The sequence below is a fragment of the Seonamhaeicola sediminis genome (genome assembly GCF_004358095.2).
GTDB classification, from domain to species: Bacteria; Bacteroidota; Bacteroidia; order Flavobacteriales; family Flavobacteriaceae; genus Seonamhaeicola; species Seonamhaeicola sediminis.
Genome location: NZ_SMZJ02000005.1, coordinates 173015 through 230685, shown reverse-complemented (window position 1 = coordinate 230685; position 57671 = coordinate 173015). Strand labels below are relative to the sequence as shown.

Genomic DNA, 57671 nt, shown 5'->3' with positions numbered 1-57671 from the left:
AGATTGTCAAAACGAATTGTAAGAAAGCGTGAAGCAGAAAAAAAAGAAAAAGTAAATGCTTAAGAAGACTTTAGATATTAGCTCGTCGCCTCATATAGTCAAAGGGCGAAGTACAGAATACATTATGAAAAATGTGGTCTGGGCACTTTTACCTGTTGTATTTTTCTCTATCTATTCTTTTGGTTTAAATGCATTACTGGTCATTTTTACGGCAACGTTTGCCAGTGTATTAACTGAACATTTTTTATGTAAACTTTCCAAAAAAGAAACTACAGTTAATGACTATTCAGCTATAATTACGGGACTGCTTTTAGGGCTTTCATTGCCTCCAAGTTTTCCCTTATGGATGACTTTCGTAGGAGGTGTTATTGGTATTGCTTTAGGTAAATATATCTTTGGAGGATTGGGTTATAATGTTTTTAACCCCGCACTTGTTGCTAGGGCCGTTTTGCAAGCGGCATTTCCGGTAGCAATAACTACATGGCATCCGGCATTTCTTGCCGACCGATTTACGACAGTTTCCGAATCAGTATTTACTTTTCCTTTTATGGAGCCTCATTATGACGCTATTTCAGGCGCAACTCCACTTTCGGCCTTCAAATTTGATGGTGTTTCAACATCAACTATGGAGTTGGCTTTTGGTCAAGTAAGTGGTTCAGCAGGAGAAACCTGTGCCATAATCATTGCATTAGGAGGTATCTACTTAATTGCACGAAATATGATGTCCTGGAGAATTCCCGTAGCTGTTCTACTGAGTGCTTTTTTATTGAGCGGTGCACTTTATATATTCAATAATGAATTATATCCATCACCCGTATTTATGCTCCTTTCAGGTGGTTTAATGCTTGGGGCTGTTTTTATGGCTACAGATATGGTTTCATCTCCAATTACACCTCTTGGTTTATGGGTTTATGGAGCTATTATAGGTATTTTAACAATTGTAATACGGGTCTGGGGCGGTTTGTCAGAAGGGGTTATGTATTCCATTCTATTAGCCAACGCTATTTCACCACACATAGATTCCGTTATTAAAAACAGGGTGTATGGAACAAAACGAAAAATAAAAGCTGCATGAGTGAAGTTGCTAATATAAAAACACAAAACCCTGCAAGTAGTAAAAAAATGCTATTGGCTATGGTAGGCATTGGAATCATGAGCGCATTGCTTATTGTATCCACCTTTGAATTAACACTCCCTCGTGTACAACGATTAAAGGCTGAAGCTTTGGAAAAAGCAATTTTTGAAGTATTGCCAGGAACTGTTAACATGCAAGCTTTTGGTGTGAATGAAAGTTCGGAATTATTCGAACTTAATGAAGGAGAAAAAGCGGAGACAACAGTATATGCAGGATATGACGACAATAAGAATATTGTAGGGTATGCCATTGAAGCTTCCGGTCAAGGGTATGCAGATATTATTAGAATTCTATATGGGTACAAACCCGATGAGGAAATAATCTTAGGATTTCAAGTATTAGAAAGTAAAGAAACCCCCGGACTTGGAGATAAAATTGAAAAGGAAGAACGATTTCTCAACAACTTTAAAGCATTAGATGTTAGTTTAACAGATAATAAAGAAATAAAAAACACGGTTATTACAGTAAAACAAGGAGAGAAACAAAACCCTTGGGAAATTGATGGAATCACAGGAGCCACAATTTCTTCAAGAGCTATTGGAGACATTATTGGAGCAAGTTCAACAACATTAGTTCCAATTCTAAATAATCATTATAGAAAGAATAACAAAAACTAAAGGACAACCATGAGCAATGATAGTGCTTCATCTAAACAAAAGGTAACCTCAACCGATGAGTTTATTAAAGGGTTATGGCGTGACAATCCGGTATTTGTTCAGGTACTAGGAATGTGTCCGGTATTAGCTGTTTCAAATACAGCAATAAATGCTCTAGCTATGGGGTTAGCAACAGCTTTTGTGTTATTGATGTCGAATATTTTGGTTTCCTTACTCAGGAATTTTGTTCCTAAACAAGTACGAATAGCGTCCTATATTCTCATCATCGCCACCTTTGTGACAGTAACAGATTATGCTATTCAAGCCATTAGTGTTGAGCTACATAAAAGTTTAGGAGCATTCATTTCCCTAATTGTAGTAAACTGTTTGATTTTGAGTAGAGCCGAGGCGTTTGCATCAAAAAACACGGTTTCTAAATCTATTTTTGATGCTTTGGGAATGGGTGTCGGATTTACATTTGCTCTATTTTGCTTAGGAGCTGTTAGAGAAATACTTGGTAATGGTTCGTTATTTGATATTGCTCTATTCCCTGAAGGATTTCAAAGTTGGATTGTAATGATATTGCCTGCAGGTGGATTTTTTACACTAGCCATCTGGTTGCTAATAATTAATAAGATACAAACAAGAAAAACAAAATTATGAATACAGAATCTTTAGGTGCTATTTTTCTAAATGCCTGTTTGGTCAACAACTTTGTTTTGGCCTATTTCTTAGGTATTTGTCCGTTTTTAGGGGTATCCGGAAAAATGGAAACAGCCACAAAAATGGGAGCAGCCGTTATGTTTGTGATGCTAATAAGCTCCATGTGCGCTTATGGAATTCATGCGTTTTTGGTTGCAATTGATGCACCATTTTTACAACTAATTAGTTACATAGTTGTAATAGCTTCTACCGTGCAACTGGTAGAAATGTTTATTAAAAAAATGAGTCCCTCACTGTTTAAATCTCTTGGGATTTTTCTTCCATTAATTACAACAAATTGTGCCATCCTTGGTGTGGCATTGTTTCAAACAAATAAAGAATATGGTTTTTTAGAAAGTATTGTATATGCTCTTGGTGCAGGTGCTGGTTTTACGTTGGCCTTGGTATTGATTGCAGGATTAAGAGAACAGTTAAATTTTGCTGACGTTCCTAAAATTTCAAAAGGAACAGCGCTAACCCTGTTTATAGCAGGAATTTTATCACTTTGCTTTATGGGATTTGCAGGTCTTGGAGCTTAATAGAAGAATAAATGTTTAAAACACTTATCATAGGAATTAGTTTCATAGTAACGATTGCAATACTCTGGATGCTTGTTCAAACACTATGGAAAAAGGTGTTTAAAGATGAATATTATGAAGACGATGTTTTAGCAGGAAGAAGAAGCTGCTCTAATTGTGGTTGCACCACAGTTTGCGAGCGCAAAAAAATAGAGAAAATATAAATCTTATTGAATAAAAAATAACAACAAAATAAAAAATAAACATGGCACATTTATTAGATTTTGATACCGAAAAAAGGTATAAAGCAGTTGTAAAAAAAACGTCTCGATTAACACCTCAAGATACTGAGGAAGTACGTGAGATTGTATTGGAAGTGAAAGATCCAGAATTTAAATGCGAAGTAGACCAAAGTTTCGGTGTATTGGTAAAAGCAACTAGTGACTTTGGAAATACGCATCACCACAGACTGTATAGTGTAGCTGATTTACCAGCGCGAGTAAATGGTAATCCTAAAATTACCATGTTAGTAAAGCGTTGCTCGTATATTGATGATTTCAATGGTGAAGAATATAAGGGTGTTGCTTCACATTATTTATGCAACCGTAAAAAAGGTGATGAAATTACGCTTACCGGTCCGTTTCAATTACCATTTAAAATTCCGGAAGATAAAACGGCCAACATGATACTTATTGGTATGGGTACCGGTATTGCTCCTTTCCGTGCTTTTATCAAACATATCTATAAAAATGTAAAAGATTGGGAAGGTAAAATCAGATTATTCTACGGCGCTCGAAGTGGCTTAGAGCTACTATATTTAAATGATAAGGATGGTGATCTTACCAATTATTATGACAAAGATACATTTGAGGCTTTTCATGCATTAAGTCCAAGACCTCATTGGGCAGATTCAATCGATTTAGAAAAAGCAATTGAAGGGCAAACAGATGAAATTAAAGAATTGCTTTCTAAAACTAATACTTATGTATACGTTGCTGGATACGCAAATATTCTTGATAAGCTCAATAAGTCATTTTCTAAAATTTTGGGTTCAGAAGAAAAATGGAGGCTTCGTAAAGCTGAATTAATTGCCGGCAGAAAGTGGGCTGAAATTATTTTCTAAACGGATCTGATTAAAACGAGAATCATGTTTCATTAAATTAATGAATTAATATGTCTATTGTTATTGCCATTGCCGCACTAGGAGGGCTAACCTTACTTCTTGCAATAATGCTAATTTTTGCAAACAAAAAGCTCTTTGTCTATGAAGATCCAAGAATAGACAAAGTGGAAGACATGTTGCCTCATGCTAATTGTGGTGCTTGTGGGTACCCGGGGTGTAGGCCGTTCGCAGAGGCATTGGTTCTTAAAAAATCTTTACCTGGAAAATGTACCGTGAGTTCAGATGAAGGCAGGCAGTCTATAGCAGAATTTCTTGGTGTTGCTTTAGGAGCTGAAGAAAAACAAGTTGCACGTCTCGCTTGTGCCGGTGGGACAAATGTAGCTATTAATAGAGCTCAGTACATTGGCGTTCAAAGTTGTCAAGCCGCTAATCTGGTTTCGGGAGGAGGTAAAGGCTGTTTTTGGGGTTGCCTTGGACATGGTGATTGTGAATCTGTTTGTGATTTTGATGCCATTACCATGAACGAGCATGGTCTCCCCATAGTTGATGTCGAGAAATGTACAGCCTGTGGTGACTGTGTAGAGGTTTGCCCGAAAGATTTATTCTCCCTTCAACCCATAAGTCATAAACTTTGGATAGCATGTAAAAATCTTGAACAAGGAGAAGCCATTCTTGAAGATTGTCAGGTGGGTTGTACGGCCTGTGGTAAATGTGCCATGGATGCCCCCGGTGAGTTAATTACTATGAAAAATAATTTACCCGTAATTAATTATTCTGAAAGTCATAACACGCAAAAACCTATTCAAAGATGTCCTACTGGTGCCATAGTATGGTTAGAGGATAGCGGTTTAATGATCAAAGGGAAAGAGAGTAGAAAAATTATTCGTAAAGGATCCAGATTAATGGGGAATTCTTAACGTTTAACTCCATATAGATATTTATTTTGCTTACGGCTTATTATATCAAAAAAGAAGGACTAATTGGTTATTCTGATGAAAATTTCTCTTAATTCTCAATAATTTATTTAAAGGTTTAAGGAATTTAAGTCAGCACAAAGAGCACTAGCAAAAATAGAATATTAAATATAGTTAAAAAGAATCAAATCTTGAAGCCTAAACCCTCAACATTTAAAACTTTCTGTACTCTAGCTTCTTAAATCCAGATTCTGATTAAAAAACACAACCCTTCCTAATTAATGTGACAGAACAAGTGTAACATTTGTAGCACAAAAAATGAGCTTTATTAACTAACTTTAATACTTCATTCAGTGTTCTGTAAAACAAGAACTTATAATCAAAAAAAATTAAAAAAATGAGCAAATTAAATTCACTGGCAATAAGCGATAATGGATTTATTTTCAAACCTTCTACTGGTGAGTCATTTACCACAAATGAAATAGGTTTAATGATTATAAATCTTTTAAAAGAAGGAAAATCTGCTGATGAAATAATCTCTGTAATTACAGAAGAATTTGATATCGATGCTATTTCTGCAGGGCGCGATTTATATGAATATTTAGACTTTTTGAAACGTGAAAAAATGCTAGACTAAAACATCATGGAGCAAAAAAAACTAACCATAGGAGTAACTGGTCTTAACAATATTGATAGTCCAGGACCGGGAGTTTCTGTAATTCGTGGAATAAAGGAGTCAGAAATAGATGCTAGAATTATAGGTTTGGCTTACGAGAATTTAGAACCTGGTATTTATATGCCTGGATTAGTAGATAAAACCTATTTAATACCATTTCCCTCAACTGGTAGCGAGGCCTTCCTTGAGCGTTTAGAATACATACACAGCAAAGAAAAGTTAGATATTATTATTCCAAATTTCGATTCTGAATTGTATTTATTTATAAAATTCAGTGATAAATTATTAGAAATGGGCATTCATACGTTTTTACCAACAATGGAACAGTTTGAAGAACGCCATAAAGATAATTTGCCCGAATATGCTAAAAAGTATGGAATTAAAGTACCAGAAAGTAGGCCAATAGTAAATAGTAAAGAACTTTCTAATTTACCTAAACCACTGTCTTACCCTTACTTTATAAAAGGTAAATTTTATGAAGCATTTAAAGTGGTAAATAACAATCAAGGAATATATTATTTTAATAAACTTTCTGCAAAATGGGGACTTCCAGTAGTTGTTCAACAAGCTATTAATGGAACTGAAGTCAATGTCATTGCTTTGGGTGATGGAGAAGGAAATACGGTCTCGGCAGTTGCTATGCGTAAACAATATATCACTGATAAAGGAAAAGCTTGGGGAGGCATAACATTAAATGATGAGCGCTTGCTCGAAATTACTCACCATATTATTAAAGAAACAAAATGGCGTGGAGCTATGGAGCTCGAAATGATAAAAACTGATGAAGGAGAGTATTATTTAATAGAAATTAATCCACGCATACCAGCTTGGGTATTTTTAGCTGTAGGAGCAGGACAAAACATCCCAGAAATGGTATGTCGTTTAGCTACAGGAGAAAAAGTAGAACCAATAACAACCTATAAATACGGTAAAATGTTTATTCGGTATTCGTGGGATTTAATAGGCGATATAGCTGATTTTGAGAAAATAGTAATTTTTGGAGAACTATAAAATTCAATAAGATGAACAAAAGAATATATGAACGTCCAGTATTACGAAAAGTAGTAGAAGGTATTCCCAATAAATTTGGAAGTTTAAAGAGGTTACGACCAATTAGCACCATTGATAATGTAGAGATTGACAGTCTTATTGAAGAATATGGTTCGCCTGTGTTTGTTCTCTCAGAAAAAACGATTAGAGATACCTACAAAAATGCATATCGAGCGTTTTCCACGCGCTACCCAAAAGTACAATTTGCATGGTCTTACAAAACAAATTATTTAGATGCAGTATGCCGAATTTTTCATCAAGAAGGAGCTTGGGCAGAAGTTGTTTCAGGATTTGAATATGAAAAAGCGATAGACAACAATACACCTGGAAATAAAATAATTTTTAACGGTCCTGATAAGAGTGAGGAAGATTTAGTAAAAGCAATCAACAACAAATCTATTATTCATATTGATCATTTTGATGAATTATACATGATTTTAGGTTTAACAGATCAACTTAAAGAACGGCCACAAGTTGCAATTCGTGTGAACATGGATACTGGTATTATTCCACAATGGGATCGTTTCGGATTTAATTATGAAAACGGAGAAGCTTGGAATGCCATCAACCGTATTTTGTCTAGCAAAAAGATGGATTTTATAGGTTTACACGTTCATATTGGTACCTATATTACCATTTCTAAACCTTATGCAGTTGCCATTGAAAAGTTAGCAGCTTTAGCTAATAAAACCTATAATCGTTTTCAAAAAAGCATAGGTTACATAGATGTTGGTGGAGGATTCGCATCTCAAAACACCTTACAAGGAGCTTATATGCCAGCCACTGATACTACACCTAGTTTTGATGATTATGCTCATGCCATTACAACCGCTATGACAGCTGCCAATTTTCCAAATAATGAAACACCAACACTTATTTTAGAAACTGGCCGTGCGTTAATTGATGACGCTGGTTGGTTGGCAGGAACCGTATTGGCAAATAAACGTTTAGCCGACGGACGAAGATCGATGGTTATAGACGCAGGCGTTAATTTAATGTTTACGTCGTTTTGGTATGATCATGAAATTTATCCGGTTCACGAATCTAGTTATCAATCTGAACCAACGACCATTTACGGGCCTTTATGTATGAATATCGATATCGTTAGAAAAAATATTGATTTTCCGATGCTGAACAAAGGAGACCATTTTGTGATTAAAAGAGTGGGAGCCTATACCATGACACAGTGGATGCAGTTTATAACCTATAGACCAAATATTGTTTTAATTGATCAACATGAAAAAGTGCATTTAATTAGAAAGCAAGAAGACAAAGAAGTATTCAGAAGACAAGAATTAGTACCCGATTACCTTCAAAACTAATGAAAGACAAGCTATTAAAAAAAAGTAAATTTCTTTTAGAAGCAACACTAACGAGCTATTCTCAAATTTTTTTTACAGAAAATAAAATTTTAGCTTCAATTTTAATAGTAGTTAGTTTTATAGAATGGTGGACAGGTTTAAGCGGTTTAATTGCTGTTTTAACAGCCATTGCTTTAGCTCAACTATTTGATTATTCAGAAATCACAACAGAAAAAGGACTGTACAGTTTTAATGCCTTATTAGTGGGATTAGGTATTGGCACTTATTTTGCGCCAGGATTAGAAGTCCTTTTGCTTATTGTTGCAGGAGCAGCTATTGCCTTTTTTAGTGCTGTGTTTTTTATGGGAATTTTTGCTAAATACGGTATACCCTTTTTAAGTATTCCGTTTTTAGTAGGCATGTGGTTATTGCTTTTGGCATTTCCATCTTTTACTAATGTGGCATTAAATATGGAAACATTATACCCATCTAATATGTATTTTAAAATGGGTGGAGATGTACTCGTTTCTGTGATGGAAGGCTTAAGTTCCTTTTTTGAAGACACAGGTTTTGATACCTATTTTTTGTCTCTTGGCGCTATTTTCTTTCAGTTTAATATACTATCCGGAGTACTGATATCATTAGGCTTGTTAATTCATTCTAGAGTGAATTTTCTGTTATCACTAGTTGGCTTTTTTGTGGCTTATGGAATGTATTCCTATTTAGGAATGTATACAGGTTCTTTAAATTACACCTATTATGGGTTTAATTTTATTCTTTCGGCAATTGCGATTGGTGGTTATTTTTTAATTCCATCACGACAATCTTTTTTGTTGAGCTTGTTATTAATCCCAGTATTGGTTGTAACTACAATAGGTTCAGATCGTCTTTTTATGTATTTTGAATTATCGGCATACTCTTTACCTTTTAATGTGATAATGATTGGTGTATTGTACGCCTTAAAAATTCGTTATGATCAAACAAAGGGACCAATTTTAACGCTGGTTCATCTAAAAAACCCCGAAACTAATGCTTATTTATTCGACAGTCAGCCGGCTAAAAAATATGCAGCATTTACAGTACCAATTCGGTTACCTTTTATGGGAAAATGGACGGTGAATCAAGCACATAATGGGAAATATACCCATAAAGACTTTTTCCGTTTTGCTTGGGATTTTATTATTAAAGACGAGGCTTCAAGTAAAGAGTTTAGTGGAGAGGGTTTGTTGGTAACTGATTATTACTGTTATGATAAGCCTGTTGTGGCACCAGCATTAGGAACTGTTGTTAATGTACTTAACACGGTTGAAGATAATGAAATAGGAGCAACAAACACATTGCAAAATTGGGGGAATACGGTTGTGCTGCAACACGAAAATTATTTATTTTCAAAACTAAGTCATTTAAAAAAGGGCTCTATAGACGTTAATATTGGAGATGTTGTGGTTGAAGGACAGTATATTGGTAAATGCGGCAATTCCGGACGCTCGCCGTATCCGCATTTGCATTTTCAATTACAAGGTACTTCAAAAATTGGAGGAGCAACATTATTTTGGCCTTTATCAGAGTATTTAGTAGATAATGTATCTAAGTTAAATTTTGTTCAAAAAGGGATTCCAAAAGAACAGGATACATTGTTAAATATTTCAATCTCGCCAATTTTACAATCGGCTTTTAAATGGAGTCCGGGAGATGAGTTTCAATTAAGTATGGCTAATGCATTTAACAAGCCAGTACTATTTACAATAAGAAATGAAATTGATATTTATAACCAATCCTTTTTAAATTGTTTAAACACTAATGCAAAATTATATTATGAAAATAATGGTAAAACATTTTCGGCATTAAATTATATAGGTTCTAAAAAAAGTGCCTTGTTTTATTTCTATAGTAGTTTGTATAAAGTGGTTTTAAGTGAGCATTCTGACCTTTCGGTGGCGACCAGATTTCCAGTACATCATTTATACCGCTTTCCTATGTTAACCATTCAAGATTTTTTAGTGCCTTTCGGTATTTTTTTAAAAGGAAATTATAATCTTTCATACATAGAACCTGAACAAACCTTTAATTCTGAAAAAATTGAATTGAAGTCTAAAATAGTAGGTCATCACAAGGTATCACTTTTTTCGTCAGAAATAGTAGTACATAAAAACAGAGAAATTAATATACACTGTGATACTTCCAAAAAATCCAAAATAATATTAAAATGGAAAAATACTTTGTATGCATAGTACTTTTGTGGTTTGTAGCAGCCGCCAATGCACAAAAAACGCCATTATCTATTAAGGATGTAGATAGTACGACCTATGCCTTATTTTTAAAACAAGATTGGAAACCAATTATAACATTGGGAAAACAATCTATAGCAGAGGGAGTTGATTTCTACTACTTAAAAGTAAGAATAGGAATAGCGTATTTTAAAGAAAATAAAATGTTTAGTGCCATTCGGTTTTTAGAAGAAGCCTATGCTTTAGATCCAAAAAACGTTGTGGTACAAGACTATTTGTATTGGGCCTATCGTTATAGCGGATTAGAAATGGAAAGTCGTTTATTTTACTCTAAAATGTCAAAAGCATTAAAAGATGAAATAAAGCTCGATTTGCCTGTTGTAAGTAGCATTAGCTTTAATGTTTTGGCAGCTAACAATTTAGATTACGATACGCAGTTAAAATCAAATGCTAATGGACAGACAGATCATTTTCGTATTATTCCTGAAAAATACGAAATGTATTCTTTAGGTATGAGTCATCCCATATCAAAAGGACTAAATCTATTTCATCAGTTTACTTTGGTGCCTGCTAATTCTGTAAAGCAAACAAACATAGGGAGTGTTTTACAAAATGGAACTTATAAAGTAATGGAATATCGCTATTATGGTGACGTTACGATTGCACTTGGTAACAGATGGTATTTAGACACCTATTTAAATGCCATTTTTGGAGATTACGATAATCTGAATACAGCAACATCAGATTCAAAAATTAAGTATAACAATATGGTTTTTGGTGGTGCGATAACTAAGGCGTCCTATTTAATTATAAACAGTATCAATATGTCGGTTTCTAATTTAAATGGTTTTAATCAATTTCAAATGGGTTATGCGATGTCGGTATATCCTTTAGGAAGTACATCAGTGGTGCCTTTTGGGTCGCTACAATACAAAAGTCAAGATTCGGAATCTAACATGGTTTTTACAGCAGGTCTGGCAGTAACGCTAAATAAAATCGCACTAACTGGTTTTGGAACCGTAGGCAATATGAATAATTTTATTGCCAACAACGGAGCCATAGTTTACAATCAACCGGCAACCGCATTAAACGAATTTGGTGGTTCATTTAAATATTTCGGGAAACATTTAGTATTAAAAGTAAGCTATTCATTTATGAACATGGAATCCAATTATTATGATGGTAATTTTGAAATAATATCAAAAACCTTCGAATTTAATCAACAAAATATAACAGCAGCAATCACATGGGTACTTTAAGAAAAACAATAGTCATTGGCATATTTGCCTTTTGTGGAACGTCTTATATGGTTGCACAGCAGAATTTTACAGAATTACAAGACGCCTTTAGAAAAAGTTATACCTTAGAAGCCAATGGCGACTTTCAATTGTCCATCAACGAACTTAAAACGGTATACCAAGAAGATACTTATGAAATTAATTTACGCTTAGGATGGCTAAATTATATGGCAGGTAGTTTTAACGAATCTATAGCATTTTATCAAAAATCTATGGAACTGATGCCTTATGCAGACGAACCTAAATTTGGCTATATTTTCCCTTTAACTGCTTTAGGACGTTGGGATGAGGTTATAGTGGTGTACAACCAAATTTTAGAAAACTCACCTCATAATACAAAAGCCATGTATTATTTGGGTACCATTTATTATAACCGCTTGCAATATGACAAGGCGATAGCCTACTTTAAACAAATTGTAGATTTATACCCATTTGATTATGATGGCTTGTTAATCTATGCTTGGACAAAGCTTAAGCTTGGTAATAAAAAGGAAGCAAAAGATTTGTTTCAAAAAGTATTGCTCAACAAACCAAAAGATGCGTCAGCGACTGATGGCCTTGCTTTGGCGAGTAGTTAATTACGTGTAAAAAATTGAGATGTTTATCATTCAATGAATTTTAAGTTCTATCTGTTAGGTAGTACATCAAATTAGGGTATATATTTCTACAATAGAAATCGTAATCTATAAATTAATGGTAAATAGTTTTGGTATTAATGATATTTCAAGGGTTTTGGAAATTGGTAGAAATACAATTTTCTAAAAGAATCCAGAGTTTAGCAAAATGATTTTATAAAAGAAGGGTTTTTAAGCCTTAAGCCCAGTAAATGAGGTTAAAAAAAATAAGAACGCAGAACTCATAACCCGAAGGTAACTGGTTTGAGTCCCGCCTTTGGTACTCTAATGGCAAATCTATTTCATAGGCTTGTCCTTTTTTTATGTTTTCACCTAACTACTTTAAAGAAAACTCACACCAATAACATGATTTTATTATTTTTAGGACGATTTAACAACAATGTAAAAATGAAGAACTTATTCCAATGTGCTATTGCTGCCTTTTTTATTTTAATGTTAGGGTGTTGTACTACCTCTAAAAAAAGACAAGTGTTTTCTGTAGAACAAGCAAAACAAGCTTTAGATACAGCCTTGGTACAGTATGAACTAATGTATAATTCTATTTCAGATAGAGCCAAATATCCAACCAGTACACATGAAGATGGAAGGACCCGTTGGACACCTCCCACTGGATGGACCAGTGGATTTTTCCCTGGTTCACTTTGGTATTTATACGATTATTCGGGTCTGGAAAAATTTAGAGAAATGGCTGAGACTACAAATGCTCCTCTAGATACCATTAAAACCTATACTGGCACACACGACATTGGTTTTATGCTATACTGTAGCTTTGGAAATGGTCTTCGCCTTACTGGCAATAAAGAATATAAGGAGATTCTGAAAATTGGAGCCAAAACGCTAGCTAGCAGGTATAACCCAGTAACCAAAACCACACTTTCGTGGAGTTGGGGCGCACGAATGGGTTGGCAGTTCCCTGTTATAATTGATAACATGATGAATCTTGAGTTGTTATTTTGGGCAGCCAAAGAAACCAACAATAAGGAGTTTTATGATATTGCAACTACACATGCAACAACAACTATTAAAAATCATTACCGAGAAGATTATAGCTGTTATCATGTTGTAGATTATGATACCATAAATGGTAGTATTCGTTGGCAGGGGACCTTTCAAGGTACTAGTGATTCATCGGCATGGGCCAGAGGCCAAAGTTGGGGGCTCTACGGTTATACTATGGTTTATAGAGAAACTAAAGACACAAAATATTTGGAGCAAGCTGAAAATATCGCGGGATTTATTTTAAACCATCCCAATCTACCCGAGGACCTAATTCCTTATTGGGATTTCAATGCTCCAAACATTCCAGATGCAGAACGAGATGCATCTGCGGCGGCACTCATGGCTTCATGCTTTCTTGAGTTAAGTCAATACGTTACAGAACCAAATAAGACTACCTATTACACGGCTGCTGAAAAAATTCTTGCTAAACTTTCAAGTGAAGAATATTTGGCTAAAACTGGTGATAATAATTTTTTCATTCTAAAACATAGTGTTGGCTTCCATCCGCGTGGTCTTGAAGTAGATTCACCTATTAATTACACAGATTATTATTATATCGAGGCACTATTAAGGTATATTGCTCTTAATGAAGAATCATGATTTTCTGGATATAGGAAGCTAGTAAGTCTACTATACAGTTTTATAAAAAAATAATTTGAGGTGCTAAAAGCTTCAATCTTTTGATTGGAGTTTTTTTCTTGCTTCTTACCAATGCCATAAATTTACTTAAAGGTTTAAGTAAACTTATGCTATAAATCTTCTAAAACAGTCAACACATTCCAATACATTGATAATATTGGTATTTTGCTTATGCATTATCTTTATTTAGAGTATAAAATTTCATCGTTAATAAGTTCTCTCTTTACATTTAGTTTATAGTTTTTACCTAAATATTGCTAATAAATAGATACTTTTAAACATTGGAATAAAATCAATTTTGAACACTTCCCCCATTCAAGTTCAAAATTCTCAAAATTAAATTTAAAAATTTGTATTACATAGGATTAGACATAGGTAGCTCCTCAGTAAAAGTAGCACTTGTAAATGCAGCTTCTGGCGAAAATATTTTAACCTTAAACGAACCAACCACCGAAATGGAAATTCAGGCCCTTCAAAACGATTGGGCAGAACAAGACCCAGACCTTTGGTGGACTTACGTCTGTAAAGCTATTAAAAGAGTTTTAGCAGAAACCAATGCTGATACTTCAAAAATATCAGGTATTGGTATTTCATATCAAATGCATGGATTGGTAATAGTGGACAGTGATGGAAAACCATTAAGAAATTCTATTATATGGTGTGACAGTAGAGCAGTTCACATTGGCGAAAAGGCTCATAAAGGTTTGGGCGAAGATTTCTGTGCAAAACACTTATTAAATTCACCAGGAAATTTTACGGCCTCTAAATTGAAGTGGGTAAAAGATAACGAACCTGAAATCTATGAGCAGATTTATAAATTTATGCTCCCTGGAGACTACATCGCCTATAAATTAACAGGTGAAATTACCACAACTAAAAATGGCCTTTCCGAAGGTATCCTTTGGGATTATAAGAATGATTCCTTAGCTGAATCTTTATTGGATCATTACGGCATTAATAAAGATCTAACACCTAACATTGTAGATAATTTTTCCAATCAAGGGGTTACTAACGCAAAGGCTTTAGAGGAAACGGGTATTCCCGCCGGTGTACCAGTTACCTATCGAGCTGGAGATCAACCCAACAATGCCTTGTCCTTAAATATATTTAACCATGGCGAAGTGGCTGCTACTGGAGGAACATCGGGAGTGGTTTATGCTGTAACCAACACATTAAAGTCGAAAGAATCTTCTAGAATCAACCATTTTATTCATGTTAATTATACGCCAGAAAACACCACTGTTGGCAAATTATTATGTATTAATAGTTGTGGAATCATGTATCGTTGGTTGAAGGATAATATTGGTATGAATTCTTATGAAGCCATGAATAACAAGGCGGCTGAGGCTCCCATTGGTTCTGAGGGTGTTACAGTTATTCCTTTCGGTAATGGTGCTGAGCGTATGCTTAATAGTAAAAACATAGGGGCTCATTTTTTAAACTTCAATTTAAATCTTCACAATAACGCACATTTGTGTAGAGCTGCTCTAGAAGGTATTGCGTTTGCATTTGTGTACGGTATGGAAATTTTAAAAAATGATAATGCCGAAATCAAGGTGATAAGAGCTGGAAACGATAACCTATTTAGAGCAGAAATCTTTTCAAATACAGTTGCCACCTTAATAGGTCATGAAATTGAAATTTACAACACAACAGGTGCGGTTGGTGCTGCAAGAGCAGCAGGTTTAACAGATGGAGATTTTAAGAAATTCGGAGAAAAAATTACTAAAAATGATCACGTCATGACTTTTACACCTTTGAAAAACAAAGAACCTTTTCAAAAGGCTTACAACAAATGGAAAAATGAACTAGAAATTATACTAAACAATAAATAAAAATTAAAAACATGGAATATTTTAAAGGCATTGATGCCATTAAATTTGAGGGAAAGGAATCTGATAACCCTTTAGCATTTAAATACTATAATCCAGATCAAGTGGTCGCTGGTAAAACTATGCGAGAGCATTTCAAGTTTGCCATTGCTTATTGGCATACATTCTGTGGGCAAGGGTCAGACCCATTCGGACCTGGAACACAAAACTTTGCTTGGGATCAAGCTTCAGACCCTATTCAAGCGGCAAAAGATAAAGCCGATGCAGCTTTTGAGTTTATTTCTAAAATGGGTTTTGATTACTACTGTTTTCATGACTATGATTTGGTTCAAGAAGCTCCCACCTTTGCAGAGTCTGAGAAAAGATTAGCAACTATTGTTGATTACCTAAAAGAAAAACAAACCGAAACAGGCAAAAAATTACTTTGGGGAACTGCTAACTGCTTCTCAAATCCTAGGTATATGAATGGTGCAGCTACCAATCCAGAATTTAATGTAGTTGCTAGAGCCGGTGCTCAAATAAAATTAGCCTTAGATGCTACGATTGCTTTAGGAGGTGAAAATTATGTGTTCTGGGGTGGACGTGAAGGTTATATGTCGTTATTAAATACGGATATGAAACGTGAATTAGACCACATGGCGCAGCTTCTAACCATGGCAAGAGATTATGCCAGAGGTCAAGGGTTTAATGGTACCTTCTTTATAGAACCAAAACCAATGGAACCTATGAAACATCAGTATGATTTTGATGCAGCTACAGCTATTGGATTCTTAAAGGAGTATGGTTTAGATAAAGATTTCAAAATGAATATTGAAGTAAACCATGCTACTTTGGCACAACACACATTCCAGCATGAATTAGAGGTATCTGCTAGCGCCGGTATGTTGGGTAGTATTGATGCCAACCGCGGTGATTACCAAAACGGATGGGATACAGATCAATTCCCAAATAACATTCAAGAAACTACAGAGGCTATGTTGGTATTCCTAAAAGCTGGTGGTTTACAAGGTGGTGGTGTTAATTTCGATGCTAAAATCAGAAGGAATTCTACAGATATGGAAGATGTATTTCACGCTCATATTGGTGGTGCCGATACGTTTGCTCGTGCTTTAATTACTGCAGATAAAATCATATCTTCGTCACAATATGAAAACTTGAGAACTAAAAGATATAGTTCTTTTGATTCTGGAAAAGGTAAAGCATTTGAAGAAGGGAAATTAGATATGAAAGCACTTTATGACATTGCTAATGAAAATGGCGAATTACCATTAACCAGTGGTAAGCAAGAATTATTTGAAAATATTATCAACCAATACATATAAGACCACACTATGGAAACAACTAATTCTAAGTATTTAATTAAACTAACTCTTGTAGCTACTCTAGGAGGGTTGCTTTTTGGGTATGATACAGCTGTTATTTCTGGAACTGTAAGTTCATTAGAACATTTCTTTGTACTACCGTTTGGATTAGAAGAAACCGCTGCAAATTCTCGTCTGGGATTAGTTGTTTCCAGTGCTTTAATTGGTTGCATTATTGGTGGACTTTCAGGAGGTATAATAAGTAAAAAATTTGGTCGTAAGAATGGATTAATTTTGGCGGCCATTTTATTCTTGTTATCAGCTTTGGGTTCTGCAATGCCAGAAATGATAGTAAAACCAATTGGAGAGGCAGATCATACCTTTATTTACATTTTTATTATTTATAGAATTATTGGTGGTATAGGTGTAGGGTTAGCATCCATGCTTTCTCCTTTATACATTGCTGAAATTGCTCCTGCCAAAATAAGAGGAAAATTAGTTTCTATGAATCAGTTTGCTATTATTTTTGGTATGCTGGTGGTTTATTTTGTAAATTACTTTATAGCAAAACAAGGCGATGATTCTTGGCTTAATACTATTGGATGGCGATGGATGTTTGCCTCAGAAACTATTCCTGCTACATTATTCTTAATAATGTTATTTATGGTTCCAGATACACCAAGGTCTTTAGTATTACAGTCTCAACCAGAAAAAGCTTTAGATGTTTTAACAAAAGTTAATGGTGTTGCTGAAGCCAAAAAGATTTTAGGTGAAATTCAAAATACGGTGGTGAGCCACTCCGGAAAATTATTTTCATACGGTATAACAGTTATTGTAATAGGTGTTTTATTATCGGTTTTTCAACAGTTTGTTGGAATCAATGTGGTGCTTTATTATGCACCTGAGATTTTCAAGAGCATGGGCTCTGGAACTGATGTGGCCTTACTACAAACTATTATAGTTGGTGCGGTTAATTTATTATTTACGGTATTGGCAATTATGACAGTAGACAAATACGGAAGAAAACCGCTCATGATTATTGGTGCAGTAGGAATGGCGTTTGCCATGTTCTCTTTAGGAACTTCTTTTTATTTAGAATCCGTAGGTATAGGAGCGCTTATATTCATGCTCATTTATGTTGCTGGTTTTGCTATGAGTTGGGGACCTGTTTGTTGGGTGTTATTATCTGAAATATTTCCTAATAAAATTAGAGGTAGAGCACTAGCCGTTGCGGTAGCTGCTCAATGGATTTCTAATTATTTGGTGTCTTGGACATTCCCTATGATGGATAAAAACACGTATTTATTAGAAACATTCAATCATGGATTCGCTTATTGGATATATGGTATTATGGGAGTCCTTGCGGCTTTATTGGTTTGGAAATTTGTACCTGAAACTAAAGGTAAAACTTTAGAAGAAATGGAAAATATCTGGAAGAAAAAATAATTTTAAAACATAAAAGGTAAAGCCTAAAAGTTCTTCTTTTAGGCTTTACCTTTTTATTAATTATTTAGGCTAATCATTTCCTAGTACTTTCCCGCTCAATCAAACTGGTCTTGACAACTTTGGTTTGAAACGGTTTGTCTGAGCCTCCTTCCAATCGGTCAATAAGTATGCTGGCAGCCATTTCTCCAATGTACTTACCGTGTTGGCTAATAGTAGTTATTCTAGGTGTTACATATTGAGGCAATTTGCCATTAGTAAAACAAATAATTGACATCTCATCAGGAATTAGATACCCCATACGTTTTACAATTTCTAAAGATTGTACGGCAGAACTTTCTTCTAAACACAATAAGCCATCAATAGATTTATCTGACAATACAATTTTCATAGCTGTTTCAAAATCTTCGCGTTTCCCTATTTTTACAATCAATTTTTGGTCTATTTCAATATTGTTTTCAACTAAAGCCTTCTCATAGCCTTTTGCCCTTAGTTTCCCAACACTCAAATTATCAATTACTGAAACTAAAGCAATACGTTTACACCCTGTTTTTATAAGATGAATGGTAGCATTGCGCGCCCCTTCAAAATCATCAACAATAACTTTATCACAAGCAATTTCATCAGTTACACGGTCAAACAAAACCATAGGTACCCCCTCATTAATGGTGTTCATTAAATGTTGATATTGTTCTTTTTCTTGGGTCTCCTCAGCAAGTGATAAAATAAAACCATCTAGAGTACCATTTTTTAAGAGTTCCATAGTTTTAACTTCCTTTTCGTATGATTCGTTTGAAATACAAGAAATTAAACTATAGCCTTTTTCGGTAGCTTTTTCTTCAATACCAACAAAAACCTTTGCAAAAAAGTTATTCATGATATTAGGAATGATTACTCCTATAGTTTTGGTTTTTTTATTGAGTAAACTTAAAGCAACACTATTAGGTTTATAATGATGTTCTTTAGCATACTGCTGAATTTTCTCTTTGGTTTTAGCACTAATTTCATAACTATCGCTTAAAGCTTTAGATACCGTAGCAATGGATACGTCAAATTGGTTGGCTATATGTTTAAGCGTGATTCTCTTTTTCACACGTTTAATTTTTAATGCTCCTCTATTAACTGATAGAGCAAGCTAATTTAGCTAATTAAAGTAATTATTTTTTAGTTATCTCTTGCATTTTATTCCATTATGGTTTTAATTACCTTTGTAAACTTAAATACACGTTTATGATTTATTCAATGACCGGTTATGGAAAATCTGTGTTGCAACTACCCACCAAAAAAATTACCATAGAGTTAAAATCTCTAAACAGCAAAAATCTTGACCTAAATGCAAGAATGCCTGCTATTTACAGGGAAAAGGAATTAGCTATAAGAAAACAACTAGCTAATACTTTAGAGCGAGGAAAGGTTGATTTTTCAATTTATGTGGAAATTACAGGAGAAGATTCTTCATCACAGATAAACAAACCTGTAGTGCAACAATACATAAACCAACTAAAAGAGGTAGTTGATGGCGATGAAACCGAACTACTTAAAATGGCTGTTAGATTTCCGGATGCCCTAAACACGGTTAGAGAAGAAATTGATGAAGACGAATGGAAAAAAATTCAAGCCGAAATAAATAATGCCGTTGCTGCTTTAAATAATTATAGAAAAGACGAAGGAAAAGTACTTGAAACCGATTTTATAAAGCGCATTGAAAATATTGGTGTTTTACTTGAAAAAGTAATAGCTATGGATCCAGAACGTATTGAGGCTGTTAGAGAACGGTTGTTAAAAGGTGTTGAAGAACTCAAGGAAAAATATGATGAAAACCGCTTTGAACAAGAGTTGGTTTACTACATTGAGAAATTTGATATTACCGAAGAAAAGGTTCGATTAAAAAATCACCTTAACTATTTTATTGAAACATTAAACTCTAAAGATTCCAACGGGAAAAAACTAGGGTTTATTGGTCAGGAAATAGGTCGTGAAATAAACACCATTGGTTCTAAAAGTAACTACGCGCCCATGCAACAACTGGTAGTACAGATGAAAGATGAACTAGAAAAAATTAAGGAACAGTTATTGAATGTGCTTTAGTTTAGTGAATAAAATGTAGTATTTAGTTCTAGTTCACACTATTTAAATAATTACAGATGTCATACTGAGCGCAGTTGTAGTACAATCAATAAAAACTAAAACTTTTGACAAAGAACGAAAATAAACAAGGCAAACTCATAGTATTTTCAGCACCTTCAGGTTCTGGCAAAACAACCATAGTAAGACATTTATTGGGTATTGAAAATTTGAATTTAGAGTTTTCAATATCAGCTACTTCACGAGATAAACGCGGCACTGAAGTTGATGGAAAAGACTATTACTTTTTATCAGCTAAAGCGTTTAAAAGCAAAATTAAAAACGAGGAGTTTTTAGAATGGGAAGAGGTTTATAGAGATAATTTTTATGGTACCTTAAAAAGTGAAGTAGAACGTATTTGGGCCTTAGGAAAGCATGTTATTTTTGATATTGATGTTTCTGGTGGACTTAGGATTAAACGTAAATTTCCAGAACAAACATTGGCTATTTTTGTAAAACCGCCAAGTATTGACGAGCTAAAAATCAGGTTAAAAAAGCGTAAGACTGAAAGCGCAGAAAAAATCAGCATGCGGGTTGCAAAAGCTTCAGCAGAATTAGCAACCGCACCATTATTTGATGAAATTGTGGTTAATGATGATTTAGAGAAGGCCTTTAAAGATGCTGAAACCTTGGTTAAAAACTTCATAAACTCCTAAGCATGAAGGTAGGGTTGTATTTTGGATCTTTTAACCCTATTCATGTTGGGCATTTGGTTATAGCCAATCATTTTGCAGAATACAGTGATCTTGACCAAGTTTGGTTTGTGGTAACACCTCACAATCCCTTTAAAAATAAAAGTTCTTTACTAGACAACTACCAGCGTTTAGAAATGGTTTATAGAGCCACCAAAGATTACTCTAAACTACAGCCAAGTGATATTGAGTTTAAATTACCGCAACCTAACTACACCATAAATACACTAGTGCATTTAGAGGAGAAATATCCAGATCATGAATTCTGTTTAATTATGGGCGAAGATAACTTAAAGCATTTCCATAAATGGAAAAATGCTGAGGTTATTCTAGAAAATCATCACATCTATGTCTATCCTAGAGTTACTAAAATAAAGGTTGAAACTAAATTTGACGACCACAATAAAGTACATTGTATTGATGCACCAGTCATGGAAATTTCTTCAACTTTTATTCGCAATGCCATTAAGGAAGGTAAAAATGTACAGCCTATGTTGCCTCAACATGTTTGGGAATATTTAGATGAAATGAATTTTTACAGATAATTAAAAATCCTTATTTTGATTACAGAAATTTTGGTCGTTTTAAATTGTAATCATCATGGATAAAACACGAAGAAACTTTTTACAAAGCTTAATGTTGGCGCCATTAGTTGTAGGAGCTAACAGGCTCATGGCTTATACTAGCCCTATTAAAAATAACAAGGCTACTAGACTGCAGTACAGTATAAATGCCTATTCTTTTAACACAGAACTAAGAAGTGGAGCCATGACTTTTTATGATATGATGGAATATGCTGCAGATATTGGTTTAGATGCTGTAGACTTAACAGGGTATTATTTCTATTCCTATCCAAAACCACCAACTAATAAAGACCTTTTTGAGTTAAAAAGAAAAGCACTTAAGTTAGGACTTGATATTTCATGGACAGGTGTTAGAAATGACTTTGCAACTCCAAATGTAGAAAATAGAAATAGTGATATTGAACTTATCAAGAACTGGCTAGAGGTTTCTTCAAAATTGGGGTCTCCAATCATGAGAGTATTTACCGGAAGACATAAAAGTGATACCCATTCAAAAGATGAGATAAAGGAATGGATGGTGAAAGACTTTAAAACCTGTGCTAAATATGGTGAACAGAATGGTGTTATTGTTGGTTTGCAAAATCATGACGAATTTTTATTTACCAGTGAGGAAGTCATTGACGTTTTAAAAAGAGTAAATTCAGACTGGTTTGGATTAATTTTAGACTGTGGAAGTTTACCTTCAAACAACCCTTACAAAGAAATTGAAACCCTTGCTCCTTATGCTAATTACTATTTTGTAAAAGAACATGTAAAACAGAAAGATAGTACTAAAGTTCCAGCAGATTTAAAACGTATTGCCCAAATTATACAATCCAGTAATTATGGCGGGTATGTATCGTTTGAAAGCCTGAAAGAAGGAGATACCAAGGCTATTATAAAAAGTATGGTTAGTGAATTTAAATCGGGGCTTATTAATTAAAAATTAAATGTAAATGGAAATAGCAATCATTGCACACGATGGTAAAAAAGCTGAAATGGTTCAGTTTATAAATCAACACAAAGAAAAACTACAAGAAAAGAAAATTGATATAATATCTACGGGTACCACGGGAGGAAAGGTTGAAAATGCTGGTATTAAAGTCACAAAAATGCTATCGGGTCCGTTAGGTGGTGACGCCCAAATTGCCGCCAGAGTTGCTGAGGGAAAATGCAAAATGGTTATCTTTTTTAGAGACCCCCTTGAAAAGCACCCTCACGAACCCGACGTTATTATGCTTATGCGTTTGTGTGATGTACACGACGTACCACTAGCAACCAATCCTGCTACAGCAGAATTGCTTGTAAGCGCCCTTTGAAAGTTGATTTTGTAAAATTTACATATAGAAATAAACCGAATTACAAGAAATATAAAGAATGAAAAAAAACTACTTTTACCCCCTTTTGTTTTTTGTCTTTTTATCTGCTACAAAACAACTCATAAAAAAGAATTCATGGAATTTTAGGGATTATGATAAAATTGAATATGATTTTTTAATGTCTGCGTCAAATGAAGTTAATTATTTAAATCAAAAAAATGGTGTAAAAGTTTCTGCAAACTTAATTGTTGATGTTTTAGATAGTACCTATGCAAATGTCATTCTTATAAATAAAAAGCTCATTGAGAAAGTAAATGACTCTGTGACCACATTTGATGAAATTCAATTGAAGGATGATGTTATATTTGAAAAGTACACTAACCAAGGAAAAATAGAAGGAGAAATTTCAGAAGAGGCTGCTGCAATGAAGGATATACTTTTCCCTGTTCTTAGCAAAGAACTTGAAATAGGAGAATCAATTACTGAAAACTTTAAAATACCTTTTGATCTGGGCAATAACATTATAGAATTGGATGTAGAGCATAATATCTCTAAAACTAAATCTGAGATTGGAATTAATACTTATTCTGCCAAAATTAATTCAATAAAACACGCATTAGAACATCCTAATATAGATTCTATGACCGTCTATATTAAAGGGAATTCAAATTTTCAATTCGACAATAATAAAGGTGTATTTTTAAACCAACAGATTGATCTAGCTTTTTATGTTAAAGGGAAATTAGGTGAAAATGAGTTGTCTGATATTCTAACTTTCAAAATTAATCAAGATATAAAACTAAGAAACCTAGAATAAGTATTAAGTAAAACAATCGTTATAACTTTATTGTTGAAAAGCACTCACCAATCTTCATAAAAAGCATAAAAAAACAAAAAAAAAGAAACCGCCTAAAGCGAAATTACTTTAAACGGTTTCTAAACTAAATAACCAACCAAAATATTATTTTACTCTTGTGTTTTCTCTGGGGTTGTCTACCCTTTTATTTTTAAACTTACGTTTTTTATCAAGCTCTACAGTTTTTCCTTTGGAGTCTGTAGTCTTCAAATATTGAATATATCCTCGCCCTTTAAATTCATACACGGTTTCAGAGGTTGGATGATACAATTCAATGGTTCCGTCATCTATAACGGTCAATTCAAAAAATTCATTGTCAAAGAAATCATAATCTAATGTTAAAGTTTTAAGATATAAGTTGTTTGAAACGTTACCTACACCATAAACCCCAGTATAATCCCATTGAAGCCTATTTACGTTAGTACCTACTTGGTCTTGAGAGCTTCTAAATTCAGAATCATTACCCCCAGCTAAAAACTGTAAAAAGTTTTCGCTATCAAATTCATTAATGGCTCCAAACTCGCTGGTATATGTTTTCTCCCAAGCCTCATACTCTTGTAAGAAATAATGAATGTTATCATAGAATACAAAATCGTAATCAAAATTATTACGTTGATAGCCATCTAAAAAGTAAGAAGTATCATTGTTAGGGTTGTAAAGTTCAATGGTATTAGCATCAATTTGAAAAACATCAAAGGTTGAAAAACCATCAATATCATGATATACATCTAAAATCATATTATAAGCTTCATATTCTCCCACATCAATCCCAAATCCATTACCATTGTTTCCTAATCCTGCAATATTGTTATTGGCATATATTACACCGCCCCTAAAAGAAACTGTAAAGGCCTTTTGTAAAAACGGTGTTTCTCCATATCCCGAAGTAGCATTAATATCTACATACCATAATTCATAAGAGTTTAGTAACTGGTTTATAGAAATAGAGGGTTCTTCAATAAATTCGTCTACATGAACTTCAGTATAACACGATGTAAAAAGTGTTGCTGATAAAACAAATGTAAAAAGTAGCTTTAGAGTCTTCATATTATCTTCATTTTAGGGGTTATACGTAGTTGTTTTCAAAACACGTGCCAAAAAATTTTCCTTTAAGAACAGATAGGTGCAACAGCTTTAATATATTTACGTACTTTTAAACTGAAATTGATAAGAAGTATTTATGGGAAAACCTTTAAAATATGCAGTTTTTGGTGGTGGAAGTTGGGCAACTGCTATTGTAAAAATGCTTTGTGAAAATCTTGATGAAGTAGGTTGGTACATGCGTAGTGTTTATACTAAAGAACATATTTTAAGAGAGCAGCATAACCCTAATTACTTAAGTTCGGTTGAGTTTCATTTAGAGCAATTAAAGCTAAGCAATGACATTAACGAGATTGCAGCATGGGCAGATGTATTGTTTTTTGTAATTCCTTCGGCTTTTATTCATGATGAACTAGAAAAACTTACAGTTAATATATCAAATAAAACCATTGTTTCGGCTGTAAAAGGTATTATGCCAGAATCTGGTTTATTAGTTGGTGAACACTTCCATGAGTTTTATAATTTACCCTATGAAAATATTGCGGTAATTGCAGGTCCCTGTCATGCTGAAGAAGTAGCCTTAGAACGTTTATCTTACCTTACCATTTCATGTTCCAATACTAATAAGGCTAAAGAAATAGCCAAGGCTTTATCTTCAGAATACATCAACACCAAAGTTAGTGATGATGTTATTGGTATTGAATACGCTGTTATGTTAAAAAATATTTATGCTATAGCAGCTGGTATAGCACATGGCTTGGGTTATGGTGATAACTTCCAGAGTGTCCTTATGAGTAATTCCATTCGTGAGATGAATAGGTTTATTAAGAAAAGACATAAAATGAAACGTAACATTAATAACTCTGCGTATTTAGGTGATTTATTGGTTACTGGCTACTCTACTTTTTCAAGAAATCGTTTGTTTGGGAATATGATTGGAAAAGGTTATACCGTAAAATCTGCTCAGATGGAGATGAATATGGTAGCAGAGGGTTATTATGCTACCAAAAGTGCACATCAACTCTACGAAAGAAATAATAAAAGAACCCGCATTCCCATTATTAATGCGGTATATTCTATTCTTTACGAAGGGAAAAACCCTAAAAAGGTGTTTAAAAAATTAACTGAAAAGCTGAATTAAATGCTTAAAGTTCTTTAAAACACCTTTAAAGTGACTAGAGGTCTTAACTTTAAAAAAACACACCTCAAATAATCAACATAGGTGACTTATTATTTTGGATTTGAAGTAAATGAATATTTAATTCTTAATTACTGAATAGAGAGGATAAACTTTCTAATACTTTCAGCATCTAATCCAACCAATTTTTGAAGTTCTTCAACTTTACCATGTTCCACAAAATTATCAGGAATGCCCAGTGTTTTAATCCTGTTTTTATAATTGTACGCGGACGCAAACTCGAGAATGGTACTCCCAAAACCTCCTTTTACAGTACCATCTTCAACAGTAATAATGGTATGATATGTCTTGAATATATTATGAAGTAAAACCTCATCTAAAGGTTTTACAAACCGCATATCGTAATGTGAAACGTTTAAATCTATTATGGCTTCAGTAACATTTTTTGCAATAGCACCAATGCTTAAAACAGCAAGTTGCTTACCTTGTTTTAATTGTTCACCTTTACCAATATCAAGTGGTTTAAAAGGTTGTTTCCAATCTATAGTTACGCCCCTTCCTCTTGGATAACGAATAGCAATTGGCTGGTCAAGTCCCAACTGAGCCGTGTACATGATATTGCGCAATTCAACTTCGTTTCTGGGAGCAAAAATGATGAGGTTAGGTATACTTCTTAAATAAGCTAAATCAAAAACACCGTGATGTGTTGCGCCATCTTCACCAACCAAACCAGCTCTATCTAAACAAAAAATAACGGGTAGTCTTTGTAGTGCCACATCATGAATCACCTGATCATACGCACGCTGTAAAAAAGTAGAATAAATATTGCAAAATGGAATAAGCCCTTGTGTTGCCATACCTGCTGCTAAGGTCACAGCGTGTTGTTCTGCAATACCAACATCGAAAGCTCTATCTGGAATTTCTTCCATCAGATATTTAAGGGAACTTCCTGTTGGCATGGCAGGAGTAATTCCTATAATCTTTTCATTCTGTTTTGCTAATTCAACTATTGTGAGTCCAAATACGTCCTGATACTTGGGAGGTTGTATCAAACCAGATTTCGGTAACAAATCTCCTGTAGATGCATCAAATTTACCAGGAGCATGGTATTTTACTTGATCATTTTCTGCTTGTTTTAAACCTTTGCCTTTAGTGGTAATTACATGTAATAATTTAGGGCCTTTTACGGTTTTTAAACGTTCTAATTCTGAAATGATTTTTTCCAAATCGTGCCCATCAATAGGTCCTGAATAATCGAAATTTAAAGCTTCAATGATGTTATTGCGCTTTTGAGTGCCTTTTTTCACATTAGTTAAATACTGCTTTAAAGCACCAACACTTGGGTCAATTCCTATGGCATTATCGTTTAAAACTACTAATAAGTTAGCATCTGTAACGCCTGTGTGATTTAAACCTTCAAATGCCATACCACTGGCAATAGAGGCATCACCAATAATTGCAATATGATGTTTGTTTTCTCCTTTGAGTTTAGAAGCAATGGCCATACCTAAAGTAGCAGAAATAGAGGTAGAGGAATGTCCAACACCAAAACTGTCGTAAACACTCTCTTCGCGCTTTGGAAACCCACTGATGCCTCCCAACTGTCTGTTAGTGTCAAAGATGTTTTTTCTACCAGTTAAAATTTTATGTCCGTAGGCCTGATGCCCTACATCCCAAACTAATAAATCTTCTGGTGTATTGAATACATAATGTAAGGCAATGGTTAACTCAACCACGCCTAAACTAGCTCCCAAGTGGCCTTCTTTAGTAGCTACAATATTGATAATAAACTCACGTAATTCTATAGCCAGTTGAGGTAATTCATCTTGCTTTAAGGTACGCAACTCCTTGGGTGAGTTTATATGTGTTAACAATTGCTTTTGCACATCGCAAAAGTACGAGATTGAAATCGTATTTTTGTTTCTATGGAACACATTTTTGATGATGCTTATTTTATGCGGAAGGCTCTACAGGAAGCTGAAATAGCTTTTGATAAGGGCGAAATTCCTGTAGGCGCGGTTATCGTAATTGATGATAAGATTATTGCTCGCGGACATAACTTAACCGAAACTTTAAACGATGTTACCGCTCATGCCGAAATGCAATCTATTACTGCCGCTGCCAATTTTTTAGGCGGGAAATATCTTCAACAATGTACTTTGTATGTTACTTTAGAACCTTGCCAGATGTGTGCTGGGGCATTGTATTGGAGCCAGATTTCTAAGATTGTGTTTGGTGCCAGAGATATGGAGCGAGGTTGTATTAATTTAAAAACGAAATTACACCCTAAAACAAAGATAGAAGGCGGTGTTTTGGCTAAAGAGGCCAGTGAGTTGTTAAAACGGTTTTTTATAATGAAACGAAACCTGAATTAGTGCTTATTCTTTTCTTGAGACTCACGCATTCTATCTAAATTTTCTTTGGTAAGCATGTAGTCTTTAAGATTTTTGTCTTTCCAACGATAATAAGAAAATAGAGGAAACACCACTATAAATAAGCCTACTACACCAAAACCAATAAGTTTTTGGGAGTTTTCAGTTTGACTTAAAAAACCAAATAGTATTAAACCTGCCGATGCTAAAAATAATATTAAGATAATGTACTTCATTAATGGGTAACGTTAATTAACTGACGTCTGTAGGCTGTTAATAATTTAGATTTAGAGATATAACCATAATACTTGCCATGTTTTATAACCGGTAAATTCCAAGCACCACTAGTTTTAAATTTTTCCATAATGGTGTTCATGGTGTCTTCATCATAATTGATAATTCCGGCATCTGCATGCATTAAACTACCGGCATTAACCTTTTCGTATAAGTCTGTATTAAACATCATGTGTCTAATATCGTCTAAATGGATAACTCCTAAAAATTCGTGAGACTCATTAACTACTGGAAAATGATTTCTAGATGATTTTGCCACAGCATTTTTTAAAATATATCCCAAAGTCATATCTGGCTTTAGAATAACAAAGTTAGTTTCAATGACTTTATCAATCTCTAACATCATCAACACATTTTGGTCTTTGTCATGAGTAATTAGTTCACCACGCTCAGCTAATTTTAATGTATACACAGAATGTGATACATAATATTTAGTAATTGCAAAGGAAATAGCAGATACAAGCATAAGTGGTACAAAAAGCTCATAGCCACCTGTAATTTCAGCAATAAGGAAAATAGCGGTTAAAGGAGCATGTAAAACACCTGCCATTAAACCAGTCATTCCTATTAATGTGAAGTTAGATTCAGACACATTAAAACCAAAACCAATGTTGTTTATCACTTTAGCAAACGCATTACCCAAGGCACTTCCCATTACCAATGTGGGAATAAAAACACCGCCAACGCCTCCAGCACCAAATGTAGTGGTCATAGCTATGGCTTTAAATAATGTAATACCGAATAGAAGAGCTATAACTATCCAAATATTATCTAAATCTAAATTAAAAGGTGTTCTGCCAATGGCTGCAATATGGTCTCCTTTAAGTAAATTGTTCATAATGCCGTAACCCTCACCATAAAGGGGAGGTATTAAAAATAACATGGTCCCTATGGCTAAGCCTCCAATAAGCAAACGTTTTGCTCTGCTTTCAAATTGCTTAAAAAAGTTGGTAATAGAAAAAAAGACTTTAGAAAAGTACACAGACATATGTCCGGTAACTAAACCAAGTACCACATAAAAGGCTATATCGTTTATTTCAAATTTGTCAATTAACTCAAACCTCAATAATACATCAGTACCTAAGAAAAAATAGGAAGTCACTACAGCAGAAACAGAAGCTAAAAGCAGTGGTACTAAAGATGCAAAAGCAATATCTAGACTAAATATTTCAATAGCAAATACAATGGCTGCAATAGGAGCTTTAAACATAGAAGCCATGGCACCTGCGGCTGCACATGAAATTAAGAGTAATCTGGTTTTAGTGTTCATATGAAACAAACGAGCGGCATTAGATCCTAAAGCAGCACCCACACTTACAGCAGGTCCTTGAAGTCCTACTGAACCACCAAAACCAACGGTTAAAGGAGCGGTTATTAAACCTGCATAAATATTATATCTAGGAATGATACCATTAAGTTTGGAAATAGCATGCAATGTTGTAGAAATACCATGTCCAATATGCTTTTTTAACCAGGTTTGCTTTATGATATAAACCAGTAAAAGCCCAATAATAGGTAAAACGAAATAAAGGGTACTTTGGTAATCCTTAAATATGTAGAGATTAAAAAAATGACGAATATAATGTGTTAAGTTTTTGAGTACTACTGTACCCATACCCGCTAAAAAACCTACAAGAATACTAAGTATGTAAACAAATTGACGCTCTGAAATATGTTTGTATTTCCAGATTAGAAATTTCCTTAAAAGACTTCTAGCATTTGGCATTTTTAAAAGTAACAAAAAATCCCGCAATGTGCAGGATTTTCATATTATGATTTAAGGTTCAGTTTTAAACGTAATTCTTCTAATTGTTCTTCGTCAATAGGCGCAGGTGCATCTATCATAACATCACGACCAGAATTGTTTTTTGGGAAGGCAATAAAGTCACGAATGGTCTCTTGGCCTCCTAAAATAGCTACCAATCTGTCTAAACCAAATGCTAAACCACCATGTGGTGGAGCTCCATACTGAAAGGCATCCATTAAAAACCCAAATTGTGCTTTGGCTTCTTCTTGTGTAAATCCTAAATAATCGAACATTAAGGATTGTGTTTCTTTATCATGTATTCTTATAGAGCCTCCTCCTATTTCGTTTCCGTTCAATACCAAATCGTAAGCATTAGCTCTTACAGCTCCTGGATCTGTTTTTAATAATTCAATTTGCCCTGGCTTGGGTGAAGTAAATGGGTGGTGCATAGCGTGGTAACGTTCTGTTTCCTCGTCCCATTCTAACAACGGGAAATCCATTACCCACAGTGGCGCAAATTCATCAGGTTTACGCAAACCTAAGCGCTCTGCTAATTCCATACGTAGCGCACTTAATTGAGTCCTAACCTTATTGGTGTTCCCAGAGAGTACACAAATTAAATCGCCAGGTTTAGCTCCTGTTACTTCTGCCCATTTTGCTAAATCATCTTGGTCATAGAATTTGTCTACAGAAGATTTATATGAGCCGTCTTCGTTACAACGGCAGTAAACCATACCTAGAGCACCTATCTGTGGACGCTTTACCCAATCTATTAATTTATCAATTTCTTTTCTTGTGTAACTGTTTCCTTTAGGCACAGCAATACCCACAACCAATTCAGCATTATTGAAAACATTGAAATCTTTATGTTGAGTAACTTCGTTCAACTCACCAAATTCCATCCCGAAACGAATGTCTGGTTTGTCATTGCCATATAAACGCATGGCATCATCGTACTGAATTCTGGGGAACTTGTCAATTTCAACACCGTTAATCTCCTTTAATAAATGACGTGTTAACCCTTCAAAAGCATTCAAAATATCTTCTTGTTCTATAAATGCCATCTCACAATCAATCTGCGTAAACTCTGGTTGTCTGTCAGCACGTAAATCTTCATCTCTAAAGCATTTTACAATCTGGAAATATTTATCCATACCACCAACCATAAGCAATTGTTTGAAGGTTTGAGGTGATTGTGGTAATGCGTAAAACTCTCCTTCGTTCATTCTACTTGGTACTACAAAATCTCGAGCACCTTCTGGAGTAGATTTTATTAAATAAGGTGTTTCTACTTCTATAAACCCCTCTTTTGAAAGATAGTTTCTTACCTCTTGTGTTACTTTATGCCTAAATATAAGACTGTTTTTAACGGGGTTACGACGAATATCTAAATAACGATATTTCATACGCAACTCTTCACCACCATCGGTTTCATCTTCAATAGTGAATGGCGGTAGAATAGCTTTGTTAAGAATATTTAATTCTGAAACTAAAATTTCTATGTCACCAGTTGTTATATTTGGGTTTTTAGAGGCACGTTCAATAACGGTTCCTTTGACTTGAATTACAAATTCACGACCCAAACTTTGGGCTTGCTTCATCATGTCTTTTGAGGTACGCTCTTCATCAAAAACTAATTGGGTGATGCCATAACGATCACGTAAGTCTACCCAAACAATAAATCCTTTATCACGAGATTTCTGAACCCAACCAGCTAGGGTAACTTCTTCATTTATATTTGTAGCTCTTAATTCGCCACAATTATGACTTCTATACATGATTGTAAAAATTGAAGTGCAAATTTACATAAGTTCGTGGATTAAATGTTTATTTAAGTGTTGAATTTACATCTATGATGATGAGATTCTGAAACAAGTTCAGAATGACAAAGTCAAAATGAAAAGAGCCGCAATAAATACGGCTCTCTTTTGTTAAGAAATTGAATTATTTACTAACTAAAAATTTTATCCTAGTTTTCTTAAAAATATTTTCCGTTTTAGCTTGTTCACTAAAAAGAACAATACAGGAACTATAATGAGTGTTAAGAATGTTGCAAATATCAACCCAAAAATAACAGTCCATGCTAAAGGGCCCCAAAAAATTACATTATCTCCACCTATATAAATATTTGGGTCAAAGTTGTTAAATAAAGAAAAGAAATCAATGTTAAAGCCTATGGCCAGAGGAATTAATCCAAAAACAGTGGTGATAGCTGTTAACAATACGGGTCTTAAACGTGCTTTACCTCCTTTTACAATGGCTTCTTTAATATCCTCTACAGGAAGGCGTTCTGCAACATCAATATCATCCATTGTGGCGCGTTTTCTATCTATTAACAATTGGGTATAATCAAGTAGAACAACACCATTGTTTACTACAATTCCTGCAAGGGAAATAATACCCATCATGGTCATCATAATTACAAAAGACCATCCGGTAAATACTAAACCTAAAAATACGCCTGCAAAACTTAAAAAGATAGCGCCCATGATGATTGTAGGTTTAGAAACTGAACCAAACTGGAATATGAGTATTAACATGATTAAACCTAAGCCTGCTAAAAGTGCTTTGTTTAAGAAAGCCTGTTCCTTGGCTTGTTCTTCTAACTGACCCGTGTAATCAATTTTAATATCACTTGGAAGTGCTCCATAGGTGTCACCGTATGATTCCATTTCTGCTTTAATTTGACTTACAACAATATTAGCATCTATAAAACCTGGGGCCAAAGCAGAATACACCGTTACTACACGTTTATAATCGCGATGCTTTATAGAACTAAATGATGAGGTATTAACCTGTTTAGCTACTGCCGAAATAGGGACTTCTTTTAATTGCCCTGTGGCTTGGTCTCTAAAAATGATATTTTGATTAAATAATGCGCTGGTGTTGTATCTTAAATCTTCATTAAAGCGCACATTGATATCATAATCTTCACCGTCTTTTTTATAAACACCCGCTTTAGCTCCAAATAGAGAGTTGCGTAATTGTTGTCCTACTTGACCTGCAGAAACGCCTAATTCTCCAGATTTTTCACGGTCAATATCAACTCTAGCAACAGGTTTTCCACGGTTTACATCAATCTTTAATTGGTCAATACCGGGTACATTTTTACTATCAATAAACTTTTTTATGTTTTCGGCAACCGTAATGAGCTGGTCATAATCTTTGCCTTCAATTTCAATATTAATGGGGTATCCGGTAGGAGGGCCAACAGGATCTTTTTCAACAGAAATAGAAACCCCGGGGTAAATACCTTTTAGTGCATTTTGAATGTCTTTACGCAGCTCTTCACTGTCAATAATATTGTTATTAGCATCTCTTCTAAATTTAAACTCACGCATGGTAGCAGTAATTTTACCCTTATTGGGCATTTCTGCTGCAGAACCACCATCGGTAAACGGGTTACCCGCGCCTTCACCAACTTGAGATACTACAGATTCTACCAAGAAATTCTTGCTATCATCAGTTGAGTTGGTATACTTCTCGCTTCTAATAACTTTGTAAACACGGTTTTCAATACTTTTTGTAATCTCATTGGTTTTTTCAATAGCTGTTCCCTCTGGGTATTCAATATATACCATAATTTGTTTGGGCGTATTATCTGGGAAAAACTCTATGTTAGTTCTTTGGGTTCCAACCGAGATTCCAAAAGCCATGAAAGAAATAATTAAGATGAGCACAGTGCCACCAATATATACGTAGGGCATTTTTCCTTTTAGGGCATTTCTTAACTGCTTTTCATATAAGTTTTCTAGGCGTGGTAAAAATTGGTCTTTAAAGGTATGGGTTGCACCTTTAATAAGGTATTTATATGCCCAGAGTAATGATGCACTAAAAATAAGTAACGTACCTAATCCACGGATAGCCCCTCCAATAAAGTATATAAATAACCCTAAGAGTACTAATATAATAGTGATTCTAATTAAACTTTTTAGAGGTATGGTATCTTCTTCAATTTTCATGAACTGTGACACCATAACGGAGTTGATAAAAACCGCCACAAATAGTGAAGACCCTAGAACTATAGATAGGGTAATAGGGAAGTAAATCATAAACTCTCCCATCATTCCTGGCCACATTCCTAACGGAATAAATGCTGCCACGGTTGTTAAAGTTGAAATAATTATTGGCATAGCAATTTCACCAATTCCTTTTTTGGCAGCTTCAATGCGGCTCATACCTTCTTCATCCATTAAACGATAAACGTTTTCTACCAGTACAATACCGTTATCTACCAACATTCCTAGCCCCATAATGAGCCCGAATAGAATCATGGTATTCATGGTATAACCCAAGATTTGCACAATCATAAAGGCCATAACCATAGACATAGGAATGGCAAAACCAACAAACAGTGCATTTCTAAACCCAAGGAAAAACATTAACACCGTAGTTACTAGAATAATACCAAAAATGATGTTATTTACTAAATCGTCAACTTGATTTAAGGTGATTTGAGACTGGTCGTTAGCCGTTGTAATTTTTACATCTTTTGGTATGGTGTTGGTTTCTTGTGAAGTTTTAATGATTTTATAGATGGCGTCTGCTGCTGCAACCATATTTTTGCCTGAACGTTTCTTAACATCTAACATGACCACATTTTTACCAAAGTCTCGAGCAAATGTGGTGTGGTCTTCATCAATAAAAGAAACAGTTGCTACATCACGTAAATACACAGCACCATTATCTGATTTTACCACAAAATTTTCTAGCTGTTCTGGGTTACTAATTTCTCCAATAACTCTAACAGTTCTTCGTTGGCCACTGGTAATAAGATTACCAGCACTCATAGTCATATTACCATTTTGAATAGCGCCAATAACATCATTAAAGCTTACTTTAGCAGCCATCATTTTATAGATATCTACAGCTACTTCAACTTCCTTTTCTTGAGCACCACGAATATCTGCGGCTTTTATTTCTTCAAGATCTTCAATGTCATCCTGAAGTATTTCTGCAAATTCTTTAAGCTTATCTACAGGGTAATCACCAGTTAGATTGATGTTAAGAATAGGCATTTCTTCAGAAAAGTTTAAGTCGAAAACATCTGGTTCTACTTTAGCTCCATTAAACGTAGGCCAATCTTCGGATGCTTTTTCACTATCAACCTCATCTTTTACTTTTTGCCTCGCAGCTTCAACGGAGATATTTTCATCAAATTCAATAATAATCATACCGTAATCTTCCTGTGAAGTAGAAAGGACTTCGGTAACATTGCTAATATTTTTTACCCGGTCTTCAAGTGGGTCTACAATAAGTTTTTCTATGTCTTCGGCTGTATTACCTGGGTAAGGTGTGCTAATATATATTTTAGTTTCCTTTACTTCTGGGAAGCTTTCACGTGGTAAGCTAAAGTAAGCCGAAACACCAAGAAAGAGAAAAATACCAACTATTACATAAACTACGGTTTTGTTGTTTATGGCCCATGAAGAGGGTTTGAATTCTTTATGTAGTTTGCTCATTCTTTTTTAATTTGAAATTTCTACTTCTTGCCCATCCTGAACACTTCTGGCACCTTCTTTAACAACTTGATTTCCAGATTCTAGTCCTGTTAGTACTTCAATAAAATCACCTTGTGTTTTACCGGTAGTGATGATGGCTTTTTTTGCTTTACCAATATTGTTTTCGCTTACACCAGATACCACAAAAACATATTGTTCTCCAGCACTATTTTCTGAAATAATACTTTGTGGGATTAGTATAGCTTCTGGGTTTGTGTAGTCGTTAATTTTAAGTTTTCCCGTTAAGTTGGGCTTAATATCTCCCTCTTTATTTGGTAGGCCAACTTCAATTTTAAACGCTCTGTTATTGGGGTTAATAAAATTTCCAACCTGACGAATGGAACTTTTTACTGTTTTACCTAAGGCAGGAAAGTTAACTTCGGTCATCTTGCCCTTAGTAATACTGGGAATGTGGCTTTCAGGAACTTCAGCCTCAATATACATATTATTTAAATTTACAATCCTTAAGAGTGGTGTTTGTCCAGGAGCCACCACGCTACCTTGATCTGTTATTACATCGTCAATAATTCCAGAAAAAGGAGCTTTTACATTAGTTTTATCTAATTGAGATTGTAATTGTTTTACTGTATTTTGAGTGGCATTAAATGTGGTTTCGGCCTGTAGAAATTGAATTTCAGAACCAATTTTTTGATCCCATAGTCTTTTTTGGCGCTCATAGGTGGTTTTAGCTAAGGCTGCTTGTGTTTTAGCTTGAGATAGTTGCTCACTTAAACCACCATCATCAATTTTGGCTAAAGTTTGCCCTTTACTAACTTGTTGCCCTTCCTTCACATAAACATGTTTGAGAACCCCTGAGAATTCAGGATATAGCACAATGTTTTGTTTGGTTTTAACACTGCCTTGAATTTCTAAAAAGTGATTAAATGCTACTTCTTTAATAGGTATTGTGGTAATTAATGGTAGCAATTTTTTACCATTTAGTTTATCTAAGGCGGTATCAATTTTTTGTAAACTAGCAGCTATTTCTTGCTGCTGCTTTTTTAATTCACTTCGTTTAGCCTCAATGCTTTCAAGATCTTTAGAAGCAATGATATCTTCTACAGATTGATTTTTATCTCCACCACACGATGTTAATACAAGTAGTGCTATGAGTATTGTTGTTATATATTTCATGATATGATTGATTTTTAGTTGTTTATTTTATTTGAAATCGTTTCCAGTTCAGCCTTTCTGTTGATAACATCTAGCATGGCTTGTAAAAATTCTTGTTGTGCACTATATAACTGAATTTGCGCTTGCCTCAAATCAAAACTGGTGGCAATACCTTCAAAAAATTTGGTTTGATTTTTATTTTCAATACGTTCGGCAAGATTTAAGTTCTCTTTTTTATTGTTATAATCTTCTAGCGCAAATTGATAGTCACTTTTTGCTGATTCTATTTGCAATTTAAGACGTTGTTCTGTTTCGGTTAATTCGTCTTTAGATTTTTCTAAATTTATTTTAGCACGTTGTGTTCTGGCACTTTTTTGCCCTGACCCAAAAATTGGAATTTGCATACTAACTCCTAAAAGGCCAAAGCCAAAGTATTCTTGGTCGCTATTTAAAAAATTAAAATCATTACTAAATGAAAGATACCCACCTGTTAAAAATGTACTTAGGGTAGGTAGTGCTCTACTCTGTTCTAATTTTACCAAAAGTTCTTTAGAGACTTTGTCATTCTCGGCTATTTGGTAATCAATAGTGCTATCAACTGAGAATTCTTCACTCAACAACCCTAAATCAATATGCTGTACCGTAAGTGTTTCTAAATTATCTGTAAGGATTGTGTTTGTATAAACATCTAAACCTAGTGTCATGTTAAACATTTGGTACGCTACTTTCTTTAATCTAATAGTGTTGTTGAGGTTACTGTTAATTCCAGATAGGGTGATTTTTAATTGTTCAACACTTTCTTCTTCTTCAAGCCCATTTTCATATATCTTAACAATATCATCTAAGTTTTTTTGAAGAGTAGCTTTGTTTTTTTCTAATATTTTTACAGTTTCTTCTGCTAATAAAACATTACCATAGGCGTTAATAACTGCTTTTCTAATTTCCAAATCGGTCTTTGTTTTAGCATTTTCAGAAATTTCTAAAAATACTTTGGCAGATTGAAGCCCAACAAGGTAAGAGCCATCAAAAATAAGTTGCGATAGTGTTGCAGAAGCATTAATATTTTGAGTAGTTCCAAAAATTACAGGAACTAATTCAGAACTAGGGTCACTAAAATCACTTGGTATAACTGTAACCTGCTGCTTTAAAAAGTTTTGATAATCTATACTACCATTAATTTGCGGGAGTCCCGTAGCTATGGTTTCCCACTTTTGTTTTTTTGCAGCTTCAATATCGCGTTGCGCATTTTTGGCTGTTCTATTGTTTTCCAGAGCGTAATCTATGGCTTCCTGTAAAGAAAAACTATGAGTCATTTCCTGAGAAATAAGCGTAAGGCTGCTTAGTAAACTAAACAATATAATTAGTTTGTTTTTCATGTGTTACTAGTTATTGTTTTTATGTGTTTTATGATTGATTTGATTTTATAAACGTATTTAAAATTTGGAGTCCTTTATCTGTAACTATAGCTCTTAAATGGTATTCTAAATAACTTTCAATTAAATATTCCATGTCATAATTATTCAAAGGGAAAATAGTTTGATCTTTTATACCTGTCATACCTGTAAAATACATTCTAGAAATGAAGTCTACATCAATAGATTCTCTAAACAAACCAGTATCAATACCATTTTGCAGGCTTTCTTTTACAGAGTCGTACATTTTTTCAAATTGCTTCAGTTGTAGCTGATTGTAAATTTGCGGATAGTATTTTTTTAATTGGAATTGAGGTGAGGTTTTTTCGTCTTTCAAGTAATGCAAAACAAACATTTTTATGTCGTACAACTCTTTTATTGGATTATCAGAGGTATTGCAAATGCCATCAATACCCTCACAAACATTTTCAAAAACAGTAAAAGTTACAGCTTCTACCAATTTGGTTTTATTGGCAAAGTGTACATAAATAGTTTTTTTAGAAATGGCCATTTCATTAGCAATATCATCCATGGTAACGCTTTTAAACCCGAAATTTAAAAACAACTCTGCCGCTTTATTGATAATTTTTTCTCTCATAATTTAGTGTGCAAATATACTTTGGAAACTTTAAAAACAAAATAAGTTTCCAAAGTTTTACTTTTTTTTAACACTAAGTTCACATTACTCCTTTTTTATAAAATGAATTGCTTTATTTTTGTTTTATGCTATCCATAGAAAAATATCAAAAGGAGTTTTTGTCTTTTTTAGGGGATTACTCCGTTGTAAAAGAGCCAAAAGGGTTATATGAACCAATTGAATACATTTTAGGTTTGGGGGGAAAACGATTACGTCCTGTATTAACTTTAATGACTACAGATATTTTTGGAGGTCATTATAAAGAAGCTTTACACGCGGCATTGGGAGTTGAGGTTTTTCACAACTTTACTTTAGTTCATGATGATATTATGGATGATGCTCCCTTGCGAAGAGGAAAAGTAACGGTACATGAAAAATGGGACACTAATACAGGCATCTTGTCTGGCGATGCCATGTTAATTATGGCGTATCAATTGTTTGAGAATTATCCACCAGAGATTTTTAAAGCTTTAACAAAATTATTTAGTAAAACAGCTATTGAGGTTTGCGAAGGTCAGCAATATGATGTTGATTTTGAAATAAGAAATGACGTTACCATACCTGAATATTTAAGAATGATTGAATACAAGACATCGGTTTTGGTAGCTACAGCAATGAAAATGGGAACTATTATTGCAGGCGCTTCAGAAGCAGACCAAAATAGCATATACGAATTTGGAAGAAATTTAGGGATTGCTTTTCAGTTACAAGACGATTATTTAGATGCTTTTGGGAATCCAGAAAATTTTGGGAAGCAAGTAGGAGGTGATATCATTGAAAACAAAAAAACTTACTTGTACTTAAAAGCTTTAGAATATGGTTCTGATAATGAACGAGAAAGGTTAATTCATTTATTCAATAATGAAACCAATAAAACTGAAGAGAAAGTATTTGTAGTAAAAGAATTATTTAAATCTACGGGAGCTTCTGTTGCCACAAAACAAGCGGTTCACGATTATACCAACAAAGCCTTTTCTGTTTTAGAAACTCTAAATATTTCTGATGACAGAAAAGAACTTTTAAAAGCATTTGGGGCTAGTTTAATGAATAGAAGTGTGTAATGCAGTTTCCAACTACTTTTGACGATGTAATAGTTGAGGCTAATGATTTAGATTTATACAAAAAGTTAGTTCTTCAGCTTAATAAAGATTTTTTGTTGGCAAATATAGATTTAGATTTTCATGAAGATATTTTACCATCTAGCTTAAAACTTTTACTTCATGAGACTATTTATAAACTCATTCAAGAAAAGTTTGCAGACTATTTAAACCTGCTATACATTATTGATGTTTCTGAAAAAGCTATAAAGTCTTTACAGGGAGATGATACCGTTAAATTAGCAGAAGAGGTGTCGTTTTTAATCTTAAGGCGCGAATGGCAGAAAGTCTGGTTTCGCAATTGCTATTAATCCGTTCATAACAACACCTCTATCAGGCTAGGGTTAAGAAAAGCTTAGTTCTAGTTGTTTAGCTTTTGTATGTAAAATATTGTTTTCTAAATGTATATGTTGGTGCAAATCTTGTTCAAACTCTTCAAGTTTAGCATATAATGCTCTAAAAGTATTACAAGCCCCTTCTGGTGGGGTATAATTGTTTGTTAATTGTGCAATGGTTTTAAAAATATCTCCAGCAGACTCGTGTTCTTCTTCCATCATTTGGATGGGGTTATTCACGGTTCCGAACGGAGGAGTACCTAAGGCAGCTCCTTCTTCTTTTAGCCTTAATAATTTTTTGATATAGGGAAATAAAACCAGTTCTTCTTTCTTTAAATGTGCAGCCAATTCATTGGCAACTTCTGTGAATAGTTGGTTGATTTTAATAACTTCTGTATAATGATGTCCGTGTACTTCTGCAACTCTATTTGAGTATTGTAAAATTAACGGAATAGATTCTTCAACATAGGAGTGGTGCACATTAATAATATGGTCTATTAAAAAACCTAAATCCCAAGAGTTATAATCATAAGCTTTGGGAGCAGCATCAACCTGTAGAAGTTCGTTTTTTAGAATTTCATAATCTAGTTCTTTCTTTTCACAAGCTTTTTCGATAGTTATACCTCCCCCGCAGCAAAAATCTATACCGTGTTTTTTAAATACATGGGCGGTTTTTATGTTTTCTGCAACAACCTCTGCAACTGTTTTGTTTTTTATTGAATTCATAGTGTTTTTAAATAAAGGATATTTTTGTCTTTTTTATGATTGTTCAAAAATATAGATTCAGAGAACTATAAAACATGACATTTGTTAGGATTTATACACCGTTTAAAAATCCTTTTTTCTAGACTTTTTAACTATTCTAAGTGTTGGTAAAATCACCCAAATAATTAACATGATAAAGGAAATGATGAGTCCGAAGTTAGTGCCAAAAAACTTTTTAAAGATGGCACCTGTGTATCCTAATAAAGCAGAAATATCGAGTTTTAAAAGAATTAGTGTCCTTGATAAATCAATAGGATTGAGCATTGTTCCTACTAAAGATAGTTTGTCTAACGGGTAGTCTTCAAACATGATTAAAGACATTAAAAAGATACCATCGTAAATAATTGCTAAGAATAACCACAATAAGATGGCGTAACCAAAACCTTTAATTTTGTTTTCGTTTGATAGGGCTATATTAAAAGCTAAAGCGGTGAATATAAACGTAAGGAAAGCTCCAGTTATTAGAAGTAGAGAAAAATCCCAAATAGCAGAAGACTTAAAAAGGCCATATAAAATAAAGGGAATACCCAAGCCTAAAATTAAGCTCATAGAAAGTGATATAGCAACACCTAAATACTGCCCCAGAAATATAGACGATCGTTTTAAAGGTTGAGCCAGTAATAACTCAGTAAATTCTTTGGAATTGTAATAGTACATAACTCCAAAAATGGTGCCTATTAGTGGTACTAAAACAATAATAACATTCATTAGTGTAATAACGGCTTTAGATAGGTCGTTGTTTAAAAATAGTAGAACAGTACCAAGTAAAAGGTAAAATGCTAGATACACATAACTCCAGCGGCTACGCATTAAATCATAAAAACTGTATTTTAATATTTTAAGCATGATTGTTAGTTAAAATAGATGCAATGGCATGTTCAAAATCGGGTTGATTGGTTTTGGTTTTTAACTCTGAAATACTGCCTTTAAAATAAATTTTACCTTCTAATAAAAACACAATTTCATCGGATACTTCTTCAACAAAACTCATAATGTGAGAGGTAATAAGAATGGTTTTTCCGTTGGCTTTTTCGGTTTGTATTAATTCTTTTAGTCTTATTAAAGAAATGGGGTCTAACCCTGTTGTAGGTTCGTCTAAAATAATTAATGGACTATCAAACATAAAGGTTAAAACAATATTTACTTTTTGTTTGGTACCACCAGATAAGTTGCCCAATTTTTTATCTAAAAAAGGTTCTAATCCAAAGAGTTCAATCAACTGTTTATCTGCTTCTGTTTTTCCTCTTAAATCCTTAATCATTTTAATTAATTCTTTTACTTTAAGGTTGTTTGGAAAATTAGCAATTTGCGGTAAATAGTCAATTTTATGTCTGTATGCTGCATTATTTTTTATGTTTTCTCCTAATACAGAAATGTTTCCTTTGTTTGGTATAACCATACATAAAATGGACTTAATTAATGTTGTTTTACCAGAACCATTTGGTCCTAAAACAGCAAAAATACCACCTTCATTAATGGTTAAATCAACACCGCTTAATACCACATTTTTGTTAAATTTTTTATGTAGATTTTCAATGTTTACCATATAATTCTTTTTGTTAAAGGGTTGTTGTCTAAAAGGTTGTCTGGTGTGAAAACGGGTGATACTTTTTCTGAAAAATCGATAATGTCTATAAATAAACTACGTAATAATATGATGGTTTCGGGTGTACGGTTAACAATATATGAAAACAGTTTTACGGGTCTGTAAGGCACATCTCCAATACCATCTTTATTTAAATCGTAGCCAGTGTAATTGCTCCAGAAATTTTTATCAAAAACGTTGTCATTTACTTTACTATTATAGGCTATATCAAATGAGTTATATAGAAAGTTGTTTTCAGTAAAGGTATTGGTATAGCAGGCCCCTCTTACTTTTATAGCCCAACCATTGTTTTCAAAATCATTGTTTTTATAAACAATACGATTGGAACCTTCTATATTAATTCCAATGGTGTTTTCATTAAAAACATTACCAATAATTTCGGCGTCATTTATTTCCTTTAGAAGCATTCCGTAAGAGGCTGTTCCCCAATTTTTCCTAAAAATATTGTTATACATTTTTATTTTTTTCGAAAACATAACAGCCACTCCTGCACCGTTATTTTCAAAGGTGTTATCTTGATAAATATCATCATTAGAAAACATGAAATGCAATCCATAACGTAAATTATTTGTACTTACATTGTTTTTAATTGAACAATTATCTGCAAACTCTAAATATATGCCATCTCTTACATTTTGTACATGATTGTGTTCAACTTCAATATGGTTGCTGTACCACAATTGTATCCCGTTTCCAGAGTTGTATTCTTCTACGGCATCACCAATAACCTTGTTGTGGAAAATTTTTCCGTAGTTGGATTTTTCAATGTAAATACCAAAAAAAAGCTTTTCTAAAACTAAATTCTTAATCTCAAAATATTTGCTTTTTCTCACTCTAATAGCGGCATAATCTTCGGTGTAACTGGTGCCAACATTCATAATAAAGAGTCCATCCACAGTAACATTGCCTGATGTGATGGTAATGATTTCACCTTTAAGTTCGCCATCTATAATTGGGTAGTTTTCTCCTATGATAGTAAGTGGTTTGTTTATTACTATATCATGTTCTTTATAGGTGCCTTTTTTTACAGTAATAGTATCAAAATCTTTTGCTTTTTCAATAGCTGTTTTTAAGGTGTGAATAGGGCAAGTGTTACATACCTCAATATTTTGAGCATTATTAAGGTATGCCATAAATATGGCTAGTAAAAAAACAAACTGTTTTTTCATAATTGCTAGTCTTTAAAATGGGCTAGTAATTCTTCCCAGGAATACAATGTACCACCTTTTTCAGATTGTTTGGTTTCGGCTTCGGCTTTGGTTTTAAAGGCAGAAAGGAAAGCTCCCATTGGACTTGGAATATTCTCACTTATTAAAAAAGTAGATTCTGTGGCATCAATAAGTGCTTCTGGTTCTAAATAGTTGTTTGATAAATATAGTTTGATTGTAGAAGTATCAAATTCATCCATGAAATTAATCATGCACTCTGTAGCATCAAATTTATAAACCTTTCCTTTTTTTGTGACTACTTCTGCAGCATGAATTTTGTCTACAATGGTCATTTTACAGAAATGACAACCATCATTTCCATAATCAATGGGTTTTAGTGAGGTATTACAGCCAACAACCGTCAGCAATAATAAAATTATTGAAAAGTTTTTTAGGGTTTGCATGATTTTTAGTGTTTTTCAGGTAATACGTAATTTTTACATACGTAATGCTTTTTTGTGATTTTTCTTTCCTATTAAATGAGCAACAAATGATCCTGCAATTCCTAAGCCTAGGAATAATGACCCTAGTTGTGGGTATGAATGTGCTGTAAAATTCAAAATGTCTTTACTACCAAATAATGGTGGCTGGAAGCCCATAATAGAGCCATCAGGATTTGTAAATTTCATGATAGCCTTAGGGTCTAAGTCATGACCATAATCATGTTCCCAAAGGTAGAAATCATAAAGTCCGGCAGCACTTAAAACCATCATTAAAATAAACCAAAACAGAAACCATTTATAGTTTCCTTTAAAGGCAATAATCAAACCTATTACGGTTGTAATAATGATGCCTATAGGGAATATTTTGAATTCTGGAATAGCTTCTGGAATATATTTCATGCCAACATAATGATTCATAATATTAATGTTTTTAATGTCGTGCGGGTTAGCATCAGTAAAATCATTAATATGAATGTACATTCCTAATGGTGTAGGGTATTGCGGAGCTTCTAAGGTTATTTTCCAAAGCGGAAATAAGAATAAACCCAGTGGCAATAAAACCGCAATAAGCATGATAATATTTGAGCGTTTCATAATTCTAAATTGAGGGGGTTAAAGTGTTTTAAAAAGAAAGGCGAGAGCGAAATGAATAACTCTCGCCTTATTAAGGGAAATAAACACTAAAACAAAATTTCCCTAAGTTATTTTACTCGATAATCGAGATATAAATGCTCCGAGGTTTGCCTCGAAATCAAAATTAGGTTTCTATAAATGCCTCGTGTGCTCACACTAAGGTAGTTTACTCTATGTCTTCACCTAAAGACCATCTTAGTGGTGTACTAGAATTGGCGGCAGAGACACGAACATAACCTTGCATTTCTTGATGTAATGCAGAACAGAAATCTGTACAATAGAATGGCCATACACCAACTTGCTTAGGCTCCCAAACAAAAGTTTCTGTTTGCCCTGGCATGATTAGTAATTCTGAAGTATTGGCTCCAATCATACTTACACCATGTGGTACATCATAATCTTGTTCTAAATTTGTTATATGGAAATATACTTTGTCACCAACTTTAATACCTTCAATATTATCAGGAGAGAAGTGACTACGTATAGTGGTCATATAAACATGAACATCTTTACCTTCGCGAACAACTTTTGTGTCTGCTTCATTTTTTGTAGCATATGGGTGGTTGTTTTCTTCTAATTTGAATAATTTTTTAGAACGAGGCTTGATTAAATCGGCAGGACATCCAGCAGCATAGTGAGGCTCACCAACTGTTGGGAAATCTAATAATAACTCCATTTTGTCTCCCGAAATATCATATAATTGTGCCGATTGTGTTACCTCTGGACCTGTTGGTAAATAGCGGTCTTTAGTAATTTTATTCATGGCTACAACATACTTGCCAAAAGGCTTCTGAGAGTTACCACCAGGAATCATTAAGTGTCCCACAGAGTAATAACAAGGTTGTCTATCAACAACTTCCCAAGTACCTAATTTCCATTTTACAACTTCAGAAGAAATAAAGAATGTAGTATAAGCGTTTCCTTTTCCGTCAAACTCGGTATGTAAAGGGCCTAAACCTGGTTGCTCAACAACACCAGCTAATGAAGCTTCAAAATCTATAATTGGAATGCCATAAGCATCTCCAGCAAAACTTTCGTTTTCAATGGCAGCAAGCATTTTTGTAAATGAATGTACTGTTAAGTTTGCAGATAATTTACCACTACCAACAATATATTCTCCAGTTGGATCTACATCACAACCGTGAGGTGATTTAGGAGTTGGCATTAAATATACAGCACCAGGAACGTCTAAAGGATTTACAGTAAGTACCTCTTTTTTCATTGTTGAAGTAGCAGTGTGAGTAGACTCATCATATACGTTATGAGCATAGTTGGCCGCCATCATGGTACCGCCACCATTATTTACGTATTCTTCAATTTTTTTCCAATTAACAGCTGCAATAAAGTCTTTGTCATTTTGAGAAGCATTAACCTCCATGAGTGTACTAGCTTCTTCTGTATTATAAGTACTAAAGAAGAACCATCCATGAGATTTTCCTCTACCAGGGTGTGATAAATCATAATCAAAACCAGGCATGATTAATTGGAATTTAATATCCATATGTCCATGCTCTGGATCAACAGAAATGAAAGATAAAGCACCTTTAAAGTTTCCTTTATAATCTTTTATTGGCATATCTTTTTGAGGAATAGGAACAGAGAAACGTGTTCCTGCTACTACATACTCTGTGTTTTCGGTAACGAAAGAAGAACTATGGTTACCTGCACTATTAGGTACCTCTATTATTTCAGTAGTTTCAAAAGTTGATAAATCAATCTTGGCAATACGTGGTGTGTTGTTACCATTTATAAATACCCAACGGCCATCTATTACTCCATTAGTTTGAGAAATGTCAGGGTGGTGAGAATCATCCCAAGGAACAAAACCGTGAGATGTGTTTAACATGGGTTTAGTTTCTTCGTTATACCCATAGGCTTTTTCTGCATCTTGAGAGAATACAGGAATTACTTTAAATAAACGTCCAGATGGTAATCCATAAACAGATAATTGTCCGCTAAAACCGCCAGAGATAAAGGCGTAAAACTCATCGTGCTCACCAGGGTTAACGTACACTTTTTCGGCTGCGCTTCCAGATAATGCTCCCGCATTTTGGTTTGATGTATTATTACAGCTGGTAAACGCTACAAGAATACTCAAAAGAGCAACCATTGATTTTAATATATTTTTCATAATTATTTAGATTTAGTTAGAATTTTTATTCGCTTGGAGGTAAAAGCACCTTGTCTATTACATGTACAATACCGTTACCTGCTTTAACACTTGCAATAATGTTAGCGCCACCAATTACAGGTTTACCGTCAACTACTTCAACTTGAACATATTGATTGTTTGCTTGTCCTAATTTTGGAAGTTTTGTTAATATGGTTGTACTTAAGTTACCAGGTGTAACGTGGTATTTTAAAATATTGGCAAGTGTTGCTTTGTTTTCTGGTTTAACCAAATTTTCAACAGTACCCTCAGGCAGTGCATCAAAAGCGGCATCGGTAGGGGCGAAAACAGTTAAAGGGCCAACATTTACCAAAGCGTTTTCTACTTGAGCAGCTTGAACTGCTGCTACAAGTGTTTTGTGGTCTGGAGAACCAATAGCTATTTGTAAACAATTTGGAGTAGCTTCATCATCTTGAATGAATGCTTGACCAGTTTGCGTGGTGGAAGTTTCTGTATCTGAAACAGTAGAGGTCGTTGAGGCTTCTTTGTTTTCATTCTTACAAGCTGCAAATGCAATTAGGCAAAGTGCAGATAAAAGAATCTGTTTAATGGTTTTCATTTTTTGGTGTTATTTTAAGGTTCTAAAGTATTCTAATACAGCTCTGGCATCTTCTTCAGATAAGCTCTGGTTGGCCATTGGAGCACCATTAAATTCCATTAATAATGCTTTGGCTAATGGGTCTTTCTGAGTCATTTCAACAGGATTTAAAATCATATTCATTATCCACTCTGGAGTACGACGTTCTGTAATGCCTTTTGGAGATGGTCCTATGAATTTTTTATCGGCTCTATGACAAGCGGTACATAGTTTTTTAAAAACTTCGGCACCATGGGCAGCCATTTTTTCATCAACCGCATCATTTAAGGTTAACGATGTAATAGGGCCAATGCCCTTATTAGTAAGGTCTATTTGTTGTGAAGGAGGTTCAGACGTCTCTTTCTTTACTTCTTTTTTAGTGCTAGTTTCTTGTTTTTCATAGCTAAAACCTTCCTTCTTTTTTTCTTCTTTGCCACCACAATTCATTAATATTGCAGTAAATAAGATGGTCATTAGTTTTAGTGTAGTTCTCATAAGTGTGGATTTTATACGAATAACAAAACTAGCTAGTAAAAGAAGTAAAAAATATGATAAAAATCATATTTAAGATGTATTCGTCTTTTTTATATTTGTAATTTAATTTTGACGTGAGATATGCTCTCAAATTCATCTAAATATGCTATTAAAGCCGTTCTGTTTTTAGCTATTCATTCTAATAATAAGAGAGTGATGGTTAAGGATATTTCTGATCCTATAAATGTGCCTCAAGCGTATTTGGCAAAGTTGCTACAGCCTTTGGTTAAGGAAGAATTGGTGTCCTCTGTTAGAGGGCCTAAAGGTGGGTTTTATTTAAACGAAGAAAACTTGAATCATTCAGTAATAGATATTATTCGTGTTATTGATGGCGAAGAAAAACTTAATTCTTGTATGTTGAGTTTAGAAAAATGTAATGAAGAAAAACCTTGCCCGTTACATAATATGCTAGTCGTTTCAAGAAAGAATATTTTAAATAATCTTGAGAATAGAACCATTAAAGAGCTTGCGTTAGCTGTTGAAAAAGGCAATGCCTTTTTACCTCTTTAATACATCCTTTTAATTATCTTCAATATTAAGGGCTTAATTAAAAATTAATCAAACTATTACAAAAAAGTACGCTTGTTTTTAACGATTTTAAAAAAACTAAACAAAAATTTAGTAATCATCAAAAAATTAACATTCAATCAATAATATTTGCTAAAAGTGTTGGCTGCATACATAATTCTTTAGCTTAGATAACCTAATGTTTATAAAAGTTGTATTTTTGGAAGATGTTTTTTTAAGAAGAGTTAGGATAAGAAAAAATGGATAAATTTTCCTTTTTAAATGCAGCGCATACAGCATATTTTGCTGATTTATACGAGCAATATTTACAAAACCCAGATAGTGTTGAACCAAGTTGGAGAGCTTTTTTTCAAGGATATGATTTTGGAAGTGAAAACTATGGATTAAACGGAGAGATTATAGAGGGCGTTTCTACTCAAGTGCCTGAACATCTACACAAAGAGTTTCAGGTTGTGAAGCTTATTGATGGGTATAGAATGCGGGGACATTTGTTTACAAAAACAAATCCAGTTAGAGGTAGAAGAACTTATTTTCCAACTTTAGATTTAGAGAATTTTGAACTATCAGAAGCCGATTTAGATACGGTTTTCAATGCTGGTGAGATTTTAGGTTTACAAGCGCAGACTTTACGTGAGATTATTAAGCACTTAGAACAGATTTACTGTGATTCTATTGGTGTAGAATACATGTATTTGAGAAATCCAGACGTTATAAAATGGTGGCAGGATAAACTAAATGTGAATGATAATCACCCTGTGTTTTCCTTAGAAACTAAAAAATATATACTTTCAAAATTAAATCAAGCATTTACTTTTGAGAACTTTCTTCAGACTAAATATGTTGGTCAAAAGCGTTTTTCCTTGGAAGGCGGGGAGTCTTTGATACCAGCCATTAGTAACACATTATACAATGCCGTTGAAAAATTTGGAGTTAAGGAATGTGTTTTAGGTATGGCGCACCGTGGCCGTTTAAGTACGCTGGTTAATATTTTTAGAAAACCACTACATGAACTTTTTAGTGAGTTTGAAGGTAAGGATTTTGAAGATGAAAATATTGATGGCGATGTGAAATATCATTTAGGTTTAACGCTAGATAAAACCTATCAGAATGGTAAATCTATAAAAATGAATTTGGTGCCAAATCCATCTCATTTAGAAACTGTAGGGCCTGTTGTTGAGGGTATTACAAGGGCTAAAATTGATGATGATTATAATGGTGATGATTCTAAAATCTTGCCTATTATAGTACATGGCGATGCTGCAATTGCAGGTCAGGGAATTGTCTATGAAGTAGCTCAAATGAGTATGTTAAATGGTTATAAAACAGGTGGTACCATCCATATTGTAGTCAATAACCAAATAGGTTTTACTACCAACTACCTAGATGCACGTTCAAGTACGTATTGTACAGATGTTGCTAAGGTTACTTTGTCTCCAGTAATGCATGTAAATGCTGATGATGCCGAAGCTGTAGTACATGCCATAGAAATGGCTTTAGATTACAGAATGCGTTTTAAAAAGGATGTGTACATTGATTTGTTAGGATATAGAAAGTATGGTCATAATGAAGGAGATGAACCAAGGTTTACCCAACCTAAGCTTTATAAATACATTGCAAAACATCCTAATCCATATAAAATTTATTCTGATAAGTTAATTTCTGAAGGTACCATTGACAAAGCTTATTCTGATGCCATAGTTGCAGAGTTTAAAAACACTCTAGAGAGTGAATATACTAAGGCTAAAGAAGCAGAAGCATCAAAAGTTAGAGAGTTCATGCAGGAACGCTGGACAAATTTTCAAAGAAGGGGATTAGATGCAATGCTTGAAACTATTGACACAAAATATCCTGAAGATAATTTAAAGAATATTTCCAAAGTTGTATCAACGGTTCCAGATGGTGTTAAGTTTTTACGTAAAGCAGAGCGTATTTTACAAGGACGTGAAAAAATGGTTTTTGAAACCGATACTCTTGATTGGGGAATGGGAGAAACTCTAGCATACGGAAGTTTGTTGGAAGAAGGCTTTAATGTTAGAATTTCAGGTCAGGATGTGGAACGTGGTACCTTTAGTCATCGTCATGCTATTTTACGTGATGAGATTTCAGAAGAAAGAATCAACTTATTAAATACAAACCCGAATAATAAAGGCGAAATGTATATTTATAATTCGTTTTTATCAGAATATGGTGTGTTGGGATTTGATTATGGCTATGCTATGGCAAATCCAAATACATTAACTATTTGGGAAGCACAGTTTGGAGATTTCAGCAACGGAGCTCAAATTATTTTTGACCAATACCTCTCAGCTGCCGAAGATAAATGGAAATCACAAAACGGTCTTGTAGTATTATTACCTCATGGTTACGAGGGGCAGGGTTCAGAACATTCATCAGCAAGAATGGAACGTTATTTACAGCTTTGTGCTAATGATAACATGATTGTTGCAGATTGTACTACACCAGCAAACTTTTTCCATTTGTTGCGTCGCCAAATGAAGCGCGATTTCAGAAAACCACTTATTGTATTTACACCTAAAAGTTTATTGAGACATCCAAAAGCCGTGTCTTCTATAAAGGAATTAGCTAACGGTGAATTTCAAGAAATAATTGATGACACTATCCATCCTGATAAGGTTAAGAAATTGGTGTTCTGTACTGGCAAGTTTTATTATGAGTTGTTGGAAGAGCGAGAAAAGCTAAACAGGGAGGATGTGGCAATTGTAAGAATTGAACAGCTGTTCCCACTACATTTTGATAAAATTCAAGAAGTGATTAACAAATATTCAAATGTTGAGAAGTACATTTGGGCTCAAGAGGAACCTAAAAATATGGGAGCCTGGGGCTTTATGACGCAACGATTAGATATAGTTAAATTAGAGGTTTGCTCAAGACCTTACAACTCTGTGCCGGCACCAGGTTCTAGTACAAGAGATAGAGCAAGACAACGTCGCGTTATTGAAGACGTTTTCGACATAAATAAGAACAATTTAGAATATAATTAAAATTATTTAGAGATGATTTTAGAAATGAAGGTACCATCACCAGGAGAGTCTATTACCGAGGTAGAAATAGCTACATGGTTAGTTGAAGATGGCGATTATGTAGAAAAAGACCAAGCTATTGCAGAGGTAGATAGTGATAAGGCTACTCTTGAGCTTCCTGCAGAGGCTAGTGGTACTATAACCTTAAAAGCTGAAGAAGGTGATGCTGTTGCTGTTGGAGCTGTAGTTTGTCATATAGATACTGCTGCTGATAAACCCGAAGGAGGAAAGGTAGCCAAGGCAGAAGTTAAGGAAGAAACTCCAAAAGCAGAGACAGTTGCTAGTGTATCAAGTCAACAAGAATCTACGTATGCTACAGGAACAGCAAGTCCAGCAGCTAAAAAGATTTTAGCTGAAAAAGGCATTGAGGCAGCTTCTGTAAGTGGAACTGGTAAAGACGGCCGTGTTACTAAAGAGGATGCTATTAAAGCAGTGCCTTCTATGGGAACACCAACAGGTGGTAATCGTAGTACTTCCAGAAGTAAAATGTCTATGTTACGTCGTAAAGTAGCAGAGCGTTTGGTTGAGGCTAAAAATACAACAGCTATGTTAACTACTTTTAATGAAGTTGACATGTCTCCAATTTTCGCATTAAGAAGCGAATACAAAGAAACATTTAAAGCTAAGCATGGTGTAAGCCTAGGGTTTATGAGTTTCTTTACTCTAGCGGTAGTACGGGCTTTAGAAATGTATCCAGCAGTAAACTCAATGATTGACGGTAAGGAAATGCTAACTTATGATTTCTGTGACATTAGTATTGCGGTTTCAGGACCAAAAGGATTAATGGTGCCGGTAATTAGAAATGCTGAAAACTTAAGTTTTAGAGGCGTAGAGTCTGAAGTAAAACGTTTAGCACTTCGTGCAAGAGATGGGCAAATTACCGTTGATGAAATGACCGGTGGCACCTTTACAATTACCAACGGAGGTGTATTTGGAAGTATGTTGTCTACACCAATTATTAATCCTCCTCAAAGTGGTATTTTAGGAATGCATAACATTGTTGAACGCCCTGTAGCTGTTGATGGTAAAGTAGAAATTAGACCAATAATGTATGTAGCATTGTCTTATGACCATAGAATTATTGATGGTAAAGAAAGTGTTGGGTTTTTGGTAGCTGTTAAAGAAGCGCTGGAAAACCCAACAGAGATTTTAATGAATAATGATGTAAAAAAGGCTTTAGAATTATAAAAAGAATCACTTTTTAATTAAGAAAAAAGGGATGTTCAATTAGAGCATCCCTTTTTTCGTCTCTTTATTTAACTAACTAAAACAAGTAATAAGATTTACAGTAATAATGATAGCTACAATTATCGATAATCCCACTATACAACATTTATCCAAAATTCTATTGTCTTGCTCCATTATAAAAGATTGATTTATAGTTTAAGTTTTAGGAAAAACTCTGCACATAAAATATGCAGAGTTTGGATTATAATTCTATCTCTCAAAAAAGAATTATATAGCTTAATAGCAGGTATAAAATTAATATAGAGTGATAAGAAATAAAATAAGCACTTGTACGTATTTTTTAAATTAAGAGGTGTGTTTTAAAAGCGAAAGCTCTGGGCCAAAACGATACCAGAGCTTTCTTAATTCTCCCTAAGAACTAATTAATAGCATTGTAAAGGTAATTTAAAAGACCTGTTCAGGAAATACGCACTTCTACGTATTTTTTATATTAGACTTATTAAGATTTGCCCAAATTGAAAGAGAGGTTGGTTTGTTATCTAATCTTAGTTTAGCAACAATATTACTTCTGTGTTTATCAACTGTTCTTACAGAAATTGATAGTTCTTGAGCTATATCATTACTGGTTTTATTTTCAGAAATAAGCTTAACAATTTTTAATTCAGATTTCGTCAAAAGTTTAATAGATTCTAAATGGCTACCATTAGGGCTGTAGTTTAAGAATTTAGCAATTTCGTCACTAAAATAAGGTTTGCCCAGCACTGCGTTTTCAATACAGATTTCAATTTCTTCAACAGCAAATTCTTTTAGAATATAACCATATACATTGAATTTTTTGGCTTGATTAAATATGTCTTTTTCTTTATCAAAAGTGATTAAAATAATTTTTGTGGGTATGTTGTTTTTTTGGCAATCTTCAGCAATTTCCAAACCTGTCTTATGCGGCATTCTAATATCAAGAATAGCAATATCTGGCTTCAATTTAACAATTAAATTGTAAGCGGTATTTCCGTCGGTAGTACTTTCTAATATATTAAATCCTTTTGAAGTTAAAAAATCTGTTAACCCTCTTAACATCAATGGATGATCATCTGCAATAACAATAGAAGTATTCATTTGTTTCAGAAAGATAGAAAATTGTAGTTAAGTTATACTTTTAAATATAAATATTTCTTCTGATAATCTATGATGGCTTTTCCTTTTTTTAATATGTCAGCACCTATAATCCCATCAACTGGTTTAGAATTATGATTAATCAAAGCCGTATTTACATGTGTTAAGTTAAACAGTACCAAAACCATTTTATTATAGCGCCATTTTCCAATTTTAACTTTATTTTTTTTTGACATTTTGGTCTCCATGTCTATGGCACCTGCACCTGCTGCTTTAATAGATGAATCTTCGGCAGTAAGCTTAAAAGTCTCTACACTTTCAAACCCAACACAAGAACTTGACGCACCCGTGTCTAAAATAAACAACCCTCGTTTCCCATTTATGGTAGCTTTAATTTCAAAGTGATTTGTTTTGGTAAGGTGTAATTTTATTTTGGTATATCCTTTTTTAAGTAAAAATTCTTGAAGCGTCTCCATTAAACCTTAATTTTAGGTAAAAGTATACTATTTTTACAAAAACATAAAGACCCTTATACTTGATTATTACAGATACCCACACTCATTTATATAGTGAAGCTTTTGATGAAGACAGACATGACATGATTAAGCGTGCTGTTGATCATAATATATCTAGATTCTTTATTCCTGCTATCGATTCAACGTATACAGCATCTATGTTGCAATTAGAAAAGGATTTTTCAGATAATGTGTTTTTAATGATGGGATTACATCCAACCCATGTCAAGGAGAATTATAAAGAAGAGCTTCAACACGTAGAAGAGATGTTGACTAAAAGACTTTTTTATGCCGTAGGCGAAATTGGAATAGACCTTTATTGGGATAAAACTACCCTTGGTATTCAACAAGAAGCTTTTAAATATCAAATTGAACTAGCTAAGCAATATGGTTTACCTATTGTCATTCATTGCAGAGAAGCCTTTGATGAGATATTTGAAGTTTTAGAAGATGTGAATGACGATAAACTTTTTGGAATTTTTCACTGTTTTACGGGTAATTTAGAACAAGCGCATCAAGCCATGTCCTATAATATGAAGTTAGGCATTGGCGGTGTAGTAACTTTTAAAAATGGAAAAATTGATAAATTTTTAAACAAAATTGATTTACAACATATTGTATTAGAAACTGATGCACCTTATCTGGCACCTGTTCCATACAGAGGAAAACGAAATGAAAGTTTGTATATATTAAAGGTGTTGGATAAGCTTTCAGAAATTTATAATTTACCAATTGAAGAAATAGCAAGCATTACAACTCAAAACTCTAAAGACGTATTTGGCGTTTAATTCATGATCCACTCAAAATCTAACATATTGTTAATTTACACAGGAGGAACCATTGGTATGGTAAAGGACTTTAAAACTAATGCATTAAAAGCATTCGATTTTAAAACACTTTTAGATAAAATACCAGAGTTACAACTTTTAGATTGTAATATTGAGACGGTGTCTTTTAAAGAACCAATTGATTCCAGTAACATGAGTCCCAAATATTGGGTTCAAATAGCAGAGGTGATTGAAAATAGTTATGATGATTTTGATGGTTTTGTTGTGTTGCATGGTAGTGATACAATGAGTTACACAGCATCGGCATTAAGTTTTATGTTAGAGAATTTAAAGAAACCAGTGGTGTTTACGGGGTCTCAATTACCTATCGGAGATTTAAGAACCGATGCCAAAGAGAATTTGATAACATCTATTCAAGTAGCTTCTTTACAAAAAGATAATAAACCAATAATCCAAGAGGTGTGTTTGTATTTTGAATACAAATTATATAGAGGCAATAGAACCACAAAAATGAATGCTGAACATTTTGAAGCTTTTGCATCACCTAATTATAATGAATTGGCTGTATCTGGGGTGCATTTAAAAGTTAATAAAAAATATTTGTTTAAACCTGATGTTGACAAGCCATTACAAGTTCATAAATATCTAGATAATAATATAGCGCTTATCAAGTTATTTCCAGGTATAACTAAAGCGGTTATTCAAAATGTATTTGAGACACCAGATTTAAAAGCTGTGATTTTGGAAACTTATGGAGCAGGAAATTGTACTACCGAACGTTGGTTTATTAATTTGTTAAAAGAGAAAATTTCTTGTGGGATACATATTATTAATATCACCCAATGTCTGGGAGGAAGTGTTATGATGGGGCATTATGAAACCAGTAATTGGCTTAAAAAAATTGGCGTCATATCAGGTAAAGACCTTACTACTGAAGCAGCAGTTACTAAGGTAATGTATTTATTAGGACAGAATATTTCCACAGAAAATTTTAAATCAACTTACGAAATGTCTTTAAGAGGAGAAATGACCTAAATTTAACCTTGTAAAATTTTAAGGTTTAAAGAATTTTTTGTTATTTCATCCCCCGTAATTAATACGATTGAAATATTTATAGAGAGGTGGCCGAGTGGTCGAAGGCGCACGCCTGGAAAGTGTGTATACCTCAAAAGGGTATCGAGGGTTCGAATCCCTTCCTCTCTGCTGTTATTTTTACTATTTAATTGCATTTTTTTTTTATCTTTAACACTTTAACTAATAAAATTAAGATCGAGACATGAAAAGATTATTTTCTATCCTAGCCATTTCAGGAATGATGGTATTTGGAACTGCTAATGCAACTACAATTGCAACCACAACAACTACAGCAACTACTGTGACAATTCAAGAAGATGCCGATGCTGCTGCACCTGCCGAATCACTTGGGTTTCACCAAGAATTAAAAAAGAGATTTATTGAAGGAGGTCCTGGATTTATGGGGATTGTATTGTTATGTTTAATTCTAGGTTTAGCAATTGCTATTGAGAGAATTATCTTTTTAAATCTTTCTACAACAAATACAAAAAAATTAACTCAAAGTGTAGAAGATGCTTTATCTTCTGGGGGTGTAGAAGCTGCTAAAGAAGTTTGTAGAAATACTAAAGGCCCTATTGCTTCTATTTTCTATCAAGGTTTAGATAGAACTGACGAAGGTATTGACGCTGCTGAAAAAGCTGTTGTTGCTTACGGAGGTGTTCAAATGGGACAGTTAGAGAAGAATGTTTCTTGGATTTCTTTATTTATTGCTCTAGCGCCTATGCTTGGTTTCATGGGTACTGTAATTGGTATGATTAACGCATTCGATAAAATTGAAGCAGCAGGAGATATGCAACCATCACTTGTGGCAGGAGGTATTAAGATAGCGCTTTTAACAACGGTATTTGGTCTTATTG

The 57671-nt window shown here is 33.9% G+C and carries 55 protein-coding genes and 1 tRNA gene (2 of these 56 running past the window's edge); 35 read left to right on the top strand and 21 right to left on the bottom strand.

Features of this window, described 5'->3' with window-relative positions:
* The 18 genes from rsxC to xylE form a co-directional block, all read left to right on the top strand.
* Positions 1-63, top strand: partial view of an electron transport complex subunit RsxC gene (rsxC, locus tag E1J38_RS10595; protein WP_133356521.1) — the final stretch only. The gene continues 1296 nt to the left of window position 1, outside the view; the window shows 63 of its 1359 coding nt (coding positions 1297-1359); its start codon lies off the left edge, out of view; its stop codon occupies positions 61-63.
* Positions 56-1075 carry an RnfABCDGE type electron transport complex subunit D gene (locus E1J38_RS10590; protein WP_133356520.1) on the top strand — a complete coding sequence of 340 codons (1020 nt, stop codon included), beginning with the start codon at positions 56-58 and terminating at the stop codon, positions 1073-1075. Before rsxC ends, E1J38_RS10590 begins: the two co-directional genes overlap by 8 nt.
* A complete protein-coding gene (locus E1J38_RS10585; RefSeq protein WP_133356519.1) occupies positions 1072-1752 on the top strand; it encodes an RnfABCDGE type electron transport complex subunit G in 681 nt (226 codons plus the stop codon). The genes E1J38_RS10590 and E1J38_RS10585 overlap by 4 nt, the downstream gene beginning before the upstream one ends.
* A 9-nt stretch (positions 1753-1761) precedes the next feature.
* Entirely contained in the window at positions 1762-2394 is a 633-nt protein-coding gene (rsxE, locus tag E1J38_RS10580) for an electron transport complex subunit RsxE (RefSeq protein ID WP_133356518.1), read from the top strand.
* A complete protein-coding gene (locus E1J38_RS10575; protein ID WP_133356517.1) occupies positions 2391-2972 on the top strand; it encodes an electron transport complex protein RnfA in 582 nt (193 codons plus the stop codon). The genes rsxE and E1J38_RS10575 overlap by 4 nt, the downstream gene beginning before the upstream one ends.
* Positions 2973-2983: 11 nt before the next feature.
* Positions 2984-3175 (top strand): hypothetical protein, encoded by a 192-nt coding sequence (locus E1J38_RS10570; protein WP_133356516.1) that lies wholly within the window; start codon positions 2984-2986, stop codon positions 3173-3175.
* Positions 3176-3216: 41 nt separating this feature from the next.
* A complete protein-coding gene (locus E1J38_RS10565) occupies positions 3217-4074 on the top strand; it encodes a ferredoxin reductase domain-containing protein (protein ID WP_133356515.1) in 858 nt (285 codons plus the stop codon).
* A gap of 50 nt (positions 4075-4124) precedes the next feature.
* Positions 4125-4991 carry an RnfABCDGE type electron transport complex subunit B gene (locus E1J38_RS10560; RefSeq protein ID WP_133356514.1) on the top strand — a complete coding sequence of 289 codons (867 nt, stop codon included), beginning with the start codon at positions 4125-4127 and terminating at the stop codon, positions 4989-4991.
* A 394-nt stretch (positions 4992-5385) separates the two neighbouring features.
* Positions 5386-5625, top strand: a complete 240-nt coding sequence (locus E1J38_RS10555) for a PqqD family protein (protein ID WP_116039493.1) — start codon at positions 5386-5388, stop codon at positions 5623-5625.
* A 6-nt stretch (positions 5626-5631) separates the two neighbouring features.
* The gene (locus E1J38_RS10550) at positions 5632-6675 is read left to right on the top strand and encodes an ATP-grasp domain-containing protein (protein ID WP_133356513.1); all 1044 of its coding nucleotides are present in this window, start codon (positions 5632-5634) and stop codon (positions 6673-6675) included.
* An 11-nt stretch (positions 6676-6686) separates the two neighbouring features.
* Positions 6687-8036, top strand: a complete 1350-nt coding sequence (locus E1J38_RS10545; RefSeq protein ID WP_133356512.1) for a type III PLP-dependent enzyme domain-containing protein — start codon at positions 6687-6689, stop codon at positions 8034-8036.
* On the top strand, positions 8036-10246 hold the full coding sequence (locus tag E1J38_RS10540; protein WP_133356511.1) for an urea transporter: 2211 nt from the start codon (positions 8036-8038) through the stop codon (positions 10244-10246). The genes E1J38_RS10545 and E1J38_RS10540 overlap by 1 nt, the downstream gene beginning before the upstream one ends.
* Positions 10222-11502, top strand: coding sequence for a tetratricopeptide repeat protein (locus E1J38_RS10535; RefSeq protein ID WP_133356510.1), 1281 nt, complete (start codon positions 10222-10224; stop codon positions 11500-11502). The genes E1J38_RS10540 and E1J38_RS10535 overlap by 25 nt, the downstream gene beginning before the upstream one ends.
* On the top strand, positions 11490-12119 hold the full coding sequence (locus tag E1J38_RS10530; protein ID WP_222428242.1) for a tetratricopeptide repeat protein: 630 nt from the start codon (positions 11490-11492) through the stop codon (positions 12117-12119). Before E1J38_RS10535 ends, E1J38_RS10530 begins: the two co-directional genes overlap by 13 nt.
* Positions 12120-12521: 402 nt before the next feature.
* Positions 12522-13775 (top strand): glycoside hydrolase family 88 protein, encoded by a 1254-nt coding sequence (locus E1J38_RS10525; RefSeq protein WP_222428241.1) that lies wholly within the window; start codon positions 12522-12524, stop codon positions 13773-13775.
* Positions 13776-14164: 389 nt separating this feature from the next.
* A complete protein-coding gene (locus E1J38_RS10520) occupies positions 14165-15649 on the top strand; it encodes a xylulokinase (protein ID WP_133356508.1) in 1485 nt (494 codons plus the stop codon).
* A gap of 11 nt (positions 15650-15660) precedes the next feature.
* Positions 15661-16968: a xylose isomerase gene (xylA, locus tag E1J38_RS10515; RefSeq protein WP_133356507.1), complete on the top strand. Its 1308-nt coding sequence runs from the start codon at positions 15661-15663 to the stop codon at positions 16966-16968.
* A 9-nt stretch (positions 16969-16977) separates the two neighbouring features.
* A complete protein-coding gene (gene xylE / locus E1J38_RS10510) occupies positions 16978-18393 on the top strand; it encodes a D-xylose transporter XylE (RefSeq protein WP_133356506.1) in 1416 nt (471 codons plus the stop codon).
* A gap of 73 nt (positions 18394-18466) precedes the next feature.
* Here the strand turns inward: xylE and E1J38_RS10505 are convergent, their stop codons facing one another.
* A complete protein-coding gene (locus tag E1J38_RS10505) occupies positions 18467-19483 on the bottom strand; it encodes a LacI family DNA-binding transcriptional regulator (protein ID WP_133356505.1) in 1017 nt (338 codons plus the stop codon).
* A gap of 137 nt (positions 19484-19620) precedes the next feature.
* On the opposite strand from E1J38_RS10505, the gene E1J38_RS10500 reads away from it, so the two are divergent.
* The 6 genes from E1J38_RS10500 to E1J38_RS10475 all read left to right on the top strand — a co-directional run bounded on the left by E1J38_RS10500 (position 19621) and on the right by E1J38_RS10475 (position 23905).
* The gene (locus E1J38_RS10500) at positions 19621-20478 is read left to right on the top strand and encodes a YicC/YloC family endoribonuclease (RefSeq protein WP_133356504.1); all 858 of its coding nucleotides are present in this window, start codon (positions 19621-19623) and stop codon (positions 20476-20478) included.
* Between the two features lie 104 nt (positions 20479-20582).
* Positions 20583-21170, top strand: coding sequence for a guanylate kinase (gene gmk / locus E1J38_RS10495; RefSeq protein ID WP_133356503.1), 588 nt, complete (start codon positions 20583-20585; stop codon positions 21168-21170).
* A gap of 2 nt (positions 21171-21172) precedes the next feature.
* Positions 21173-21751, top strand: coding sequence for a nicotinate (nicotinamide) nucleotide adenylyltransferase (gene nadD / locus E1J38_RS10490; protein WP_133356502.1), 579 nt, complete (start codon positions 21173-21175; stop codon positions 21749-21751).
* Between the two features lie 55 nt (positions 21752-21806).
* Positions 21807-22712 carry a sugar phosphate isomerase/epimerase family protein gene (locus tag E1J38_RS10485; protein WP_133356501.1) on the top strand — a complete coding sequence of 302 codons (906 nt, stop codon included), beginning with the start codon at positions 21807-21809 and terminating at the stop codon, positions 22710-22712.
* A gap of 13 nt (positions 22713-22725) precedes the next feature.
* Positions 22726-23088, top strand: a complete 363-nt coding sequence (locus E1J38_RS10480) for a methylglyoxal synthase (RefSeq protein WP_133356500.1) — start codon at positions 22726-22728, stop codon at positions 23086-23088.
* Between the two features lie 58 nt (positions 23089-23146).
* A complete protein-coding gene (locus E1J38_RS10475) occupies positions 23147-23905 on the top strand; it encodes a hypothetical protein (protein ID WP_133356499.1) in 759 nt (252 codons plus the stop codon).
* A 144-nt stretch (positions 23906-24049) separates the two neighbouring features.
* Here the strand turns inward: E1J38_RS10475 and E1J38_RS10470 are convergent, their stop codons facing one another.
* Complete coding sequence (locus E1J38_RS10470) at positions 24050-24991, bottom strand: nicotinic acid mononucleotide adenyltransferase (protein WP_133356498.1); 942 nt, start codon at positions 24989-24991, stop codon at positions 24050-24052.
* A gap of 133 nt (positions 24992-25124) precedes the next feature.
* Between E1J38_RS10470 and E1J38_RS10465 the strand changes: the two genes are divergently transcribed.
* The gene (locus E1J38_RS10465) at positions 25125-26126 is read left to right on the top strand and encodes an NAD(P)H-dependent glycerol-3-phosphate dehydrogenase (protein ID WP_133356497.1); all 1002 of its coding nucleotides are present in this window, start codon (positions 25125-25127) and stop codon (positions 26124-26126) included.
* Positions 26127-26254: 128 nt separating this feature from the next.
* Here the strand turns inward: E1J38_RS10465 and dxs are convergent, their stop codons facing one another.
* Positions 26255-28009: a 1-deoxy-D-xylulose-5-phosphate synthase gene (dxs, locus tag E1J38_RS10460; protein ID WP_133356496.1), complete on the bottom strand. Its 1755-nt coding sequence runs from the start codon at positions 28007-28009 to the stop codon at positions 26255-26257.
* Between the two features lie 39 nt (positions 28010-28048).
* On the opposite strand from dxs, the gene E1J38_RS10455 reads away from it, so the two are divergent.
* Complete coding sequence (locus E1J38_RS10455) at positions 28049-28498, top strand: nucleoside deaminase (protein WP_133356495.1); 450 nt, start codon at positions 28049-28051, stop codon at positions 28496-28498.
* Here the strand turns inward: E1J38_RS10455 and E1J38_RS10450 are convergent.
* From E1J38_RS10450 to E1J38_RS10420, 7 genes are all read right to left on the bottom strand, one after another.
* Positions 28495-28731, bottom strand: a complete 237-nt coding sequence (locus tag E1J38_RS10450; RefSeq protein WP_133356494.1) for a hypothetical protein — start codon at positions 28729-28731, stop codon at positions 28495-28497. The genes E1J38_RS10455 and E1J38_RS10450 overlap by 4 nt on opposite strands.
* A complete protein-coding gene (locus tag E1J38_RS10445) occupies positions 28731-30515 on the bottom strand; it encodes a chloride channel protein (RefSeq protein WP_133356493.1) in 1785 nt (594 codons plus the stop codon). Before E1J38_RS10445 ends, E1J38_RS10450 begins: the two co-directional genes overlap by 1 nt.
* Before the next feature lie 44 nt (positions 30516-30559).
* Positions 30560-32314, bottom strand: a complete 1755-nt coding sequence (gene aspS, locus E1J38_RS10440) for an aspartate--tRNA ligase (RefSeq protein ID WP_133356492.1) — start codon at positions 32312-32314, stop codon at positions 30560-30562.
* Between the two features lie 186 nt (positions 32315-32500).
* Complete coding sequence (locus E1J38_RS10435) at positions 32501-35998, bottom strand: efflux RND transporter permease subunit (RefSeq protein WP_133356491.1); 3498 nt, start codon at positions 35996-35998, stop codon at positions 32501-32503.
* 6 nt (positions 35999-36004) lie between these two features.
* Entirely contained in the window at positions 36005-37171 is a 1167-nt protein-coding gene (locus E1J38_RS10430) for an efflux RND transporter periplasmic adaptor subunit (RefSeq protein ID WP_133356490.1), read from the bottom strand.
* 14 nt (positions 37172-37185) lie between these two features.
* Positions 37186-38526 carry a TolC family protein gene (locus E1J38_RS10425; RefSeq protein WP_133356489.1) on the bottom strand — a complete coding sequence of 447 codons (1341 nt, stop codon included), beginning with the start codon at positions 38524-38526 and terminating at the stop codon, positions 37186-37188.
* A 28-nt stretch (positions 38527-38554) separates the two neighbouring features.
* Entirely contained in the window at positions 38555-39160 is a 606-nt protein-coding gene (locus tag E1J38_RS10420; RefSeq protein ID WP_133356488.1) for a TetR/AcrR family transcriptional regulator, read from the bottom strand.
* A 125-nt stretch (positions 39161-39285) separates the two neighbouring features.
* Here E1J38_RS10420 and E1J38_RS10415 point away from each other — a divergent pair, with 125 nt between their 5' ends.
* Together E1J38_RS10415 and E1J38_RS10410 are read left to right on the top strand one after the other, a co-directional pair.
* Positions 39286-40260 carry a polyprenyl synthetase family protein gene (locus tag E1J38_RS10415; RefSeq protein WP_133356487.1) on the top strand — a complete coding sequence of 325 codons (975 nt, stop codon included), beginning with the start codon at positions 39286-39288 and terminating at the stop codon, positions 40258-40260.
* Entirely contained in the window at positions 40260-40607 is a 348-nt protein-coding gene (locus tag E1J38_RS10410) for a hypothetical protein (protein ID WP_133356486.1), read from the top strand. Before E1J38_RS10415 ends, E1J38_RS10410 begins: the two co-directional genes overlap by 1 nt.
* Before the next feature lie 33 nt (positions 40608-40640).
* Here the strand turns inward: E1J38_RS10410 and ric are convergent, their stop codons facing one another.
* From ric to E1J38_RS10365, 9 genes are all read right to left on the bottom strand, one after another.
* Positions 40641-41357 carry an iron-sulfur cluster repair di-iron protein gene (ric, locus tag E1J38_RS10405; RefSeq protein ID WP_133356485.1) on the bottom strand — a complete coding sequence of 239 codons (717 nt, stop codon included), beginning with the start codon at positions 41355-41357 and terminating at the stop codon, positions 40641-40643.
* A 102-nt stretch (positions 41358-41459) separates the two neighbouring features.
* Complete coding sequence (locus E1J38_RS10400; RefSeq protein WP_133356484.1) at positions 41460-42242, bottom strand: ABC transporter permease; 783 nt, start codon at positions 42240-42242, stop codon at positions 41460-41462.
* Positions 42235-42942 carry an ABC transporter ATP-binding protein gene (locus E1J38_RS10395; RefSeq protein ID WP_133356483.1) on the bottom strand — a complete coding sequence of 236 codons (708 nt, stop codon included), beginning with the start codon at positions 42940-42942 and terminating at the stop codon, positions 42235-42237. Before E1J38_RS10395 ends, E1J38_RS10400 begins: the two co-directional genes overlap by 8 nt.
* A complete protein-coding gene (locus E1J38_RS10390; protein ID WP_186525853.1) occupies positions 42936-44171 on the bottom strand; it encodes a nitrous oxide reductase family maturation protein NosD in 1236 nt (411 codons plus the stop codon). The genes E1J38_RS10395 and E1J38_RS10390 overlap by 7 nt, the downstream gene beginning before the upstream one ends.
* 5 nt (positions 44172-44176) lie before the next feature.
* Positions 44177-44614 (bottom strand): nitrous oxide reductase accessory protein NosL, encoded by a 438-nt coding sequence (locus tag E1J38_RS10385; RefSeq protein WP_133356482.1) that lies wholly within the window; start codon positions 44612-44614, stop codon positions 44177-44179.
* A 33-nt stretch (positions 44615-44647) separates the two neighbouring features.
* The gene (locus E1J38_RS10380) at positions 44648-45247 is read right to left on the bottom strand and encodes a hypothetical protein (protein ID WP_133356481.1); all 600 of its coding nucleotides are present in this window, start codon (positions 45245-45247) and stop codon (positions 44648-44650) included.
* 205 nt (positions 45248-45452) lie between these two features.
* On the bottom strand, positions 45453-47417 hold the full coding sequence (gene nosZ, locus E1J38_RS10375; protein ID WP_133356480.1) for a Sec-dependent nitrous-oxide reductase: 1965 nt from the start codon (positions 47415-47417) through the stop codon (positions 45453-45455).
* A gap of 25 nt (positions 47418-47442) precedes the next feature.
* Positions 47443-48015 carry a fasciclin domain-containing protein gene (locus E1J38_RS10370; RefSeq protein ID WP_133356479.1) on the bottom strand — a complete coding sequence of 191 codons (573 nt, stop codon included), beginning with the start codon at positions 48013-48015 and terminating at the stop codon, positions 47443-47445.
* Between the two features lie 9 nt (positions 48016-48024).
* Positions 48025-48528: a c-type cytochrome gene (locus E1J38_RS10365; RefSeq protein WP_133356478.1), complete on the bottom strand. Its 504-nt coding sequence runs from the start codon at positions 48526-48528 to the stop codon at positions 48025-48027.
* Positions 48529-48648: 120 nt separating this feature from the next.
* Here E1J38_RS10365 and E1J38_RS10360 point away from each other — a divergent pair, with 120 nt between their 5' ends.
* From E1J38_RS10360 to odhB, 3 genes are all read left to right on the top strand, one after another.
* Positions 48649-49077: an RrF2 family transcriptional regulator gene (locus E1J38_RS10360; protein ID WP_133356477.1), complete on the top strand. Its 429-nt coding sequence runs from the start codon at positions 48649-48651 to the stop codon at positions 49075-49077.
* A 257-nt stretch (positions 49078-49334) separates the two neighbouring features.
* The gene (locus tag E1J38_RS10355) at positions 49335-52097 is read left to right on the top strand and encodes a 2-oxoglutarate dehydrogenase E1 component (protein ID WP_133356476.1); all 2763 of its coding nucleotides are present in this window, start codon (positions 49335-49337) and stop codon (positions 52095-52097) included.
* Between the two features lie 12 nt (positions 52098-52109).
* Positions 52110-53324, top strand: coding sequence for a 2-oxoglutarate dehydrogenase complex dihydrolipoyllysine-residue succinyltransferase (gene odhB, locus E1J38_RS10350; RefSeq protein ID WP_133356475.1), 1215 nt, complete (start codon positions 52110-52112; stop codon positions 53322-53324).
* A gap of 474 nt (positions 53325-53798) precedes the next feature.
* Here odhB and E1J38_RS10345 read toward each other — a convergent pair whose 3' ends face one another.
* A complete protein-coding gene (locus E1J38_RS10345; RefSeq protein WP_133356474.1) occupies positions 53799-54440 on the bottom strand; it encodes a response regulator in 642 nt (213 codons plus the stop codon).
* Between the two features lie 32 nt (positions 54441-54472).
* Positions 54473-54913 (bottom strand): retropepsin-like aspartic protease, encoded by a 441-nt coding sequence (locus tag E1J38_RS10340; RefSeq protein WP_133356473.1) that lies wholly within the window; start codon positions 54911-54913, stop codon positions 54473-54475.
* A gap of 59 nt (positions 54914-54972) precedes the next feature.
* Between E1J38_RS10340 and E1J38_RS10335 the strand changes: the two genes are divergently transcribed.
* The 4 genes from E1J38_RS10335 to E1J38_RS10320 form a co-directional block, all read left to right on the top strand.
* Complete coding sequence (locus E1J38_RS10335; protein ID WP_133356472.1) at positions 54973-55740, top strand: TatD family hydrolase; 768 nt, start codon at positions 54973-54975, stop codon at positions 55738-55740.
* A 3-nt stretch (positions 55741-55743) separates the two neighbouring features.
* Positions 55744-56775, top strand: coding sequence for an asparaginase (locus E1J38_RS10330; RefSeq protein WP_133356471.1), 1032 nt, complete (start codon positions 55744-55746; stop codon positions 56773-56775).
* A gap of 80 nt (positions 56776-56855) precedes the next feature.
* Positions 56856-56943: transfer RNA gene (locus tag E1J38_RS10325), tRNA-Ser, on the top strand.
* Between the two features lie 73 nt (positions 56944-57016).
* Positions 57017-57671: the 5' portion of a MotA/TolQ/ExbB proton channel family protein gene (locus tag E1J38_RS10320; protein WP_133356470.1), read on the top strand. Its footprint extends 119 nt past the window's final position; the window shows 655 of its 774 coding nt (coding positions 1-655); it begins with the start codon at positions 57017-57019; its stop codon lies beyond the right edge, outside the window.

Excerpts from the sequence above, each read along its gene's own strand:
- E1J38_RS10590 (WP_133356520.1), top strand. The coding sequence starts at position 56 with ATGCTTAAGAAGACTTTAGATATTAGCTCGTCGCCTCATATAGTCAAA.
- E1J38_RS10585 (WP_133356519.1), top strand. The coding sequence starts at position 1,072 with ATGAGTGAAGTTGCTAATATAAAAACACAAAACCCTGCAAGTAGTAAA.
- rsxE (WP_133356518.1), top strand. The coding sequence starts at position 1,762 with ATGAGCAATGATAGTGCTTCATCTAAACAAAAGGTAACCTCAACCGAT.
- E1J38_RS10575 (WP_133356517.1), top strand. The coding sequence starts at position 2,391 with ATGAATACAGAATCTTTAGGTGCTATTTTTCTAAATGCCTGTTTGGTC.
- E1J38_RS10570 (WP_133356516.1), top strand. The coding sequence starts at position 2,984 with ATGTTTAAAACACTTATCATAGGAATTAGTTTCATAGTAACGATTGCA.
- E1J38_RS10565 (WP_133356515.1), top strand. The coding sequence starts at position 3,217 with ATGGCACATTTATTAGATTTTGATACCGAAAAAAGGTATAAAGCAGTT.
- E1J38_RS10560 (WP_133356514.1), top strand. The coding sequence starts at position 4,125 with ATGTCTATTGTTATTGCCATTGCCGCACTAGGAGGGCTAACCTTACTT.
- E1J38_RS10555 (WP_116039493.1), top strand. The coding sequence starts at position 5,386 with ATGAGCAAATTAAATTCACTGGCAATAAGCGATAATGGATTTATTTTC.
- E1J38_RS10550 (WP_133356513.1), top strand. The coding sequence starts at position 5,632 with ATGGAGCAAAAAAAACTAACCATAGGAGTAACTGGTCTTAACAATATT.
- E1J38_RS10545 (WP_133356512.1), top strand. The coding sequence starts at position 6,687 with ATGAACAAAAGAATATATGAACGTCCAGTATTACGAAAAGTAGTAGAA.
- E1J38_RS10540 (WP_133356511.1), top strand. The coding sequence starts at position 8,036 with ATGAAAGACAAGCTATTAAAAAAAAGTAAATTTCTTTTAGAAGCAACA.
- E1J38_RS10535 (WP_133356510.1), top strand. The coding sequence starts at position 10,222 with ATGGAAAAATACTTTGTATGCATAGTACTTTTGTGGTTTGTAGCAGCC.
- E1J38_RS10530 (WP_222428242.1), top strand. The coding sequence starts at position 11,490 with ATGGGTACTTTAAGAAAAACAATAGTCATTGGCATATTTGCCTTTTGT.
- E1J38_RS10525 (WP_222428241.1), top strand. The coding sequence starts at position 12,522 with ATGATTTTATTATTTTTAGGACGATTTAACAACAATGTAAAAATGAAG.
- xylA (WP_133356507.1), top strand. The coding sequence starts at position 15,661 with ATGGAATATTTTAAAGGCATTGATGCCATTAAATTTGAGGGAAAGGAA.
- xylE (WP_133356506.1), top strand. The coding sequence starts at position 16,978 with ATGGAAACAACTAATTCTAAGTATTTAATTAAACTAACTCTTGTAGCT.
- E1J38_RS10500 (WP_133356504.1), top strand. The coding sequence starts at position 19,621 with ATGATTTATTCAATGACCGGTTATGGAAAATCTGTGTTGCAACTACCC.
- nadD (WP_133356502.1), top strand. The coding sequence starts at position 21,173 with ATGAAGGTAGGGTTGTATTTTGGATCTTTTAACCCTATTCATGTTGGG.
- E1J38_RS10485 (WP_133356501.1), top strand. The coding sequence starts at position 21,807 with ATGGATAAAACACGAAGAAACTTTTTACAAAGCTTAATGTTGGCGCCA.
- E1J38_RS10480 (WP_133356500.1), top strand. The coding sequence starts at position 22,726 with ATGGAAATAGCAATCATTGCACACGATGGTAAAAAAGCTGAAATGGTT.
- E1J38_RS10475 (WP_133356499.1), top strand. The coding sequence starts at position 23,147 with ATGAAAAAAAACTACTTTTACCCCCTTTTGTTTTTTGTCTTTTTATCT.
- E1J38_RS10470 (WP_133356498.1), bottom strand. The coding sequence starts at position 24,991 with ATGAAGACTCTAAAGCTACTTTTTACATTTGTTTTATCAGCAACACTT.
- E1J38_RS10465 (WP_133356497.1), top strand. The coding sequence starts at position 25,125 with ATGGGAAAACCTTTAAAATATGCAGTTTTTGGTGGTGGAAGTTGGGCA.
- E1J38_RS10455 (WP_133356495.1), top strand. The coding sequence starts at position 28,049 with ATGGAACACATTTTTGATGATGCTTATTTTATGCGGAAGGCTCTACAG.
- E1J38_RS10450 (WP_133356494.1), bottom strand. The coding sequence starts at position 28,731 with ATGAAGTACATTATCTTAATATTATTTTTAGCATCGGCAGGTTTAATA.
- E1J38_RS10445 (WP_133356493.1), bottom strand. The coding sequence starts at position 30,515 with ATGCCAAATGCTAGAAGTCTTTTAAGGAAATTTCTAATCTGGAAATAC.
- aspS (WP_133356492.1), bottom strand. The coding sequence starts at position 32,314 with ATGTATAGAAGTCATAATTGTGGCGAATTAAGAGCTACAAATATAAAT.
- E1J38_RS10435 (WP_133356491.1), bottom strand. The coding sequence starts at position 35,998 with ATGAGCAAACTACATAAAGAATTCAAACCCTCTTCATGGGCCATAAAC.
- E1J38_RS10430 (WP_133356490.1), bottom strand. The coding sequence starts at position 37,171 with ATGAAATATATAACAACAATACTCATAGCACTACTTGTATTAACATCG.
- E1J38_RS10425 (WP_133356489.1), bottom strand. The coding sequence starts at position 38,526 with ATGAAAAACAAACTAATTATATTGTTTAGTTTACTAAGCAGCCTTACG.
- E1J38_RS10420 (WP_133356488.1), bottom strand. The coding sequence starts at position 39,160 with ATGAGAGAAAAAATTATCAATAAAGCGGCAGAGTTGTTTTTAAATTTC.
- E1J38_RS10415 (WP_133356487.1), top strand. The coding sequence starts at position 39,286 with ATGCTATCCATAGAAAAATATCAAAAGGAGTTTTTGTCTTTTTTAGGG.
- E1J38_RS10410 (WP_133356486.1), top strand. The coding sequence starts at position 40,260 with ATGCAGTTTCCAACTACTTTTGACGATGTAATAGTTGAGGCTAATGAT.
- ric (WP_133356485.1), bottom strand. The coding sequence starts at position 41,357 with ATGAATTCAATAAAAAACAAAACAGTTGCAGAGGTTGTTGCAGAAAAC.
- E1J38_RS10400 (WP_133356484.1), bottom strand. The coding sequence starts at position 42,242 with ATGCTTAAAATATTAAAATACAGTTTTTATGATTTAATGCGTAGCCGC.
- E1J38_RS10395 (WP_133356483.1), bottom strand. The coding sequence starts at position 42,942 with ATGGTAAACATTGAAAATCTACATAAAAAATTTAACAAAAATGTGGTA.
- E1J38_RS10390 (WP_186525853.1), bottom strand. The coding sequence starts at position 44,171 with ATGAAAAAACAGTTTGTTTTTTTACTAGCCATATTTATGGCATACCTT.
- E1J38_RS10385 (WP_133356482.1), bottom strand. The coding sequence starts at position 44,614 with ATGCAAACCCTAAAAAACTTTTCAATAATTTTATTATTGCTGACGGTT.
- E1J38_RS10380 (WP_133356481.1), bottom strand. The coding sequence starts at position 45,247 with ATGAAACGCTCAAATATTATCATGCTTATTGCGGTTTTATTGCCACTG.
- nosZ (WP_133356480.1), bottom strand. The coding sequence starts at position 47,417 with ATGAAAAATATATTAAAATCAATGGTTGCTCTTTTGAGTATTCTTGTA.
- E1J38_RS10370 (WP_133356479.1), bottom strand. The coding sequence starts at position 48,015 with ATGAAAACCATTAAACAGATTCTTTTATCTGCACTTTGCCTAATTGCA.
- E1J38_RS10365 (WP_133356478.1), bottom strand. The coding sequence starts at position 48,528 with ATGAGAACTACACTAAAACTAATGACCATCTTATTTACTGCAATATTA.
- E1J38_RS10360 (WP_133356477.1), top strand. The coding sequence starts at position 48,649 with ATGCTCTCAAATTCATCTAAATATGCTATTAAAGCCGTTCTGTTTTTA.
- E1J38_RS10355 (WP_133356476.1), top strand. The coding sequence starts at position 49,335 with ATGGATAAATTTTCCTTTTTAAATGCAGCGCATACAGCATATTTTGCT.
- odhB (WP_133356475.1), top strand. The coding sequence starts at position 52,110 with ATGATTTTAGAAATGAAGGTACCATCACCAGGAGAGTCTATTACCGAG.
- E1J38_RS10345 (WP_133356474.1), bottom strand. The coding sequence starts at position 54,440 with ATGAATACTTCTATTGTTATTGCAGATGATCATCCATTGATGTTAAGA.
- E1J38_RS10340 (WP_133356473.1), bottom strand. The coding sequence starts at position 54,913 with ATGGAGACGCTTCAAGAATTTTTACTTAAAAAAGGATATACCAAAATA.
- E1J38_RS10330 (WP_133356471.1), top strand. The coding sequence starts at position 55,744 with ATGATCCACTCAAAATCTAACATATTGTTAATTTACACAGGAGGAACC.